The organism is Microbacterium marinum, assembly GCF_014204835.1.
Taxonomy (GTDB): Bacteria; Actinomycetota; Actinomycetes; order Actinomycetales; family Microbacteriaceae; genus Microbacterium; species Microbacterium marinum.
In genome coordinates this window covers 452,745-509,392 of record NZ_JACHMD010000001.1, presented here as the reverse complement: position 1 = coordinate 509,392, position 56,648 = coordinate 452,745, and the positions used below count along the sequence as shown (strand labels likewise).

Below are 56,648 nucleotides of genomic sequence, written 5' to 3'. Positions count from 1 at the left end.
TTGAACAAGGGGGCGACCGCACTGCTCGGCGCCGCCGCTCTCGGGTCGACTCTCGTGTGGGACGCGTTCGCTCGGCATCCGTGGATTGCCCGCGGCGCGGACAAGCTCGGCTTCACCCCCGCCTAGCCGCTAGGCGGTTTTCGCCGCGCGCGCAAGGCCGCGCGCGGCGATCACGACAGGCGTAGCGTCGTCGCTCATGAGCAAGACAGGAACGATCCCCGCCGACGCCTTCTCGTTGAAGAGCCCCTACGGAAGGCGGGCGATCGGACTGTCGGTCGCCGCCGCGGTGGGTGGCTTCCTGTTCGGCTTCGACTCGTCGGTCATCAACGGCGCGGTCGATGCGATCTCTGGCAACTTCGAGCTCGACCCGGTGCTCACCGGCTTCGTCGTCGCCGTCGCACTGCTGGGCTGCGCCGCCGGTGCGATCATCGCCGGCGGACTCTCCGACCGGTGGGGCCGCCTCAAGACGATGATGCTCGGCGCCGTGATGTTCCTCGTCTCGTCGATCGGTTCGGGACTGACCTTCAGCGTGCCCGACCTGATCATCTGGCGCGTCGTCGGCGGCATCGGCATCGGCATCGCCTCGGTCGTCGCCCCCGCGTACATCGCCGAGATCGCCCCGCGCCAGATCCGCGGTGGCCTCGCATCGCTGCAGCAGCTCGCGATCACGCTCGGCATCTTCGCGGCCCTTCTCTCGGATGCCGTGCTCGCGAACACCGCGGGCGGCGCCGCCGAACAGCTGTGGTGGGGCCTCGAAGCCTGGCGCTGGATGTTCCTCGTCGGCGTCATCCCCGCCCTGGTCTACGGCGCGCTCGCGTTCACGATGCCGGAGTCGCCGCGGTACCTCCTCGCGAAGGGGCGCACCGACGAGGCCCGCGAGATCTTCGCCCGCCTCGTGCCGCAGGCCGACCTCGACAAGTCGGTCAACGAGATCCGCTCGGCGATCGAACAGGACCAGAAGAGCAAGGGCGCGTCGCTGCGCGGCCCCGTCCTCGGCCTGCAGGGCATCGTCTGGGTCGGCATCATCCTGTCGACGTTCCAGCAGTTCGTCGGCATCAACGTGATCTTCTACTACTCGACGACGCTGTGGAAGGCGGTCGGCTTCGAGGAGAGCGACTCCCTGCTCATCAGCGTGATCACCTCGGTCACCAACGTCGTCGTGACCCTCATCGCGATCTGGCTCGTCGACCGGGTCGGGCGCAAGCCCATCCTGCTGACCGGGTCGGTGCTCATGACCCTGTCGCTCGCGACGATGGCGCTCGCGTTCTCGTTCGCGGAGCAGGTCGACGGCGAGCCGACGCTCCCCGGCGCCTGGGGACCGATCGCGCTGGTCGCGGCGAACCTCTTCGTCGTCGGCTTCGGCGCCTCGTGGGGTCCGCTCGTGTGGGTGCTCCTCGGCGAGATCTTCCCCAGCCGCATCCGCGGCAAGGCGCTCGGCGTCGCCGCCGCGGCGCAGTGGATCGCGAACTTCCTCATCACGGTCTCGTTCCCGGCGATGTCGGGGTGGTCGCTGCCGGTCACATACGGCATGTACGCCCTGTTCGCCGCGCTCTCGTTCGTCTATGTCGCGTGGCGTGTGCCCGAGACCAAGGGCATGGAGCTCGAGCAGACCGAGACCCTCTTCACGCGCACGCCGAAGACGACGCGGACCTGACCCGCGCGGCGCGGCATGGCCGCGGCGTCGCGTCAGGGACGAACGGATGCCGCGACGGCGACGACCCGCTCGACGGACTCCTCTTCGCCGACCGAGACACGCACGCCGTCGCCGGCGAAGGGACGGACGACGAGGTCGGCGGCCTCGAACGCGGCAGCGACCTCGAGCGACCGCTCCCCCGCGGGAAGCCACACGAAGTTGCCCTGTGCGTCGGGCACGTCCCAGCCTGCGTCGCGCAGGCGGGACACCAGTGCGTCGCGCCGCGCGGACACCGCGGCGACGCGTGCCCGGAGCTCCTCCTCGGCGTCGAGGCTGGCGAGCGCCGCCGCCTCGGCCTGCGCCGTGACCGACAGCGGGATGCCGGCGCTGCGGGCGACATCGAGGATGCGCGGATGCCCGATCGCGTACCCGATGCGCAGGCCCGCGAGGCCGTAGGCCTTCGAGAAGGTGCGGAGCACGACGACGTTCTCGTGGCCGGCGGCGACGACCGCCGTCCCGTCCACCGCGTCGGGCGTCGTGACGAACTCGGCGTAGGCCTCGTCGAGGACGATGAGCACGTCGGACGGGATCGCCGCGACGAACGCGTCGAACGCGGCCTGCGTCACGATCGCCCCCGTCGGGTTGTTGGGCGTGCAGACGAAGATCGCGCGGGTGCGGTCGGTCACCGCGGCGGCCATCGCGGTGAGGTCGTTCTCCGCGGCATCCGTCAGGGGGACCATGACCGCGGTGGCTCCCGTGACCGTGACGATCCCGGGGTAGGCCTCGAACGAACGCCACGGGAGGACGATCTCGTCGCCCACCGTCGCCACGGCCTGGGCGAGCTGGTACAGGATCGAGACAGACCCCGCCGCCACGTGCACGCGGTCGGCGCTGACGTCGTAGCGCTGCGCGAGACGATCGCGCAGCCGGCCGGCGAGCGCGTCGGGGTACCGGTTGAACGCGGTCGCCGCCTGCACGGCCGAGACGACGCCGGGCAGCGGGTCGAACGGGTTCTCGTTGCTGGACAGTTTGTACGCCGTCGCACCGGCCTGCTTGCCCTGCTTGTAGGCGGGGAGTGCGGCGATCTCGGGACGAACGCGGACGGGGATGTCGGTCACGCACCCGAGTCTAGGAGGCCGCTCTCCGGTCGGGGAGCACGGACCTGTGTCCCCCGCGCAAGACCCTGTGCGGGTGCGGTCGGCCGTGGGAGACTGCGGATATGCGCTTCATCATCCGCGTCGTGATCAACGCGTTCGCGATCTGGGTCGTCACCCTGATCGAGCCGCTGCGGGTCGAGGTGACCCCGTTCGCCCCCGGCGAGACACTGCAGTTCGTCCTGTCGCTGCTCGCCGTGGCCGCCGTCTTCGCGATCGTGAACACGGTGATCGGCACCGTTCTGAAGATCCTCGCGTTCCCGCTCTACATCCTGACCCTCGGCCTGATCTCGCTGATCATCAACGGCTTCCTGTTCTGGCTCACCGGCTGGTTCACCGAGTGGTGGGGCTGGGGTCTCACGGTCGAGAGCTTCTGGCTCGGTGTGATCGCGGCTCTCGTGATCTCGATCATCAACTGGATCTTCGGCATCATCCTCCGTCCTCAGACGAAGCGCTGACGGTGGACTCGGCGTCGTAGACGAACACCTCCACGGATGCCGCCGTCCCGAGCTCCGCGAGACGCTCCCTCACCGCGTCCATGCGCGGGTCGGTCGACGCATCGAGCATCTCGGCCGACGCCATGTAGGCGTCCATCTGATGCACCTGCACGCGGAGGTCGCCGAGGGTGGGCAGCGGGTCCGCCGAACGCTCCGCGACGAAGCTTCCGGGAGCGCCGATCGAGGCGTCGTGCCCTCCGGCGGCGAGCGCCGACACCGGGTCGTCGGTGTGACGCACGTCGACCTGCAGGGTGTCCGGCCCGAGGTCGGCCTGGATCGGATTGCCGAAGCCGACCATCGCGGTGATGTCGTACTCCCCCTCGAGCGCGAGCCGGCTCGCGGCCATCGCTCCCTGCGAGTGCCCGCTGACGAGCACGGCATCGCCCGGCTCGGCGCCGGCGCGCTGCAGCGCGATGCGCGCGGCGGCGAGCGACTCGGCATCCTTCCGCAGATACAGGTTCGTGTTCGATCCCATGTCGAACACGTCGGGGCCGCCGATCGAGCGCGTCCCGGTGAGGTACAGCGCGAAGCGTCGCCCGCCGCCGGGCATCGCATACCTCTCGACACGGATGCCGCCGGGATCGCCGGTCGGCACGCGTGCCGCGACGTCGCGCAGGGTCGCCGGAGCCGTGCCGGCGTTCGCCTCGCGGAGGGTGACGCGGGGCGTCGGGGCGAGGCGGAGGTGCCGGCTGTCGGCAGGGACCGCGCCGAGCCCGAATCCCTTGGCAGCGGCCAGGAGGACGCCGCCGAGTCCGAAGACACCCGCACCGACCGCGCCGAACGGGAGCGTGCCGAAGAACAGCTGCGTCAGGATGTCGCCGTGCGGATCGGGGCGCGCCTGCACGACGAGCTCGGCCAGTCGCGCCGCATCGGGGGACGACGCGGCGAGCTCCTGCGAGCGGAGCGTGTAGTCGAGGGCCGCCGCGGTGTCGCCCGCCGCCAGGGCGGCGGCTTTCCGCGCCTCGAGCTCGACGAACTCGTACGTGGTCGCCATCGTTCGCAGGCCCCGCGCGAGGTCGCCCGCCCGGGTGACGAGGTCGCTGGCGCGGTGCATCAGGTGCTGCAGCGACCCCGCCGAGGCCGACACCGACCGCGTCGCGTACAGCGCCGAGAGCGCCTCGCTCAGACTCGCGCGCACCGCTTCGGTGTCGTCGGACAGCAGCTCCAACCGGGCGGCCGCTGCGCGGAGGGTCTCGGTGTCGACGGCGACCACGCTCCCGCTGCGAAGCTCGAGAGCGTCGTCACCCATCGGCCCGGCCGCTCAGCGCCGACAGCCGCGAGTACTCGGCACGCAGATCGCCGAGGATGGCGTCGAGGTCGATCCGCAGCAGCGCCAGGTCGACGAGCCACGCGTCCATCGCCGCCCGGTAGGCCTCGGCCGCGCGTGCCTGCCAGTCGGTCGCGCGGGCAATGGATGCCGCCGCCGTCTGCAGGCGGAATGCCTGGCCGTCCGCTCTGACCGCCGGGTCGAGGGCCGCGCCGATCGCCTGGACGGCGCCGTCCGAGAAGGTGCCGAACAGGAGGGTTCCGGGCGAGATGCTCGTGGTCATGCGTCGACTCTGGGCTGCGGCATCCGTTCGAGGAGGGCTCAGCACCGCCGCGGGGAAAGCTTCGGGGAGACTCCGTCTGTGCAGAAGGCGCTCGGATCACCACAATGGAGGGGTGCCTGGATCCGACGCCGCCTTCCGCGTCGTCTTCGTGTGCACGGGAAACATCTGCCGATCGCCCATGGCCGAGGTCGTCTTCCGCTGGTTCGCCGACCAGGCGGGCATGGCCGACCGGGTGATCTCGTCGAGCGCGGGCACCGGCGACTGGCACGTCGGCGAGCGCGCCGACCTCCGCACGCTCGAGGCGCTGACACGTCACGGATACGACGGGTCGAGGCACCGCGCCCGCCAGTTCTCCCTCGACGACTTCGACCGCAACGACCTGATCGTCGCGCTCGACCGGTCGCACGAACGCGCCCTGTCGGAATGGGCCCGCACCCCGACGGATGCCGACAAGCTGAGCCTCCTGCTCCCCTTCGACTCCCGCGGTGACGGGGTGCTCGACGTGCCCGATCCCTACTACGGCAGCTCCGAGATGTTCGACGAGGTGCTCGGTATGATCGAGAGCGCATGCCGGGCGCTCTTCCGGCAGCTCGAACCCGCGATTCGCCCCTGAGGCCACGATCTGCCCCGGGCCCGCACCCCCGAACGGAGCCGCGTGACCGCCCTGCCCTCCCAGTCCCTCAGCCCTCTCGACGGACGGTACGCCGCAGCTGTCGCTCCCCTCGCCGAATTCCTCTCGGAAGCGGGGCTCAACCGCGCTCGGGTCGAGGTGGAGGTCGAGTGGATCATCGCGCTGACCGATCGCGGCCTGTTCGGCTCGGCCGCGCTCACCGACGAGCAGAAGAGCTCGCTCCGCGCCCTCTACGAAGGCTTCGGCGAGGCCGAGATCGGGTGGCTGGCCGAGAAGGAGGCCGTGACCCGTCACGACGTGAAGGCCGTCGAGTACCTCGTCCGCGACCGCCTGTCGACGCTCGGTCTCGACGCCGTCGCCGAGCTCACCCACTTCGCGTGCACGAGCGAGGACATCAACTCCGCCTCGTACGCCCTGACGGTGCAGCGCGCCGTGACGCAGGTCTGGCTGCCGAAGCTGCACGCCGTCATCGACGCCCTCGCCGCACTGGCCGACGAGCACCGCGACGCGGTCATGCTCTCGCGCACGCACGGTCAGCCGGCCACGCCGTCGACGATGGGCAAGGAGCTCGCGGTCTTCGCGTGGCGCCTGCAGCGCGTCGCGGCGCAGATCGCGGGCGGCGAGTACCTCGCGAAGTTCTCCGGCGCGACCGGCACCTGGTCGGCGCACCTGTCCGCAGAGCCGGACCTCGACTGGCCGACGCTCTCGCGGGAGTTCATCGAGGGTCTCGGGATCGGCTTCAACGTCCTGACCACGCAGATCGAGTCGCACGACTGGCAGGTGGAGCTGTACGACCGCGTGCGTCACGCCGGCGGCATCCTGCACAACCTCGCGACCGATGTGTGGACCTACATCTCGATGGGCTTCTTCGCGCAGATCCCCGTCGCCGGGGCGACCGGCTCGTCGACGATGCCGCACAAGATCAACCCGATCCGGTTCGAGAACGCCGAGGCGAACCTCGAGATCGCCGGCGGTCTGTTCACGACGCTCGCGCAGACCCTCGTCACTTCGCGTCAGCAGCGCGACCTCACCGACTCGACGACGCAGCGCAACATCGGCGTCGCCTTCGGCCACTCGCTGCTCGCCCTCGACAACCTGCAGCGCGGCCTCACCGAGATCTCGCTCTCGCGCGACGTGCTGCTGGCCGACCTCGACGCGAACTGGGAGGTCCTCGCCGAGGCGATCCAGACCGTCGTCCGCGCCGAGATCGTCGCCGGCCGCTCGCAGATCACCGACCCCTACGCGCTGCTGAAGGACCTCACCCGCGGACGTCGCGTCGGCGCGCCCGAGCTCGCCGAGTTCGTGCGCGGCCTCGACATCGGGGATGCCGCGAAGCAGCGCCTGCTCGCGCTCACCCCCGCCACCTACGCCGGCCTCGCGGACCGCCTGGTCGACGAGCTGCGCGCGTAGCCGCGGGCGACGCCGCGGGCGTCCGGGTCAGTGGCCGCGGGGCGGAGCGGGGCGGTCCTGACCGTCGGGGGCGTCGCCGCCGTCGGCATCCGTCTCAGGATCGAGCAGCAGACCGCGGGTGACGGGCTTGGCCGCCTTGGCGGGGTCGACGGCCAGCAGCGACAGCGCGATGATCACGAGCGTCGCGATGAACGTGATGCCGGCGACGATCCCGCTCACCATCCAGGCTCGCAGGTGCGGGTGCATGGCACCCTCGGGCACGGGACGCGGATCCTGCAGGATGCCCATCGACACGAGGGTGACGATGCCGGCGAACACGGCCGCGATCAGGGCGAGTCCGACCAGCTGCGCGGGGCGCATCAGGTCGCGACGGGTGGGGTTCTGCTCGCTCATGCGTGGCCTCCGGGGTTGTCGGCCCGGTCCGCGGTGACCGCGGGCTCGGGGCGCGGCGAGAATGCCGCGATGCCGAGGTAGACGGCGACGATCGCCGCGTACGCGCCGAACACGCCCACTCCGATCGTGATGCCGGTCAGGGTGAACGAGCGCTTGGCCTGTTCGATGTAGTACTCGAGGCGGTAATCGGGGTCGATCACAAGAAGCGCGACGCCGAGCACCACGGTGAGGATGCCGACGAACACCGACTCGCGTGAGATCGCCCAGCCGCGGCGGCGACCGACGAGACCGATGATGAGCTCTGCGGCGCCGGCGACGAGTGCCCACACGGCGACGAGGACGAAGAACGCCGCAGTGGTCCGCAGGCCGGGGAAGCTTCCCACGATGCCGGCGACGAGGGTCAGCAGCCCCAGAACGACGGACGGCCACCGCTCACCCGCGGGGAAGACGAGCCACACCGCGAGGAAGAAGCCCAGCGCGGTGGCAACGGCGAAGCCGCTGAAGACCGAGACCCCGACTGCGGCGGAGTGGTCGCCCGAGAAGGTGATCATGACGGCCGCGATCGCCGCGAAGAGGGCGCGCGCGAGCTGAAGATGACGCACCTCGAAGGTGCGGGGGGCGGCGTCAGGCACGGGGATGCTTCTCACAGACGGGAAAGGAACCCTTCCAGTTTAGGTCGTCCTGCCTGGGACGCTTCCTCCGCAGCAGGATGCCGGGCTGACTGGACGCATGCACCGCGCTCGACGACCCTTCGTTTCGAGCAACGTCCGCCGCGGCGACGACCGGATCGTCAGCCTGTCGGTGCCGCGGTCCTGACGAGTTCGCGGAGCTTCGACTCAACGGCATCCGTCACCTCGAGCACCGCGAACGAGACCGGCCACATCGGGCCGTCGTCGAGGGCGGCCGGCTCGTCGAAGGTGACTGTGCCGTAGCGGGTCTTGAACTTGGATGCCGGCTGGTAGAAGACGACGACCTTGCCGTCCTCGTTCGCGTACGCCGGGAAGCCGTAGAAGGTCTTCGGGCGCAGGTGCGGCGCCTCTTCGAGCACGATGACGTGGACGCGCTGTCCGATCGCACGGTCGCCGCCCTCGAGCTTCTCGATCGCGTCGAGGCACGCCTCGTTCTCTTTCGCGAGCTTGGCGGCGCCCTTGAGCCCCTTCATCGCCTTGAGTTCTTCGGCGCGCTGCTTCATCGCCGCCTTCTCGTCGTCGCTGAAGCCCGCGCCCTCACTGGTCTTGCCGGTCATGGTCTGCCTTTCGTGTGTCAGTTCTGGCGGATGCGGAGCAGGTTGCCGGCGGGGTCGCGTACGGCCCAATCGTGCACGCCCTAGTCGACCATGGGGCCGAGCGTATCGCTCGAGCTTCGCGCGAGCGGCGGCGACAGCGTCGAGCGGGGACACGGATCACTATCGCCGTCGTCCGGACGCCACTGCGAGAACACGGCCGCGCGCTCGTTCGGGCCCCCACTCGGTTACAGTCGGAGCAGTTCTGGGGCGTGTGGGGGAGCGATGGGAACGGACGATTCGGCGATCGTGTACGACGCGTTCGCGGAGGACCTGCAGCGACTGCGGATCTCCGCGGGCAACGTCTCGTACTCGGCGATAGCGGAGCGGGTGGCGGCGGCCCGCGAAGCTCGCGGGGCGAACGCTTCGGCGGCGCGTGTGGCCCGGTCGACCGTGTACGACGCCTTCCAACCGGGGCGTCGGCGAGTCGACGCCGACCTCATCGCGGACATCGCGCTCGCGCTGGGCGAGAGTGATGCGGAGGCCGCCGGGTGGCGCGCTCGCTCGCTCGAACGACACCTCGTCGATCGAGGCGAGCCCACCCCGAACGGGCCGGACCCGCTCATCCCCCGGCTGCGCGCAGCGCTCATCGTCGCCATCATGGCGGCAGCCGTGTTCATGAATCTCTTCGGCGGCACGATCGCCGTGAAGCTGCAGCTCCCCCTCTTCCTCGACATGGCCGGTACCGCCCTCGTGGCCTTCGTCTTCGGACCCTGGCATGCCGTCGCGGTCGCCGTCGCGACGAACACACTCGGCGCGATCACGTCGAGCCCCGAGACGATCGTGTTCGCGCTCGTCAACGTCGTGGGCGCGCTCATCTGGGGGTACGGCATGCGGAGATACGGGCGGACATGGGGCCGACTGCTCCTGCTGACCGTGGCCGTCGCGCTCGCGTGCACCCTCGTCAGCGTGCCGCTGAACGTCCTCATGTACAGCGGGATGGGGCACGCGAGCAACGCCTACGTGATCGCCATGGAGGCCGCGTCGGGAATCGTCCCCGCGGTCTTCTCCGTCGGGTTCCTCGTATCGATCGTCGACAAGGTCATCGCCACGCTGGTCGCTGTGATCCTCGCGCGGTGGGTGGCGCGTCTTGAACTCGTCCCCCGCGCCCCGTGGCGCGCAGCGCCTCGCGGCTGAGGGCGTCGGCGCGGCGCGCCGTTACTCCGCGAGGAACGCGAGGGCGGCCTCGCGGAAGGCGCGGGAGCCGGGCGCGTTGAAGTGGTGACGGTCGGGGATCTCGACGAAGCGGCCCTGCGGGGTCGCGGCGGCGAGCGCCTTCGAGCCCTCGATGATCCCGTCCTTCGAGCCGGTCGCGAAGAGCACCGGCTGAGACGGTGCGCTCGCAGGGTCGGGATCGACCGTGCCGGTGGCCCGCATCCCACCCGCGATCGCCAGGAGCGCGCGGAGGTCGTTCCCGGGCACGCGCTCGGTCAGGGCGATGTAGTTCTGCGTCACGGCATCTGTCACCGGGACGCCCTCGTCGACGTACGCGCGCACCTGGTCGAGGTCGAGCCGGCCGAGCGGCACTCCGTCGGGAACCCCGCCGAGCACGACGCGGTCGATGCGCGGCGCCAGGTCGCGGGCGACCTCCCACCCGACCCGTGCGCCGAGCGAGTATCCGACGTAGAGAGCCTGATCGACGAGGTAGGTGTCGAGAACCGCCTCCACGTCGGTGACGAGGGTGCGCAGCGCGTACGCGGCGGCCTCGTGCGGCTTGTCGCTGAGGCCGTGACCGCGCTGATCGACCCCGAGCACGCGATAGCCCGCGCGGAGGAGGTCGCGCACCCACCCGGTGTTGACCCAGTTGTCGCGCGCGTTGGACGCGAAGCCGTGCACGACCAGGACCGTCGTCGCCTCTGCCGGACCCCACTCGTACGTGGCGACACGGTATCCGTCGCCGACCATGACGTAGCGCGGGTCGGGTATCTCGGTCAGCGCGGGAAACGGTGAAGCCATCACACGATTGTGCACCCTCGCGGCTGACGGGCAGAGTGGATGCCACCGGCGCGGCATCCGCTCGCCGTCAGTCCTTGCGGACCCGACGCCGGGTGGGGCGCCGACGCAGCGCGCGCTGCATGCGCGACGACGGCTGCGGGAGCCGCACCGGCTGCGTGACGACGGCTTCGACGTTCATCGATCCGTCGACGGGTCCGATCACCGCGATCGGCGTGGTCGGCGTGATCGTCATCGGCGCCATCGGCATGGTCGCGAGGCGCTTGTGCGCCCGGATGTAGGCGGGAACCAGGATCAGCGCGGCGCCGATCCACGCGAACGGATTCGACCACGCGACGCCGACGAAGCCCATCGTCGCGCCGAGGATGATCGCCGCCCCCGCGCGCGCGAAGAGCTCGACCACACCGGTGACGGTCGGGATGATCGCATCGCCAAGCCCCTGCAGCGCCCCGCGGGTGACGAACAGCACCCCGAGGAACGTGTAGCTGACGCCGTTGATGATGAGCATCGAGACGGCCATGTGGACGACGACGTCGGCGCTGTCGCCGACGAACAGTCGCACAAGAGGACCGCCCAGGGTGACGAGGAGCAGGCCGAGCGCGACCGCGCCGATGATCGCCATCCAGATCGCCTGGACGACCCCCCTGCGGATGCGGTCGGGGCGACCGGCGCCGTAGTTCTGCGCGACGTACATCGACACGGCCAGCGACATCGACTGGAGGAGCGCGACCGCAAGTCCGTCGACACGGGATGCCGCGGTGTAGGCGGCGACGGCGTCGGAGCCGAGGGTGTTCAGCGCGACCTGCACGGTCAGCGCGCCGATCGCGATGATCGACGCCTGGAACCCCATCGGCAGGCCGAGGCGCAGGTGCTCGAGGACGTCGGCGCGGGTGACGCGCCAGTCGTCGCGGCGCAAGCGCAGCGCCGGGATGCGGCGGCGCACGTACGCGAGGCAGAGCAGCACCGAGACGGCCTGCGAGACGACGGTCGCGAGCGCGGCTCCACCGACGCCGAGCCCGAGCCACGCGATCGCCGCGATCACGAGGACGACGTTCAGGACGCACGCGATGATGAGGAACACCAGCGGGGTCCGCGAGTCGCCGATCGCCCGGATGACCGCGGACAGGAAGTTGAAGAACATCAGCGCGCCCGCGCCGAGGAAGCTGATGACGGTGAACGTCGTCGCGTCGTCGAGCAGCTCGGGCGGCGTCTGCAGCGCGATGAGCGCCGGGCGCGACAGGAACGGCGCGCCGATGGTGAGCAGCACGCTCGTCACGCCGCTGAGGATCGCCCCGGTGGCCACCGAACGGCGGACCGCGTCGGCGTCGCGGGCGCCGTAGGCGGTGGCCGTCGGGATCGCGAAGCCCGAGGTGAGGCCCCACGCGAACCCGAGCAGCAGGAACAGCAGACTCCCGGTCGCGCCGACGGCGGCGAGCGCCTCGACGCCGAGCAGCCGGCCCACGACGACGGTGTCGGCGAAGTGGTACAGCTGCTGCACCACGTTGCCGATCATCAGCGGCACGGTGAACAGGAGGATGACGCGCCAGGGGCGGCCCGTCGTGAGGGAGGTGGCCATTCGGTCTTTCAGGCTGGAAGTGCCTCAAGGGCAGGTTCGAATCGATTCGAGGATCCATTGTACGGCGGATGCCGCACCGCCTGAAAGCCCGGAAACGACGAACGGGCCCCGCGGCAGCGGAGCCCGTTCGAGTGCGTCAGAAGATCGCGGTGTCGGGGTCGGCGCCCACCCGCTGGCCGCGGTCGAGCGCGTCGATCGCGGCGACCTCGTCGGCGGTGAGCTCGAAACCGAAGACGTCGAAGTTCTCGGCGATGCGCGCCGGGGTCGACGACTTCGGGAAGACGATGATCCCCTGCTGCAGGTGCCAGCGGATGACGACCTGCGCCGGGGTCACGCCGTGCGCGGCAGCGGCGTCCGCCACAGCCTTCTCGCCGAAGAGGTCGTACTTGCCCTGGCCGAGCGGTCCCCACGCCTCGGTGAGGATGCCGCGGGGCTCGCCGAATTCGCGCAGCGCGCGCTGCGCGAACGCGGGGTGAAGTTCGATCTGGTTCACAGCCGGCACCGTGTCGGTCTCGGCGAGGATGCGCTCGAGGTGCGGCTGGTGGAAGTTCGAGACGCCGATCGAGCGGGTCAGGCCCTCGGCCTTGAACTGCTCGAGCTGCTGGAACGTCTCGACGTAGCGGTCGAGGTCGGGCCGCGGCCAGTGGATCAGGTAGAGGTTGACGTAGTCGAGACCGAGCGTCTCGAGGCTCGTCTCGATCGCACCGCGCGAGGTCGCCGCGCCCTGCTCTGAGTTCCAGAGCTTCGTCGTGATGAAGAGCTCGTCGCGGGGGATGCCGGATGCCGCGATCGCCCGGCCGACGCCGGCTTCGTTTCGGTAGACCGCGGCGGTGTCGATGTGGCGGTAGCCGGCCTCGAGCGCGGCGCTGACGGCCCGCTCGGTCTCGGCGGGGTCGACCTTGAAGACGCCGAAGCCCAGCTGCGGGATCGTGTGGCCGTCGTTGAGGGTCAGGTTCGGAACTGTCATGCCCTCAAGCCTGTCACGCTGAGAGGGCACGTCGGCGGTAGGAGAGCAACGCGAGGACATACGCGACGACGAGGAGACCGACGCTCAGACCGCAGCGGCCATCGCGCGACCGGCCGCGCGGCCCGAGAAGACGCAGCCGCCGAGGAACGTCCCCTCGAGGGCGCGGTAGCCGTGCACGCCACCCCCGCCGAAGCCGCTCGCCTCGCCCGCTGCGTACAGCCCTGCTACGGGCGCCCCGTCGGCGCCGAGCGCGCGGCCCAACAGGTCGGTCTCGATGCCGCCGAGGCTCTTCCGCGTCAGGATGTGGAGCTTCACCGCGATGAGCGGGCCGTCTTTCGGGTCGGCGATCGGGCCCGGCGTCGCAACCCGCAGCAGCTTGTCTCCGCGGTAGTGCCGCGCCTGTCGGATCGCAGTGATCTGCGCGTCCTTCGTGAAGTCGTTCGCCATCTCGCGGTCACGGGCGGTGAGTTCCAGCCGTACACGCTCGATGTCGAGCACACCGGATGCCGCGTGCATACCCTCCAGCAACTCGCGCACGCTCTCCGCGACGATGAAGTCCGCACCGCGCTCCTTGAACGCCTCGACGGGCGCCGTCGCGCGGCCCCGCTGCAGCCGCTGCGCGAGCAGCCGCACGTCTTTGCCGGTGAGGTCGGGGTTCTGTTCGCTGCCCGACAGCGCGAACTCCTTCTTCAGGATCGCCTGGTTGAGGATGAACCAGCTGTGGTCGTGGCCGGTCTTCAGGATGTGCTCGAGCGTGCCGATCGTATCGAAGCCGGGGAACAGCGGTGTGGGCAGGCGTCGCCCGGTGGCATCCAGCCACAGCGATGACGGACCGGGCAGGATTCGGATGCCGTGCCGAGGCCAGACCGGACTGTGGTTCTGGATGCCCTCGACGTAATGCCACATGCGGTCGCCGTTGATGAGGTGCGCCCCGGCGTCGCCGGCGATGCCCAGCATGCGGCCGTCGACGTGCGCTGGCACGCCCGACAGCATCGACGTCGGCGGCGGCCCCATCCGCTCCGGCCACTGCGCGCGCACGAGGTCATGGTTGCCGCCGATGCCGCCGCTCGAAACGAGCACGGCGCCCGCAGTGAACGTGAAGTCGCCGACGGCCTCGCGGTTCGACGGAGCGCCGCGCTCGGCGGCATCCGGCGCCAGCACCGCACCCGACACCCCGGTCACCGCGCCGTCGTGCGTCTCGATCCGGTCGACGCGGTGGCGGAAGGCGATGCGGGCGCGACCGGTGGCGACCGCCTCGCGGACCTGCGCGACGAACGGGTCGAGCACGCCGGGGCCGGTCCCCCACGTGATGTGGAACCGCGGCACGGAGTTGCCGTGGCTCGTCGCCCGGTCGCCGCCGCGCTCGGCCCATCCCACGACAGGGAAGAACCGGATGCCGCGCTCCCGCAGCCACGCGCGCTTCTCACCCGCCGCGAACTGCAGGTACGCCTCGGCCCAGGCGCGCGGCCAGCGGTCCTCGTCGCGGTCGAAGCCGGCGGAGCCGAACCAGTCCTGCCGGGCGAGCTCGAGCGAGTCCTTCACGCCCATGCGGCGCTGCTCGGCGGAGTCGACGAGGAACATGCCGCCGAACGACCACCAGGCCTGCCCGCCGAAGCTCGCCTCCGGCTCCTGCTCCACGATCAGCACGCGCTTGCCCGCATCGAGCAGCTCGCACGCGGCGACGACTCCGGCTAGGCCCGCGCCCACGATGATGGCGTCCGCGGCATCCGTCATATCCGTCTCCTTCGACGCTCACATCGTAGGTATGAGCGGGCGCGTCAGGCGTGCGGGCGCACCGTGAGGGTCTGCGCGACCGTGCCGATCGGGCCGTCGAGGTCGTGCAGCACCGTCGAGGTGAGGCCGAGCCCGGTCGCGCCGAAGCTGACGGTCGTGTCGAAGCCGATCCACTCACCGACGGGCGGGCGCAGCAGATGCAGGGTCAGGTCGAGGTTGGGGAATGCCACCGACCGCGGATCGACCCGCGGCGTGACGCCGTTCGCGATGTCGACGAGCGCCACCAGGCGCGCGGTCGCCGACACCGGTTCGCCGACCAGGAGCGGCACATCGGGCCGGATCCAGGTCCACGCGCGGCCGGGCTCTTCCTGCCGACGGCGCACCTCGCCGACGGTCTCGATGAACGCGCCGGGCCACTGATCGCTGGGGTTCACGCGCTCGACGTCGTCGAGGGTCGGCATCGCCGGGAGCGACGAGCCCACGAGCGCCGACGTGTCGCGGGTGTGCTGCAGCCACGCGCGCGCGATGAGCGCGGGGCGCCCCGCAACCGAGAGGGTGCCTTCGGCCAGCTCGATGCTGCGACCGGGACGGACGACGGAGGTGGTCACCTCGACGACGTCGATCGGGATGGTGCCGAGGATCTCGATGCTCAGCCGGGTGAGCTGCATCGGCTGCGGACTGCGCGTCGCGTGGCCCTGCTCGATGACGTGGGCGAGCAGGCCCATCGGCGGGGCGACGTGCTGCTCGGCGATGTTCCAGGCGCCGCCGACCAACGACGTGGCGCGGAAGCGCGTCGCATCGATGCGATCGAAGTAGGCGGTGGGGATCGCGCGATCGGTCATCGTTCCATCCTCACCCGCCGCTCGCTCGCGTCACAGCCCCAATCCGCGGAGGAAGTCGTTGCGGAACGCGCCGCGCGCATCGAGACGGTCCCGCAGCTCGCGGAACCCCTGCCACTGTGGGTAGAGTTCCGCCCACGCCTCGACCGGCCGCGGTGCGAACACCTTGCCCCAGTGCGGGCGAGGTGCGAACGGGGCGAGCGCCGCCTCGAGGTCGGGCAGCACGCGAGCGACGCCCTCGCCGTCCGCGGTCCAGGTGAAGTGGAGGGCAACCGAGTCGCGGCCCGACGCCGGCGACAGCCACAGGTCATCACTCGCGATCGTGCGCACCTCACAGACCTGCAGCACCGGACGCAGCAGCTCGGCGAGGTCGCGGACGGCGGCGAGCGCGTCGGGGCCGTGCTCGTGCGCCACGAGGTACTCCGACTGCAGCTCGTCGCCGTTCGATGGCGTGAACTCCAACCGGAAGTGGGGGATCCGGTCGAGCCACCGGCCCGGCTCCCCGCCCTGGACGGTGCACGATGCGGCGGAGACGCCGGGCAGCGGATGCCGCGGCCTGGTCGCCTCGCGGTCGATGAGCGATGCGGGGAGCGGGCGCACTGCGGCATCCGTCCGCGCCTTCCGCCACACCTGGTCGACGTGGTCGTCGTCGCGCAGCGTCGTGAAGAGCGAGACGCTGTGCGCGGAGCGCATGATCTCGTCGAAGCCCGTTGTGACCGCGTCGAACGGGACCTGCTCGTAGACCGTCTGCGCGACCTCGTAGCTCGGCTCGATCGCCAGCTCGACCGTCGTCACGAGTCCGAGTGCGCCAAGGCCGACGACGGCTCCGCGCAGGTCGGCGTCGCCCTCGCCGATGGCGACGAGGTCGCCGGTGGACGTGAGGAGGTCGAGGCCCGTGACCGCTGCGGCGAGAGACGGCACGCCCACGCCCGATCCGTGCGTGCCCGTGCTGATCGCCCCTGCGACCGAGATGTGGGGCAATGACGCCAGCGTCGCGAGCGCCCACCCGTTGCGCTCGAGGTGCTGGGCCAGTTCGCCGTAACGCACACCGCCGCCCACCCGAACCCGCTGCCGAGCCGCGTCGATGCGGATGGGCACGTCGAGTCCGGCGAGGGAGATGTGGATGCCGCCGGTGTCGGCGATGCCGGTGAAGGAGTGGCGGGATCCCAGCGCCTTCACGGCATCGGCGCCTGCGACGAGCGCGCGCGCCTCGTCGATCGTGGTCGGCCGCGCGATGCGCGTCGACCCGTAACGGACGTTGCCGGCCCAGTTGACCTCGTTCATGCGTCAGCCGACGAAGTCGTATTCCTGGAACGCCGCGACTTCGGGCCCGTGGACGAGTCGGAAGACGACGGTGTGCTCGATGCTCATCCCCTCATCGTAGGGAGGCGGAGGCGCTGCCGGTCAGCCCGCCGCGTCGAACGCGAGCACGGCCGCGCCGATGAGCGGGCCCGCGCCGTCGAGTCCCGACGCCCGCACCTCAACGGTGCGGGCGTACGGCAGCATCGCCTGCTCGCGCACGGCCGCGGCGACGAGCGGGATGTAGTCGGGCGAGACGCCGCTGAATCCGCCGGCGATCACGGCGACGTCGAGGTCCAGAAGCGTCGACACGTTGGCGATCGCGGTGCCGACCGCGAAGGCGGAGCGCTCGACCGCCGCCACCGCGAGGAGCAGTCCCGCGGCGGCGTCGCGGGCGAGGTCCTCGCCCGTCTCGCCGCGCCACCCCTTCGCCTGCGCCCATCGGACGATGTGCGGACCCGACGCGATCTGCTCGACCGTGCCCGCGTCGATGTCGCCGTCGCCGCGCGGTTCGATCCGCAACTGCCCGACATGGCCGGCGTTGCCGCTCTTCCCCCGAGCCGGACGACCGTCGACGATGAGACCGCCCCCGACTCCCGTCGACACCACGAGCGCGAGGGCGTTCCGCGCGCCGCGGGCGGCCCCGAAGCGGTGCTCGGCGAGCGCGATGCAGGTGCCGTCCAGCGCCAGGGTGACCGGAGCGGATGCCGCCTGTTCGAGGAGCGCGAAGCCGGCACCGGCGGCATCCGGCATGTTGAGGGGAGCGACGGTGCTCGACGGCAGGTCGACGGGGCCGGCGCTGCCCACACCGACACCGACGACGCTGTCGCCCGGCGCGAGGTGCGCGAGCGCCTGCGACGCGGCATCCGCTGCCGCCTGCTCGAGACCGCCGCGCGTGATCGCTCGTCCGGTAGGGACGCGGGAGCGAGAAGCCTGGACGACCTCGCCCGACCCGGAGACCAGCGCCGCCTCGACCTTGGTCCCGCCGATGTCGACGGCCAACGCGTACCGGGCAGCTGCTTCGCTCACGCCTCCACCCTACGGACGCGCGGCACGCGTCAGCCGACGGTGTCGATCGCTCCGGTGCGCGCGCGCTTCTCGTCGCCGCGCTTGCGCGTGAACCAGGCGGCCAAGAACAGCACCGATCCGACGACCACATACCCGGCAGTACCCAGCCACACCCAGCCGGTCTGCTGCGTGAGCAGCACGATCGAGGCGATGATCGCGAGCACAGGGACCACGCGCGGCACCGAGAAGTGTTTGTGCTCGACCTTGTCCTTCTTCAGTACGAGCACGCTCACGTTGGCCGAGAGGAACACGAGCAGGAGCAGAAGCACGGTCGTCTCGGCGAGCGTGCCGATGTCGCCGATCACGGTGAGGAGCATGGTGGCGCCGGCGACGACGAGGATTGAGACCCACGGCGTGCGTCGCCTCGGCAGCACGCGTCCGAACGCGTGCGGGAGCAGTCCTGACTCCGACAATCCGTAGCCGACGCGGCTGGCCATCACCATGAACAGCAGCGCGCCGTTCGCGATCGCGATCAGCGCGATCACGCTGAACAGCCACGGCGGCAGCGCGAATCCGCTGGCGGTCACGACTTCGAGGAGCGGACCCGTCGAGGTGGCGAGCTTCGCGGGCTCGACGACGATGACCGCTCCGATGGCGATGAGCAGGTACACGACGGCGGCCGTGCAGATCGCGCCGAACAGGGCTCGCGGATAGGCCTTCGTCGGATTCTTGACCTCTTCGGCCATGTTCGCCGCCGCCTCGAACCCGAGGAACGAGAAGAAGGCGACGATGGATGCCGCGAACGCGCCGCCCAGCGGCGAGACGTCGGGCGCGAACTCGAAGATCCGCGCCGGCTCGCCGCCGCCGCTACCGAAGACCATGGCGGCGATGACGATGACGATGATGAGGCCGGTCACTTCGATCATCGATGCGACGAGGTTCGTCGCGAGCGACTCGCGCACTCCGCGAAGGTTGATGAGGGTGAGGACCGCGATGAATCCGATCGCGACGGGGATGGCCGGGATGTCGAAGAGGGCCGAGAAGTAGTCACCGGCGAAGGCGTTCGCCAGCGCGGCCGCGGTCGTGATCCCCGACGCCATCATCAGGAATCCGACGAGGAACGACAGGAACGGGATGCCGAACGCCTTGTCGACGTAGCGAGCGGCTCCGCCCGCATGGGGGTATTTGGTGATCAGCTCCGCGTACGTTCCCGCGGTGAGCAGAGCCACGACGAGCGCGATGAGGAGGGGAAGCCAGATCACGCCGCCCACATCGGTCGCCATCGTGCCGACGAGGGTGTAGATGCCGGCGCCCAGGGTGTCGCCGACGATGAAGGCGAAGAGCAGGGGCGTGCCGATGGCGCGCTTCAGCCCGGGCTGGGCCTCGACCGACCGCGCGGTGGTGTCATTCGTCATCGGACCAGGGAACAGTGACGCGGTGGATCGTGCAAACCCCTGGCGTTTCGCCTGCCCTTCTGATTCATCCTGTGTATGCGCGTCCTCCGGCGGAACGCGGCAGGATGGCTGCATGACCGGCAGCGCCCCTCCCTCCGGACCCGTCGGGTCGTTCTTCCGCGGGGTCGGGGACCTCGCCCGGGGGTTTGGCTACTGGCGGACCCTTCCCCGCGCGATGGCGCTCGGGCTGATCCCGGCGGGGATTGTCGGCCTCGTCCTCCTCGCGGGGATCGTCACGCTCGCGGTGTGCCTGACCGACATCGTCGACGCGCTCACGCCGTTCGCCGCAGGGTGGAGCGAGTTCGCGGCATCCGTCGTCCGCATCGCCATCGGCGTCGCTCTCCTCGGCGGCGCGGTCGTCCTGGCGGTCGTCTCGTTCACCGCGCTCACCCTTCTCGTCGGCGACCCGTTCTACGAGAAGATCTGGCGGGCAGTCGAGCGCGACCTCGGCGACCCGGCGCCCGAGTCGGAGTACGGCTTCTGGCGGTCGGTGGGCGACGCGCTGGGCCTCGTGCTGCGTGGCCTGCTCGCTGCGCTGACCGCCGCGGTGATCGGACTGATCCCGGTTGTGGGGGGACTGCTCGGCGCCGTCACCGCCGCGTTCCTGACGGGTTGGCTCCTCGCCGACGAGCTGACGTCGCGGTCGTTGACGGCACGCGGGTGGGATGCCGCGGCGCGGCGTCGGCTGCGCAGGGCGCACCGCGCGCGGTTCCTCGGATTCGGGGTGGCGACGCAGCTCTGCTTCCTGGTGCCGCTGGGCGCGGTCTTCGCGATGCCGGCCGCGGTGGCGGGTTCGACGCGGCTCGCGCGAACCCTGCTCGACACACCGGCGCGGGGGAGGGCCGTCAGTCCCGGCGAACCTTGATCGTCGCGCCGGCGGCGAGGAAGGCCACGGCGGCGGCGAACTGAGCGCCGAGCCAGATGCCTCCTTCGAACGCGAACGGGAAGACCGGGTTCCAGAGCACCGCGATGGCCGCGAAGACGGGCACCCACCACCAATGGCGCGCCTGCACCGCGAACCAGCCGACGATCAGGGCGAAGATGGCCGTGACGAACCGCACCGTCAGGAACCAGTCGCTCTCCAGCAATGCCGGCGCCACGAACAGCACCGCCGCGGCGAGCAGACTGGGGGCCAGCGCGTTGCGCTGATAGAGCACCGGCTGTTCACGACTCACGACATCACTCCGATCGACGACCCCACGCAGTCCACTCTCGCGCATCCGCGCCCCATCCCCGAAAAGAGCCCGCCTCCCTCGGATTCAGGGCTTCTGACCCCGGCGCGGGTCGCTCCCCGATCGACTGTAGGCGCGCCACAGGATGCGGGCGTGACGTTCTTTGGCCCGTTCGACGCCCGCCTCGTCGCCGCGCAGAGCGCTGAACCATTCGCTGAACCGCTCGCGGAGGGCGCTCACGACGACGCCGATGCCGGCATGCGGCGGGGGCGGCACGGCGGCCTGCTCGGCCGGGACTCGACCCCGCTGACCGAGCGCGTCGTCCGCGTGCCGGACGATGAGGTCGGCCGCTCCCACGGCGTGCGCGTTGATGATCGAGTGCGACGCGCCCCGGATCTCCCACCGGCGGGCGTGCCGTGCCACCGCGACGAGGCGCGAATGGAACCGGCGCGGCGACGTCGCGTCGAACTCCCCCCGGATGAGGAGGAGCGACGCGTCGACGTGCGGCATCCGCTCGACGAGGCGGTAGCGCAGCATGCGGGGCAGCACCTGCACGAAATAGACGACTCCGCAGAGGACATACGCCGAGAGGGCCGTCATCGCGAGGTGGAGCGTCTCGCGCATGGCCGACTGCGCGAACCGGACCGCGACGATCGGCAGCGTGGACTACGGGTCGTTCACGACGGGGCTCACGAGCACGGCGTGACGCAGCTGCGGCCGCCGAACCAGCACTTCGGTGACGACCTGGGTGCCCATGGAGTGACCGATGATGACGGGGTCGTCGAGGCCGTAGTGGTTGAGCACCTCCTCGACCCGATCGGCGAAGAACTGCGCCGTGGGCTGGTCGCCGGGGCGCGGCATCCCGGCGAACCCGGGAAGGTCGAGCGCATACACGGCGCCTCGCTCGGCCAGCGAAGGCGCGAGGAATTCGAAATAGGTCGCGGCGACGCCGACGCCCGCCACGAGCACGAAGGGGCGCCCGCCGTCGCCCGCCGACGTCTCGACCCGCGTCACCCGCGTGCGGCGGTTGCCGCTGCCGACGTGCTCGACATCGACATCGGGGGCATCGGCGGAGGCGGGCACGGCTCCAGGATGCCAGGTCGTGTCGCGCCGCGAGGACGGACACCCCCGCCCGGAACGCCCCGCCGCAGCCGCGCAGCGTCCGCCCCGCGGCATCCCGCGTGCACAACGTCGGAGCCCTTCGTGCGACACGCCGCGGTCCGGCATCGACACGCCGTCCGAGGTCCCGCGTCTCCGCCGTTGTGCACGGTGGCCGGGCCTAACGGCGGGCGAGCACGGGTCCGCGCACCTCGGCGTCGGTCATGCGGCACCCGGCCAGACGTACGGCAGGTCGTCCGGCTCCGTGAAGCCCTGGGCACGATAGTGGTCGGCGTCCTTGCGGAGGAGGTTCGAGCGGTGGGACCGGTGGACGTCCTCGCGTCCGAACCACGGCGGGAGGTCGACGGTGCCCGACCGGTACGCCGCGCCATCGGATGCCACCTCGTCGAGCGTCGCGAGCGTGGAGGCCCGGGTCGTGTCGGCGAAGCCGCGGCGCACCCACTCGTCGACGAACGCGTCCTGGTAGACCATCAACGCCGGTCGGTAGCCGCGCCACATCGCCACCGCCGGATGGTGCCGCCAGCCGTAGTCGGGGATCGTCAGCGCCCGCATCACCTGCAGCGTCTCGACCCGTTGCTTGCCGAGCCGCTTGTCGTCGAGCACGGCGGCGCTCCGGGCGAAGTCGGCGTAGGGCACGAACGTCTGCATGCCCCGAGTCCACACGATCGTCGGCACCCGCGGCATCCCCTTGACGGGCCCCTCGCCTGCCGAGTCAGTGCGCGTGCAGCGGCGCCAACGTCAAGGCGAGCTCCGACGCGAGGTCGCGGGCGAGGAACCCGAGCCCGTGGCGGTCAGTCAGCCGGTCGCCGGTCGTGGCGTGCGCCCAGGTCGCCCAGACCGTCGCGCGGCCGGAGTCGTGCTCGCGGGCCGCGAAGCCCGTCACCGCACCGGCGAGCACATCCCCCGACCCGGCGGTGCCGAGTCCCGGTCCACCCGCATCGACGTGCCAGCGTCGCCCGTCCGGCGCGACCACGTCGCCATAGCAGGAGACGACGGCACGGTACTCCCGCGCGACCTCCGCGAGATCGTCGCGCGTGCGACGGGCTCGATCCGTGCGCAGATCACGTCCGAGCAGCAGCGATGCCTCCTCGCGATTCGGCGTGAGCACGAGACGCTCCGGCAGCTCATCGCGGGCGATGTCTCCGAGAACTCCGAGCGCGAACGCGTCGAGGACGAGGCATCCGCTGACGTGTGGAGCGACGGCGAGAAGCGTCGCGCGGGTCTGGTCCGGGTCGTCGAAGCCCGGTCCGACGAGGACCGCGTCTGCCCCCGCCACTTCGTCCGCGACGGCCTCGGCGAGCGGGTCGTCGGCGCGGTCCGGCAGAGCGAACACAGCCGCCTCCGGAAGTGCGATCCCCACCTGCGCATCGATCGACTGCGGCACCACCACCCCGAGTCGTCCCGCGCCGACGCGAAGCGCGGCCTCGCCCGCAAGCAGGACGGCACCCGGCGAGCGCCGAGAACCTCCCACCACGATCACGCGGCCCCGGCTCTTCTTCGAGTCGCCTGGATCGGGGATACCCCAGCGGCGCAGCCGGCGGGGACCGACTTTCTCACTCCGGTTCGACATCGGGATTCCCCGGGTGAACGGTGATGGGGGCTCCGGCGCGCTCCAGGTGCGCGACATCCGAGAAGACGACCACCGACCAGCCGTTCTCCCCGCGACGCAGGTGGGTCACCGAGCAGTTGAGCACCGTGTGGTCGGCGGCGAAGTCGAGCAGCGTCGCCTCGTCCCAGTCGAGGAGGATCGCCGTCAGCAGCATGATGACCGCGTCGTGAGCGACGATCAGCGTCGCGGCATCCGACTCCGGAAGGTCGTGGAGGAACGACCGAAGCCGGAGTGAAACGTCCGCCCACGACTCCCCGCCGGGAGGCCGGTGGTAGTACTTCCCCAGGCGCTGCCGTCTTTCCGCCTCTTCGGGATGCCGCGCCGCGACACCGTGGCGAGTGAGGCCATCGAGGATGCCGAGCTCGCGATCGCGCAGTCGCTCATCGGCGCGCGCCGGACGATCTTCCCCGGCGGCCTCGGCCGCGAGCGCGAATGTCTGCCGCGCGCGCTCGTAGGGAGAGGTCCAGATCGCACCGAGCTCGGTGTCCGCCAGCCAGGCGCCGAGCGCGTGCGCCTGCGCGCGCCCGTCATCCGAGAGCGTCACGTCGGCGTCGCGCTCGTCGACCGCGATCGACTCGAGCCCTTCCCGTTCGGCGCGCGTCGCGAGGATGTTCGCCGCACTCTCGCCGTGGCGGACGAGCCAGAGATCGCCGGTCACAGCAGCGGCTTCCCTCCCGTGACGGGAATGACGGCGCCCGTGATGTAACTGGAGTCCTCCGAGGCGAGCAGGACGTATGTCGGCGCGAGTTCCGCCGGCTGGCCGACGCGACCGAGGGGAACGTCGGAACCGAATCCGTCGACCTTCTCGGGCGGCATCGTGGACGGGATGAGCGGCGTCCAGATCGGGCCCGGTGCAACGGCATTCACACGGATGCCGCGTTCGCCGAGCATCTGCGCGAGCGACGCGGTCATGCTCGCCATCGCCGCCTTGGTGGCCGCGTAGGGCATGAGTGCGGGCGAGGGCTGGTCGGCCTGGATCGACGACGTCGCGATGATCGAGGCGCCGGGCTGGAGGTGGGGCACGGCCGCCTTCACGAGGTGGAAGTACGCGTCGACGTTCGTCGCCCACGTGAAGTCCCACTCGTCGTCCGAGATCTCCTCGAGCGAGTCGCGGGTCATCTGATAGGCCGCGTTGCTGATCAGGACGTCGAGGCGGCCGAGCTCGGACACCGTCTGCGCGACCACGTCACGGCATCGCTGGGGATCGGAGAGATCTCCTGGCAGGAGGATCGCCCGTCGCCCCGCACTCTCGACGAGCCGCTTCGCGTCCGCGGCATCCTCATGCTCATCGAGATAACTGATCGCGATGTCAGCGCCTTCGCGTGCGTACGCGAGGGCGACCGCCTTGCCGATGCCACTGTCGCCGCCGGTGATGAGCGCGACCTTCCCCTCGAGCCTGCCGTGGCCGCGGTATGTGTCCTCGCCGTAGTCGGGCCGCGGCTCCATGATCCGATCGGTGCCGGGAACGTCCTGCTGCTGTGCCGGGGGATGTGCCATGGGTCGTCCTTTCTCTCAGGATGCCGCGCGGCGGAACGCCGCCGCACTGCGGCCCAGTCTCCGGAGGTCGGCCTCGCACCGCGCGGGGGTTGCGCCAGCCGCCCGACGCGCGTAACGCGAGCGCGGGGCGGCCGTCGATCCGGGCTACGTCAGCGTGCGCGACGGATGCGGATCGGCCCCTTCGCGGTCGACGGGTCGACGACGGTGCCGCGCTGAGTGATCTCGACCTCACCGGCGTCGACGAGTCGACGCGCTGCGCGGCGCGCGGGTTCCATGAGGTCGCGCCAGTTCTCGCCGCCGACGGCTCGTGCCGCCTCCGACGGGCAGATCGTCGCACCGGCCGCGCGGTCGGCGAGCAGGTCGAGGATGCTGCGCGTTAGCTGCTCATCGACGGGGCGGATGCCGCGCCGGCGGCATCCGTCGGAGCAGTATCGGACGTCGTCCCAGTTCCGCTGCCACTTCGCGCGCCATTCGAAACGGCGGCCGCACGAGGCGCAGACCTTCGACGGACGTTCGCGCGTCATCCGTCGCACTCCGCGGCGTCGCCGGGGCCGTACCAGACGGGCGTTTCGGGTGCTGCCTGGACGTCGCGGGTGACGCCGAACACCGTGACGCGCACGTAGATCGGCGCGCCGCTGAACCGCGAACACCGCGACACGTTCTGGGCCCTGCTCGGGTCGTAGTCGACGATCGCGGTGAGTTCGAGTCTCTCGCCCGGAGGGACCGAGAGTCCCTCCACCAAGAACTCGGCAGCGGACTCGTTGTCCGGAAGCCGCGTCTGCCCGTTCGGGTTCACCATCACAGCGCTGAGCGGCCATGCCATGTCCTCCGCGAGCATCGGCAGGCCGGCCGCGACCGTCTCGGCATCCGTCCACCCGTCGTTGACGACGAAGAAGCGGATGCTGCAACGCATACCGTCTTCGAGTACGACGAGGGGACGCTGCACATCCTCCTGGAGAGGGTCGTCCGTGAACCCTGGATAGAGGTCCACTTCCGTCCCTTCACACCGCACCGGCGCCGAGTCGACGGCGATGCGCACCGACCCGAGCGTGAGATGCGCAACGGTCTGCCACACGGCGACGGTCAGCACCGCGAGCGTAAGCAACGCGATCACCACGATTCGCACGCGGCGAATGCGCTGCCCCGTAGGCCCATCCTTCGGCGCGTCCCCCTCGACCGTCGTCATGGGTCGATCATGACATCATCGCGACATGGCCACCTACGTCATCGAGGGCTCGCGGGTCACCGACATCCCGTCGTTCTACGCGGAGCTGAACCGGCTCGTCATGTCGGAGGAGGACTGGACGCTCGGGGGGAGCCTCGATGCGCTCGACGACCTGCTCTACGGCGGCATCGGTGCGCTCGTCGGAGACGACGCGGTCGTCTTCGAATGGGTCGACTCCGAGCACAGCCGTGCGGCTCTCGGGGTCGAGACGACGGCGGACTGGCTCCGCGCGAAGCTGGATCGGCCGGACGTGTTCGCGGCCGATCCGCTCCGGGAGCAGCTCGCCGCCCTCGAGAACGGCACCGGCCGCACCTACTTCGAGCTGATCCTCGATGTCTTCGCCGACCACCCGGAGGTGACGTTGGTGCTGAGGTGACGCTCGGTGTAGGAATCGCTCAGAGATGTCCACGGAGTGGCCGCAGTCCAGCGGCTCCGCGCATCGAAATGTCCACGTCTTGAGGACTAGTCGGTTATCCGAAGTGTCCATCGAGCGCACCCAATCATTGGCTACGCGTCGCGGGCCGACCTACGCCGCGTCGCCTCCTCGCGCACTGCGCGACGCAGGCTCGCGTGGTTCGCTTCCGACTTCAAGTCGTTTCGCCGACGCCGGCCCGACTCGTCCAACCAATCCTGGAACTGCTGACCGGCTACAACGACCTCGGCGAGGTCGTCAACACCATCGCCGAGCACAATCTCGGTCCAGATCTCCTGCATCTCGGCCTCCGCCAGCACCGGAGCCGACTGCTCCCGGAATACTGCCACGGGCATTTCGACACGTGTGCTGTGCATGACGAGGCGCTGCTGCAACACGAGGATGCCCCGCTGGGAGAGCGAGGCTATGCGCTTGTCGACACTCAACTCTCCGGCAGCAGCGGCCGAAAGATCCACGAACTTGGCTGCGTGATGGCAACCGTCTTCGTGCAGATCCGGTAGTGGCATCACTCTCACGTGCCCAGCCCAGTCGTTGACACGCTGGTACGCCTCGACAGGAACGACCTGGATTCGGTCATTCAGGTCCGTGCCGCGACGCATGCTGCAGGGGTGCGTAACGATCTGCACGGTGAGCGGCGCCTCCGACAACCCGGGAACCTGCACATCTGCGAAGACGTCGCCTTGAAGCAGAGGCCGGGCATAGCTGACGGCACCTCTCTCCTCGTAGAGGTCGTCCGCGTCGATCGAGTCCATTCAGGCGCGTCACAAACTCCGCTGACGAATCATCCGCTCGCCGTCAGCGCCAACAACGACTTCGTAGTCGCTTCGCTCGTCACGCCACCCCGGCACATAGTGATCCAGAACTTTGTCGGCATCGTGACGATGCTCCGCAAGCTCGATGACGGCCGCTGGATGGCCCGCCGCATACAGGTCGAGCGGGCGGACTGCGTAGCCCACGGGAAGGGGAAGCCGAATCTCCATCCATTGCGCGGGATCGGCCACCGCGCAATCGTCCAACAGATCCAGCAGAGCTGCGATCCTCCCCAGGCTGTTGCGATTCTCAGCCGTCGCGGTTCCTCCCTTGCGCCACTTCCGCACTGCGGAGACGCTGACCCCCGCTGCAGCGGCCACATCCGACCACGACATCCCCCGCGATGAAGTGAGTTCATCCAAGAGATCACCAACGCTGGCGTTGGTTGCTTTGGCGTAGGCACGGTCATCCAGGTCGATGGCACGAGTACGCTCGTGCAGACCTCGCACGTCGTCGCTCAAGAGCTCTGTTCGCGTTCGAAGCCACGACGCATCGATGGAGAGAGCGCGAGTGCCCGAGACGGTCAGCGGGCTTTCGCCAGGGTTCTCAACGGCGGTCGCGGTGGTCAGTTCGAGTGTCGGAGTCATGACCACTACTTTCTGAATAGCTGACGGGCTTCTTCGGTAATCGATGCCTGAAAGGCTTCCCCGGTGGGCGCGTGGACCGCATCGAGGGTTCTCGCGATGACTTCCTCTGACATGAGTGTGGCATCTGGGCCCACAAATTCTCGGTATCCGTCGAAGTCAAGGACGAACAGGGGCTGATTGGCATCGAACGCGTGCCGCACCAATGCGGCCGGCGAGACTACTGCGCCGCGCGGCAACGAAGCGAAGCGAACGTTGAGCCCGCTTCCTTCAGCGAGCCTGTACGTCACGACCCCTTCGGCTTGCTGGACCTGGGCCGTCTGAGGGCCAATGGTCAAGTGGCCGACAAGGCGCGGATCGATCCATCGATCCCATCGTCGAGCGTCACGAACCGCGTCATCAGGGACTCGGATCTCGTCAATATAGCGGAGGCCAACCCTCTGTAGCGCTGGCGTCACACCGGCCCCCACCACCGCACGACAACACAGCAGCATCAGCTCACGGAACTCGGCAAAGTGTGAGTAGGCGGTGGTCTCAAGACTGAGTCGTCCGGCCGAGAGGGTCACGATCGCGGTGCTCGAAGAGTTCTTGAATGTTCGACCCGAAGTCTGCGAGACCTTCGGGCCAGCACCCAGGTGAACCTGTACCTCTGCCTGGTGGAACTGATCTTGAACCGGGAAGGCGTGTTCAAGCGCGATCGCGATCGCGTCAACGGTCGTTTGCTGACGTAGCCGAGCGGAGTCGTTGAAACGCACCTCAGCGGCCACTAGCGCCAGCGGAGAGGAGGGGAAAACTTCCCTGCGCGGGTAGTCCATAGTTAGTCAACTATAGGACGTGCACACCGAAAATGATACCGATTCACGCACCAAAAAACGCACCCCCGTGAGCTCGATTATCCTCTCCGGATGGGCAGGGACTCGACCATCATCACTCCGAGGTCACCGTCCCAAATGGCTCGGCTCTCCGCCTCCCGTCCCTGAGCCTTGTACAAGTCGGCGAGCTCCTCGAGCGCCTGACGGTGCGCATCTCGGGCGTTGGCCTTCGACATCGTCACTCCCGTGCGCCACTCCTCAGCGCTGACATGGGCCTGCGCCCTCAAGTGAGGGATGAGCTCCTCGAGCGCACCCACGCGATCAGCGGGCATCCCGGCCCCTGCCTGCGCCTGGCTGAGCAGCGATCGGGTATCTGCGAGAAGTTCGAGATGGCGCGAGTCGCCTCTGGCGACGAGCTGCTGGTATACCGACTCTGCCTCTTGGAGTGGCGCGACAGCTTCGCGCGCTCGCTCCGAGTTGACATACAAGTCACCAAGAAGGTTCAACGCGAGGGCATAGAGAGGCGCGAACTGACCCGCATCGAGCATTGAGAGTTCGCCGAATAGCGGGATCGCTTCCAGCAGTGGATCCTCGCCACGTTCCCGCCACTCTGGTGAGTACGAACCCGCCATGGACCCACCCCAGGTGCCAGCTTGTAGCTTCTCGAGCCGGTATGCGCGCATGGCGTCCACCGTCAGCATCGGACTACGGGTGAAGTCGATGTAATGCTCCTGCCCGCGGTAGGTCTTCGCGAGCTGAAGTAGCGTCATCGCCAACGGTATCTTCGCCTCCGCACTATCCGGCGTGGCCTCAGCGATGGATCGGAACCACGTCGACGCCTGAATCAGAGGTTCTTCCGTCTCAGGATTCGCGCCCATCCGCCGAAGGACCTCCGCCTGATTCGCGAGGCTCGTGGCGACCCACCGGCGCACTTCAAGATCGTTCATCCGAAGTCCCACGAGCTCCTGCGTGGCCAGCACGGCTTCGTCAAAGTAGGACTCCGCCTGCGGAAGCCGTCCTTCTTGCAATGCCTGGCCACCCGCCCGGTGCGCTTGCTCGAAGCTCCGCTGAAGCGCGCGTTCGCGCCCGAATCCCCACCCCGCCATCGGCGTCTCCATCCCCATAGAGCGTTGTCGCCCCAGCGCGACATCGGCTACCCGATCGTAGCGTGGGGCACGACCGCGCCGACAACGAGATTCCGCCCACTCGAATGCCATACAAATTAGGCCATACCGACGCCGGTTCGCGGGAACGCTAGATCGGTGGCGAAGCGGACCAGACCCGAGGATGCGGCCTGGAGCGCCTACGCCGGCCAGCTCGCCACGAACCTTCAACGGCTCCGCCACGAGCGCGGTCTCAGCCAGGAAGACGTCGCTTACCGGTCCGGTCTGACCCGCTACACGTACCAGAAGTACGAGAAGGGCGAGTCGAAGCCGGGCACGCCGGCAAACCCGACGATCCGCACTCTCCTCGCGATGTCGCAGGCGCTGGGCGTCGAGCTCACTGAGATCCTCCCGCCGGAGGCGCCGGATCTTCGCCTTCGCTGATCTCGAAGGCACGCGACAACGCGTGGCGTACTTCCAAGCCGAGCTCGGTGAGGGCGAGCGGCTGACCTCGGAACGCGCGCTGGATCAGCGGGCCACCAGCATCCACCCCGATGCGCCTCATCTGGTTCGCGAGGATGCTGAGTGTCACTCCGAGCTCGGTCGCAGCAGCTGTCATGGTGGCGTGGCGGGCGACGATGAGGAATCGTTCGGCGCGCTGTGTGGCGTCCTGTCCCACGAGGATTCGGCGCAGTAGCGGCGAGTCCCCGGCGCGTGGGTCAACCCGTATCGCGGTCGCTCGGCTCGCGCTGCCGCGGGCTCGGCGCGGGATCCCAGCGGCCTCGAGATGGCGGTTGATCGTGGTCATCGTCACGCCGACTTCGGCGGCGATCTCGGGGATGGTGTGGCGCTCGTCGACGTACCGCCGCCGCAACCAATCCACATCGATGGCAACTCTCCGCCGACCGATGCGAGTCTCGACGCCGGCGTCCTCGAGCACGCGGCTGACGGTCTGACGAGCGACTCCGTGTTCGAAGGCGATCTCTCGCACCGACCGTCCCGCGGAGTACGCCGCGACTGCGCGGGTCGGCTTCACCACGGCCCGGGCGGGGCGAGCTTGCGGCCACTCGCTTCCACCCGACGCGGGGACATCAGCGACGAAACCGGCGAGATTGAGGTGCGGCATCCATTCCACGGGCTCATCGATGTGCCGTGCCTTAAGGAACGCGGTCGCCGAGTCGTTGAGCGCACGGGACACGACCTCCGGCAATCCGTCGCGGAACGAGCGAACTTCGGTGAATGCGGGAAAGCTCGCCTCTTGAGCGAAGGGCGCCCGCGCCACGCGATTGCCGCTGAGCAGGGCGTAGAGATGCGCACGGGCGGTCTGCCAGCGCCGATCCCCGCCGGCCAGGACGTTCGCCGTCCGGCAGATCTCGTGCCACTCGTCGCGGGGCAGGATGCCGGAGTAGTCGATGACCCGCCGGCGGGCGAAGTCGATCGGGGTCGAGGTCTCATCGAGGAGCGCAGCCAGGCGAGCGATCGCGCGGATGGTGTCGGCCTCCGGTGCGTTGCGTCCGAGCGATCGCATGACGTGGCTGACCTGGCGTCCCTGAGCTGCGGAATCGAGTAGCTTGATGGCCGAGCCGTGAGTGAGGCGGGTGCCAACGAAGACCACGGCTGCCGCCAGCGCACCGCCGGCGATCTCGGCATCCAGACGCCGCGGTGCGAGGCGTGAGGTCCATTCGGACCACAGGACGGCGGGGAGCTTTGCGGCTCGCGCGGCCGGATCCACCACCGACGTCGTCACCGCCTGAAGGGTCGCAGTGGGGCGCCTCGCGCGACCGAGCGCACGGCTCACGTGATCGCGTAGTGGCGGGGAGTAGTGGTCGAGCGCGGTGTGGACGCTGACGCGTCCGCGCAGCAGGTCAGTGATCCGGTCACCTGACTGCAACGCCACGAAGGCGAGAGTGTTGCCGAGAGCGACTTCTCGGGCAGCGCTGGGCCGCAGATCTATCTTGCCGGTGCGCTTGTGAGACGCGATCGGGCTCACGTCAGCCTGACCCGCAGGCATCCACTCGAAGTGCTCTCCGTCGACGAGCGCCTGTCGCCCCGCGCGCGACAGCAGCAGCATGTCGGACAGCACCTGGACGGTGCTCGGGGGACCGCCGGCGTAGATGCCGAACTCGCCGACGCCGGTGGCGATGACCCTCAAGATCGCACGTTGCGCTTCGCGAGTCTCGGGTTCTGCCGCCACGAACTCCTCGCTCGAGGTGAGGTCGGCGCCGCAGCGCGCGCCGAACGCTGGCGATTCGGTCGGCGGCCTGTTGTGGCAGTGCCCGGGTTCCGGAACGAGCGTGAGGGGATGCGCCAGGAGCCGCGGCGGCTGGCCGCATCCCGGGCACCTGTCGACGAGGAGTCGCTTGTGGCGTGGGCAGGCGAACCCGAACGGGAACTGCCAGGAAAGGCGCCAGCGGCCTCCCGAGTCGGCGAGGCACTCGGGGCAGTAGCGGGCGGCAACTCCCGTGGCGGGGCAGGACGCGCTGATGCGTCCCTGAGGTGTGAGGCGGATGGCGTTCGCGGCGAATGTGGTGCGGGTCATCGCACGGAACTCGTCGCCCGACCGGCCGGTCGTCAGCTCGAGATTGCGGAGGTGCTGGGGCTCCAGCGCGGTGGACCAGGCCCGTGAAGATTGAGATGCCGCGGCGGGCACCCCCTCGCTGTCGCTGAGCCCCAGCGCTCGAGCCATCTCGCCGACAGTAGCCCCGTAGCTGTGGGCCATGAACTCGACCCAGGAATCGAAGGGTTCGTCTGGGAGCGGCATCGTGACGTGGAGCAGGCGTCGGAGGCTCATGCGACGGACCGAGGCTTGCTCCGTTTGGCGGCCGCGAGCTTCTTCTCCTCGAGCTCCATTGCAACGGCCTCGCGCGCATCCTCGGCCGCCACGTCGATGTCGATCTCGTCCAGCACCGCACGGGTCAGTTCCTCAGTGCCGTCACGCATGGCGTGCACGGCGCCGAGGGTGATCAGTTTGAAGAGCGAGCCGATCATTCCGGTTGAGCGTTCGTAGAGGTAGTCCGCTTGCTCGCGGAGCATGTGCGGTCGCGCGTTGGCGAGAACGAGGCGCGAGTCGATCGCGCCCAGCAAGGTCATCCAGGTCTTTCGGTGCTCACCGACTGGGTGCGCGAATGGCGGGAGAGTCAGGCGTGTCCAACGTCTCGCGATCTGCGACATCGCGAGTTTCTTGTCGGTCTTGCTTTCGCTGAGCAGCCCTGTGCTGCTCATGTTGACGCCCGTGAATAGGAAGGTCGCCGGGTACTCGTTGGCGAGCCACTTCAGCTCGTTGGCCAGCGCGACTCCCTCGTCGGTGTGGATCTTCAGGAAGTGCACGTCATCGACGATGATCAACCGTGTGCCGTGACGGCGGACCGACTCGGCTGCCAGCGCAGCCAGGTTTCGGTTGCGCAGGTATCGGCTCCTCGAGGCGTCGGCGGAAGGATGGTTGTAGAAGTTCAGGATGGACTCGTTCAACGCACGCGTCGTCGTGTTCCCGGAAAACGCGACCCTGCAGACGGGGATGTGGAGCGTCTGCCCGTCGTCGAAGTCACGCCCGTGCCGCAGGATCTGCCGTTGGTGAAACGCCCGCCCGAACGCGTCGACTGCGGTGGTCTTGCCCAGTCCGGGTGGCGAGTCGATGACGGCGGCGCCCTTCACCCGTGACGGGCCCTGTTGGTTCGCATCGAGCAGGTCCCAGAGGCGTCCGTTCAACCTCACGACCTGCGGAGTCTTCACCAGGAAGTTCGCGTGGTATCGCTCGCGGTGGTAGTCGTAGACGACACGCGCGTCCTCGCTGAGCTCCTCGATCTGCTTCACCGACAGCCGCTCGGGCTGCTCAAGGGCTGGCGCTTCGGCGAAGTCCCGCCACCCCTCCCAGCGAGAGAGAAGTTCGTCGCGCTCAAGCGGAAGGATCACAGGTCCTCCAGAAGGTCGATGTCATCGAGGTCCTCTTCGATGAGCTCGTCAGCGGTGAGGGCGAGAGGATCGTCGTTTTCGCTCGCCGGTGGTGGTGAGAGCGAGACCATGCCCAGCTCCTCGCTCAGATCCGGTCCAGCCATCTGCTGCGCGATCTGCTTGGCGATGTGCGGGAAGAACGGGCTGTCCGGGCCGTCCGCGGTCTCAGCGAGCTGGGCGGCAAGTCGCGCGCTGATGCGCTTCTCGGCGGGCGTGCTCGCACGGCCTGCACCCCACCGTTCGAGGAGTTCACCGAGCACTTCGGACACATTCACACCGTTGCGACGGTCGAGAGCTATGCCCTTGGCGTACTCGAGGGCGTCAAAGCTGAACGGCACCGGGACCTTCGGCGCGTGCTCCCAGCGCAGCACGTGCCAGGAGTTGTCGTCCGGGTCGTTGAAGTAGATCTGCGAGAAGTCGTCGGGGTTCACCGAGAACTGCCACTTCCGCTTGCTCTTCGCCATCGCCCGCGATCGGTCGTAGTACTTCCCGACGATGTCACCGTTGTATCGGAGGGTGCCGACCTCGACGCCATAGTGGTTGAACTTGCGCTTCACGACGGGGAGCATCTCGAGGAGCAGGTTCGGGTTTGACGGCACACGGATGCGGCCGGCCACCGCGATCCCCTGCTCGAACTTCTGAGCGGGGCTCATCTTGGCCGCTGGCAGCTGCGAGTCGACAAGTCCGTCGTGTGGGCGCACGTGGTAGATCGTCGCGATCCACTCTCGGAGGATCTGCTCCAGTTGCGGGATCGTGTAGACGGCTTCCACCTCGGGCGCCTCACCCCTCGAGGCGATGTCTGAGCCCTTGTAGCCGGGTAGCTCTTGCAGCACCTCGTTGATGGTGCGGAACCACCGTTCCACCCACGCCTTGTCGGTGCCGGTATAGACGTGCGCGGGCTGGATGGAGATCCCGAGTCGCTGGCACACGCTCGCCACGTGGATCGACATGAACGGCTTACCGTGATCGATGATGATCGTGTCGGGAAGGATGCCGGGACGCCGGAACCGCAGCGCCTTGAGGTTCTCGACATCGATGACGATGTTCTCGGGTACGCCGTGGAACGGCCAGGTCGCTCGGTCGCCCCACTCCGCCGGCATCTCGCGGGGCATGAGCGCCTCCATCAGCACTCCCGCGACATCCACCGCCTTGGTCGAGACAGGTGCAAGGCGAAGCCCGAGGATCGACCGGTCGTAGAGGTCGAGGGCGACGGTCAACTCGGCGCGCATCCACTTGCCGGTGACCGGCGCGACGCCGAAGACGTTGAGGGGTGTGGTGTCGAGGACGACGTACTCACCGGGTCTTGTCGCGACCAACCGCCCGTATGGCACTGGCGGCCGCGTGTCGATGGACCGCTGCGCGCGCATGCTCGCGCCGAACGTCCCCTTGCCCCGGGTGAGCTCGGCGACCGCATCGCGAGCGGTGGACTCGGATGGGATCCGCACGTCGGCATCCGGGTACTCCCGGTTGACTCTTGCCAGCACGATCGCAAGCGTGGTCGTAACACTGCGCTTGGCGCCGCGCACGTTCTCCTCAACGACACGGCGGCACATGTCGACCCAGCGCGGATCTAGGCCGGAGAGGGCCGGCGTCCAGGACGTCTTCCGGAAGTCGAGCAGCGCGAGATCTTCGCCTTCGTCGAATCGATCGTCCCAGCGCTTCAACGTCTTCGGACTGACTCCGAGCTCTGCAGCCTTGGTGCGGCGACGCTCGTGGATGGTTGTGAGCTTCGGGTTGTACTCCGGTCGAGGCTCGTTCGGCTGAGCGAGTGTCGGCAGCCCCGACGCGAAGCCGGTGCGCATCTCGCGAATATGCGCCGCCTTCCTTCGCGCCTCATCGCGTTGCGCCTCCGTCGCGTCCGCCCAGATCAGCGCGAGCGGTGTGAGTGCGGCCTCCTCCGACGGCAGTCCGAATGCGTCGGTCGCGTCGCGAAGGAGTTCGACGAGTCGAACCCGTCGGGTTCTCTTGGCGCCGTCGACGAGCACGACGGCGTCGCCGGCGATCTCGATGACGGTGCAGAGGCAGCCGTCATACGAGACGGTGCTGCCGACTCGAATGTCGAAGCTATGGCTCATGGCATCTCCAATTGGGTGTGGTTGGCAAGGACGGATGTGAGGTCGCAGAGAATCGAGTGGCGCCAGAGCAGGTGGAGCACGACCGCTCGCGCATAGGGAATGTCGCCCAAGGCTGCGCCCGCATTCCGCAGAGCCGCGCCGAGTGTGGGTGCTTCGCGAGTGGCCGCCTCGACCAGGTCGACGTCTCGCTGAGGGAACTGCCAGAGACGCCTGTAGCCCGCCAGGAACCGAATGTTGGAAAGGAGTGCCGGGTCGGGTTCGGTGACGATTCGATATGCCCAGCCACGCGACTGGATGATGTCGCCTGCCCACCTGAGAGCGCCCTCGATCTCCGGGTCCTCCAGCCGGCGGTTGGGCTTGACCTCGATCACCGTGAATCGGTGGTCGTTGTGCTCGATCATGTAGTCGGGCACGTAGCTTCGCTCGACGCCGTCGCGGTCAGCGATCAGCTCGAACGGCTGCGAGGCGATCCGAACGGCTCGGTGGTCGAAGTCCTCGAGGAGCAGCGCCGCGAGTTCGAGGCGGCTTTCGTATCCGACGAAGCCCTCCGTCGTTGCGGACCAGTAGCGCCCTGGGTAGTGGCGCTGTCCCCGATGCCAGCGGAACGTCCGCCGAGGCTCGGCCTCGAAGACATGGGGGGCGTCCAGGTCCGAGAGCTCGCCCCGTTCGAGGTCATCCCGATCAAATCTCAGCGTGTAACGCGACGAGGACGCTGACATGTCCATCTCCCAAAAATCACGAACATAGAGTCCTAACTCTTGAGTCGTTAACGTACGGACATCACCGACGATCCGCAGCTTCGACACGCGTGCCGAGGTACTCGTGTTCGAGGCTTCTCGCACGGCGGAGGAGGCGAGTAGTGAATGTGACATTTACGCTTGGGGGCGTCAGATACACAACATGCGCCACGCCGTTGGATGCCGTCCTGCGATGCTCCTGCTGCGTTGAGCGCCTCATGCGAAAATGAGGCGGTGGAGACCGTGCCGAGCGAACAGAGCGAGGAGCTCTCGAAGCTTGCCTTTGGCAGCAACCACATGCTCGCGCTCATGGCTGAGATCGCGCGTTCCTCCGACGGGAAGTTCTCTACTCCGTCCGTGGCGAATGCCACTGGACTGTCGACCAGCACGATCCACGCCCTGCTGAAGCGCCTAAAGCAGTTGGGGCTTGTCCGGCGAACGGATGAGGTCACCCCCGAGCGGATCAGGATCTATCAGCGCGCAGTGCACCCGACATGGGACTACGCACTACGGCTTGAAGCAGAGGCAGACGCACGCGCAGCCGGAACTTTCACCATCCAGTGGGAAGCAACCACGGCGCATCGCTAGTAGACACTCACGAAGGCCCTCGAATGCCTAATCGGTATGGCATCCTTCCTCTATGAGCGTTGCCGAGGACCGCTACGAGGCATTCGCGACTGCGGCTGAGGACCCGTACCTCGGCGCCCTCCTTGGGACGATCGATGAGCCCGGCGGAACCTCGACTGCCAATCGCGCCGGCATGCTCACGGTGGCCTGGTGGGACGAACGTGGCAACGGACCCACGTGCGCCGAACTCATCGAGGCGGTCTTCGAGATCGACGATTGGGATGCCGCGATCGAGGATCCCGGACGGACACTCTTCGAACGCCACGAACAACGCGACCTGCTCCAGCGATGGCTCATCAGCTACTGGACCCGGCTCGGAACGATAGCGTTCGTCCCCGGATACGACGACATCGTCCGGCCAGGACGCGTCGACGTTGTGGCCGAGGCGAACCGAACCGAGTCCGAGTAGATTGGCCAGTTCGGATCGAGGAGGACACGTGCGAGAGCTCATCATTGGCGGTCGCACCATCACGGTCTCCCATATCGAGACCGAGGCGACCGAGTTCGGCGACATCCAGCGCTACCGCATCGACGTGACTGGCTCGGATGCCGTCACCCACCTGTCGAGCCTGCGCTCGTCGCCCAACGTCGATGCCCGTGTCATGGCGTCGGTTATCGACACCGAGCTGCTGCTCGGCTACGAGGGGAGCGCAGAGTCCGGCCTCCTGCGCGATTCTGGGATCCGCGCATGGCGCGACCAAAACCGCCCGCTCCTCGAACAGGCGCTGGATCGGCTCCGCGACGAGATGAAGGATCTTCCTCCTGAGCCGGTGAGCGACGTGGAACGGCTCCTGCTGCGCGCCTTCGACATGAACGGCGACGACGAGGTTCGCGGTGCTTGACTATCCGACTTTCGACTTCGATCAAGTCGACTTCGTCACCTCCGACACGCACTTCAGCCACGCCCGCATCAGCGAACTCGCCGGTCGACCGTTCGCCACGGTCGAGGAGATGGATGAGGATCTCATCCGCCGATGGAACGACGAGGTTCCGCCCGGCAGCGTGGTGCTTCATCTGGGCGATGTGGCGCTCGGCCCGATCGAGGAATCGATCGGGCTCACCGCTCGGCTCAACGGGCGCAGGCTGCTCGTGCCCGGGAACCACGATCGTGTCTCGCCCGCGACACAGTCGAAACGGGCGATCGAGCGATTCCTGCCCAAGTACGAAGCGGCGGGCTGGGAGATCCTTCCGGAGGTCATCGAGGGCACCCGCCGCGGGTACCGGATCATCGCCTCGCACTACCCCTACGCCGGCGACAGCCAGGAACAGGATCGACACACGTCGCATCGCCCACGCTGGGACGACGGCATCCCGCTCATCCACGGGCACACCCACGCGCGGGACTATGGCCCGAACGGGCATCAGTTCCACGTGGGCGTCGACGCGCACGACTTCGCCCCGATCCCGTTCAGCGTCATCGACGCCTGGATCCAGAGCCTGCCCGGAATCGAGACTCGGCTGCAGACAGCGATCCGCGAGGCTCGAGGGGTCCTCGCCGACCTCGACGACACACCGTGGCCTGCCATGGACCACATGTTCTACATGCAGGCCTACGACGTGCTCCACATGCACCTCGAAGAGCTGCTCGAGGCGCTCAAATCGCAGACCTCGCCAGAACGGCGCTCAAGCTAACGGCGACGCTGGCTCGGGCACTGCTGCTGGTGGTGGTCCCCAAATGCGGATCGCAACCTCAGCCAGGTCCGTCGATCTGGACGCGATCTCGCTCTCAGTCCAGGCGTCTGACGCGGCGATCGCGTAGTTGATCACAAGGCTTCGCTGCTTCTGGAACTCTGGGCGCTTGATGTCCCAAGACAGATTCGACACCTCGTTATTGAAGGTCCCTGTGACCAGGGTGAGATTGCCGATGCGGTCGACCGCCGAACTTCGCTCACGGCTCCTGACCACCCAATCTGGATCGGACTCATCCGCCACGATGGGCGTGGCGTCCTCGGCTAGCAGTGGCCAGTGCGCTGCCCACGAGCGAGGCATGACGTGTTCGATCTGGAGGTTGTCGTACTCAACGATTGCGTCGGGCTCGTGGGGGTCCTCGTCCCGAAGATGCTGGTCGATCGACCCGAGGAGCAGGCGGATGCGAGCCTGCGACATCCCGTTGTAGAACTGTCGACCCCCGAACGCGCGGCGCACGTCGTCGTCGGTCGGCCAGGCGAGCGCGCCTACTTGGAGCGCTCCTTCAACTTCGTCTGCGATCGGGCGGCCCTCGCTCAGCGCAGTCTTCGCCTCCTTCAGCACCTTGGCCAGCAGTGAGCCGTAGCCGCGGGTCTGCCAGCCGACGAAGGCGCGACGAAGCGCCCACGACTCGATGGCCAGAACGGTCCGCACATGGTCGTCCAGACTCAGCTGTGAGTCGTCCAATGTCGCGAGCCACGTCAGGAGCGGAACCGCAGTGGTGATGTCGAGCGCGCGGAGCCTTCGATATGCCACGGTGAGGCGCCGAGAGGGCGCCGGCAGCCTCTCGTAGATGGTTTGGTACGCCTCCGCGAAGGCGTTCAACTCCTCGAGAGCCTGCTCTGTCGACGGGCCGTCGTTGAGATACGTCCTTGCCTCTCGGTAGAGGTGCCCGACGTTGGCCTCCTCGCCGAGCGCGGCCGTAAGCCAAACGGAGAGCAGTACATCGCGACGTCCCCGCGCAGCGTGGCCTCGCCCCACATTCTCCTTCCACCACTTGTCGTCAAACTGTGCCCAGTACGCGTTGTATAGCGACTCGACGTCCTCTTCATCGAGTTCAGCGCGTAGGAAGAGAAGGTTCTTGACCAGGTCGATCGCAGACAACGGAGTCTGCCTGCCGTTGAGGACCTCGAAGATCACCTGGGCATCGTCGTTCTCGTCGAGATCAATGACAACCAGTTTGAACAGGCTCGACACTGCGTCTGCCAAAGCGGCCAACCGAGTCGGGTCCACCTCATCCTCGACGAGGGCGTACTCTCTCGACGCCTCGGCGAAATACCGCCTCGCCTCCAGATAGAGGTGGTCCGTTTTAGCGTCGGTTTCGAGATCCCCCATTGCGGAAGGCCAGACCTCTCGATCCTTGCGCCGTGGCCACAGCTTGTAGATCTCGTCGGGCGCCTCGACGACATCGTCAGGGTTGAAGAGCATCCGCCTGACGGACTTCGCACGCTCGCTGCCAGTCTCGTTCAGCACATCGAGGAGGCCGCGGACGAGCAGCTGTATGGTCGTGAGCCGCTGCTGGCCGTCAATGACTGATCGCAGCGCAACGCCCCCCGTCGCGAAAGGAAGGCTCGCGCACACGATCGCGCCCAGGAAGTGTGGAGAAATCGACTGCTCTTTCGACTTGAGCTTCGAGCCTTCCTCTCCACTCGTCCGGACATCGATGAGCCGGTCGGCCGTGGTGGCAAGGTCATCAAAGAGCAACTCCCACTGACCCTTCCGTGTCCACTCGTAGTCCCTCTGGAAAGTAGGGATCACGTAGCGGCGCTCGGGCTTGAGGATCTCCTGCAGTGGGTAGGTCTTGGCGTCCAAGTCGGTGCGCTCCTCGCTGCCTTACAACGTCGATGTATGTCGAGACTAGGACAGCTGACGTGGTGACGTCCCCGCCTCTGAATCGTGCGCGGAACCGTCCAACCAATGCGGTCACGCGCCGGCAATGTGAGAAAGTCAACTGAAGCCCGCACTGTCGTTGAAGAGGTAGTCCACGTGTCAAGCACCACCACAGCCCCACCGCTTCCCGAGGCAGGTCAGGTCGTCGAGGTGCGAGGTTCGACGTGGGCGGTTTCCAACGTGCAAGCTCAGGGGCTCCCGCGAAGCCCCGCTGACGAGGCGGTCGCGCAGCTCAGCCATGTCGTCGACTTGCAGTCGCTTGACGAGGGCAGTCTCGGCGCGCAGCTCAGCGTTGTGTGGGAACTCGAAGTCGGCCACACAGTGACGCCCGCTCAAGGGCTCCCCGACGTGATCCATGCGGACGGCTTCGACCAACCGGAGACTCTTGCGGGCTTCATCGATGCGATGCGGTGGGGAGCCGTGACAAGCGCCGATCCGAACCGCTACCAGGCTCCGTTCTGGTCCGGCGTGAATGTCGAGGCGTACCAACTCGAACCGCTTCGTCGCGCGCTCGGAGCACCGCGCGCAAACCTACTGCTCGCCGACGACGTGGGCCTAGGAAAGACGATCGAGGCGGGCCTTGTCGTCCAGGAGCTGTTCCTGCGGCACCGCGCCCGCACGGCGGTGATCGTGTGCCCGCCCAGCCTGGCGCTGAAGTGGCAGGACGAAATGCGGGAGAAGTTCGGTCTGGAGTTCACGATCGTGAACTCAGAGCTCATGGCTGAGGTGCGCCGCACGCACGGGCTTCAGGCCAACCCGTTCCAGATCTTCCCGCGGGTGATCGTGAGCATGGCGTGGCTGCCGCAAGTGCGGGCGCAGCGACTGTTGCGCGATGTGTACGCGCAGGCGAGCAATCCGAAGACAGGCAGTCGGTACGCGTTTGACGTCCTGGTGGTCGACGAGGCACACCATGTCGCGCCGTCGAGCCCGTCGGCAATCGCCGGTGGGCGAGGGTATGCCGTCGACACCCAGCGCACGGTCGCTGTGCGCCAGCTCGCCGAGAAGTGCGAGCACCGGCTGTTCCTGAGCGCGACTCCCCATAACGGCCACCCGGAGTCATTCACCGCACTGATGGAGATGATCGACCCCCGCCGCTTCGCCCGTGGCGCGAACCTCGACTCGACTGCGCTCAAGGACGTGACGGTCCGCCGCCTGAAGACCGACCTGCCTGGCAAGGGCTTTAGGAAGCGCAAGGTCAGCATGATCCCGTTCGATCCGGCTGACGACGAGCAGAGGATGTTCGCCCTGCTCGATGAGATCGTGACGAAGAGCGCAAAGCTCAACGGTACGAGGCCAACCGGCGACATCGTGACGATGCTGCTGAAGAAGCGCTTCCTGTCCAGCCCGTTCGCGTTCGGGATGACGCTGAGCAACTACCTCGCCTCGAAGGCGGGTCGCGGGCTGTCCGAGGATGAGTACGACGACATCTTCGGCGAGGGGCAGGCTGACGAGGAGGAGGGCCTGTGGGAGCAGGATGAGTCGGAGAAGCTCCGCGAGTCGAAGGCGTCTGATCCGCTCAGTGCCGCCGAGCCGGGCCAGCTTGAGACCCTGGCGAACTGGGGGCTGGGCTATGAGAGTCGCGCCGACGCCCGTCTTGACCAGTTGATCCGGTTCCTTGATGCCGTCTGCCGCCCCGACGGCAGGCTTTGGTCGAACGAGCGCGTCGTGGTGTTCACCGAGTACGCCCACACTGTGGAGTGGCTGACCCGGGTGCTGCGACAGAAGGGGTACGACGACGACCGCCTAGCAGTCATCCAGGGCTCGACCCCGCCCGAGGAGCGGGAGTACATCCGCTCCCAGTTCACCGCCGACCCGTCCAGGGAGCCGGTGCGGGTGCTGCTCGCCACGGACGCCGCGGGAGAGGGCATCGACCTCCAGACCTACTGCCATCGGCTGGTGAACTTCGACATCCCCTTCAACCCCTCGCGCCTCGAGCAGCGCATCGGTCGCATCGACCGCTACGGCCAGACCCAGCAGCCCGAGGTCTACCACTTCGCCCCCGAGCGGGAGTCCTCAACCTACGGCTCAGACCTGCGGTTCATGGAGATCATCGCCCGCAAGATTGCCCAGGTGGAGTACGACCTCGGCTCCGCCAACCAGGTCGTCGGCGCAGAGATCCAAGGTCACTTCGGCGAACGCGCCGCGACGAAGGCGAAGTCGAAGGGCGTGGACACCAACGAGGTGATCAACCAGGCGCTGGCCGGCGGAATGGAACTCAACGCCCGCCTGACGCAGCTCGAGCAGGGCTACGACGCGTCCCGGACGGAGATGCACCTCGACCCGGCGAACCTGCGCCGCGTCGTCGATACCGCGCTGCGGATCAACCACCAGTCGCCGCTCGTCCCGAACTACGACTTCGCGCAGGACACTGACGCCGAGGTCTTCACCGTCCCGAGCCTCACTGCCGGATGGCGTGACACGCTGCGCGGCCTCGACACTCGGCTCGACCCGGGTGTGCTGCGACCGATCACCTTCGACCCGGACGCCGCCAACGGCCGAACGGACCTGGTGTTCGTGCACCTCGGGCACCCGATCGTGCAGAAGGCGCAGCGCCTGTTGCGCCGCTCGCTGTGGAGCATCGACTCCACGCTGCGCCGTGTCACGGCGGTCGTCGTCGATGACCTTGACGAGTCCTTCGTCGCGGCAGTCACTCGGATGGTGCTCGTCGGCCGTGGGGGCGTCCGGCTCCACGAAGAGGTGTTCCTCGCGGGTGTCCGCCTTCACGGTCGGCGCGCGATGGCCGAGGAACGAGCGGAGGCCGCACTTGATACCGCGCTCGACCAGGAATACCTCGTTCTCGCCGACGATCGCGTGCGCGACCAGCTCTGCGACCTGTGGAATGTGCCCGACGCGCCGCTCCGCCTCCGCCTGGAGGAGTCCATGCGGACGCGTGCGGAACGCAAGCAGGCCCAGGTGACCGAGCAACTGCAGCGCCGCGAGGCCACGGACGTGCAACGCGCACAGGACATCTTCGCCGCGTTCCGTGCGAACCTCCGCGACTCCTTGGCGCGGCTGCGCGTTGAGGAGGCAGAAGCGCACGGGCAGCTGTTCACTGACGCCGATCAGGAGCGCCAGTGGCGACGCGACCGTGAGGCGATGCAACGCCGCCTCGACGAGCTCGATGACGAAGAAGAGCGCGAGATCACCGCGATCAAGGACAGGTACGCCGACGTGAAACCCCACACGACCGCCGCCGCCGTGGTCTTCGCGCTCACCCGCAACGACGCTGACGGGTGGCGCGACTGATGGCACGCCGACCCGTACGCAACCGCCCCGCCAAGAGTGCGGCAGACCTGCACCGCGCCTGGCTCGAACTGGTCGACACCGACGGCCCGTTCCTCGCCATTCCACCGCTCAAGCGCGTCTGGCCAGAAGGGATGCCGCAGCTCGCCGAGCCTCGCAAGGCCACCCTTTCCGACGCACGCAAAGACTTCGAGTCCGCCTGGGAGCGTTACGACCGTAGACCCGGGCAGGACACCGCGCTGGACGCCTACCGCTCGGCCCGCGACAAGTGGATCGAGACCGTGCTGCGCGACGTCGCGGGCTGGGCCGAGTCGCTCACGTGGGGTGAGCTCGCGGGTGTCGCCGCGCAGTCTCCAAACCGTGCTGTAACGGTCCGCGCGCAAGCTTCCCTCGCCGGAGACGACGGGATCGGCGCGATCGTGCACGTCATCGACCCGGTCGACTCCCTGCGCGAAGTGCCGGGAGACCTGTGGGCGGCCAACCCAGTCGACCGCGTCGAGGCGCTCCTGCGCGAGAGTCGCGTGCCCATCGGCATCGTCACCGACGGCCGCTGGTGGGGACTCGTGTGCGCACGCGAGAACGCGATGGCAGCCTCAGGCGTTGTCGACGCACTCACCTGGACCGAGGAACCCCGTACCCGCGACGCATTCATGGCCTTAATGGGGCGCCAGCACCTCATCGGCGGTGACCCGGCCGAACGGCTCCCGGTGCTCTTCGAGGAGTCCGTCGCTGCGGCCGAGGAGATCACCGAGGCGCTGGGTGCCCAGGTGCGCCGCGCGGTCGAGCTGCTCATCCAGTCATTCTCCGAATCCGCGGCCGAGGCGAAGCGACGCAGTCTGCCAGACCCACTCCCGGACCGCCCGCACGACAGCTATGAGGCTGCCGTGACGGTGATGATGCGCGTGGTCTTCCTGCTGTTCGCCGAGGAGCGCGGGCTTCTGCCACAAGGCAAACTGTTCGATCAGGGCTACGGCATCGCCGGCGAACTCGACCAGCTCGTCGCCCGCGATTCGGCCGAGAGCGAGGAAGCCCTCGACGCCACCTCCCTCACATGGCACCGGCTGCTGGCCACCAGCAACGCCCTCTACCGCGGCGCGACCTTCGAGAGCCTGCGCATGCCCGCCTACGGCGGCTCGCTGTTCGACCCGACTCGATTCCCATTCCTGACCGCCACGAGCGACGTCGGGACCCTCGGCGTCACCGTATCTGACCGTGTCATGCTGCACGTTCTGCGCGCCGTGCAGATCGCCGAGATCAAGGGCGACGCGCGACGCATTTCGTTCCGCGACATCGACGTCGAGCAGATCGGCTACATGTACGAGGGCCTGCTCGGCTACACCGCGACAGTCGCCCCCGAGGTCGTGCTTGGCATTCTCGGCACCCGCGGGGAGGAGCCCGAAGTCCCGCTGGCGAAGCTGGAGGAACTCGCCAACGCCCACAGCGACCGCAAGAAACTCGCTAAAGCCATCCGCGCCTGGATCGAGACCGACCAGCCCTCTGCCAAGCCCTCCTCCGAGGCCGCCATCGTCAGGGCCATCGACGCTACGGTCGACCCTGGCATTGTGAGCGCGCTCACCCAAGCCGTCGGCGACGACCTCGACCTGCGCGAACGCGTCAAGCCCTGGCTGGGGCTCATGCGGCTCGACCTCCGTAATCGACCGTTCGTCGTCCTCAAGGGCGCGCTCCTGGTCAAGGAGACGCCATCCCGGAAGAATGCCGGAGCGCATTACACGCCCAAGTCGCTCGCCGAGGACGTGGTCAAATACGCACTCGAGCCGCTCGTCTACAACCCCGGTCCGCATCAGACTGCGAATCGGGACGAGTGGATGCTGAAGGCGCCTTCGGACATCCTCACGCTCAAGGTTGCGGATATCGCATGCGGTTCGGGTGCGTTCCTCGTGGCAGCCGCACGCTTTCTCGCCGACCGGCTCGTCGAGGCATGGGTCGCCGAGAACCCTGCCTGGGCGGGACGCAAAGACCTGCGAAACCTCGCCGTTCGCGAGGTCGTCGCCAAGTCCCTCTACGGGGCTGACATCAACGACATGGCCATCGAGATGTGCAAGCTCTCCCTTTGGCTCGTCTCCCTCGATCGCGACCTGCCGTTCTCCTTCGTTGACGACAAGGTGTTCGTCGGCAACTCGCTCCTCGGGCTCACCGACATCCGTCAGCTTCGCGCCATGCACATCGACCCAGCCAAGGCTAATCGCCAGCAGGGAATGCTCGACATCTTCGAGGTCGACTCAGACTCGATCATCAAGCGCGCGATCGAACTGCGGGAAAGCCTGGCGTCTCCGGTTGAATCGGACGATAGCCCGGCCCGATCCGCGGCCGCCAAGAGGCGGCAGCTCGTGCAACTCCAGGCGGTCACGGCCGATCTCCGCAGGCTCGCCGACGGCGTCGTCGCCACCGGACTCGCCCTTGGTGGCAAGCCGGGACGGGCGCTCGACACCGCCTATGAAGACCTGCGTGAAGCGGCACGCAAGGCGTACCCCGGCGCTCGCGGCGAAGCCGACTCCACCTGGCTCGACTCCAAGATCGACCATGGACTCACGCCAACCGTCGAGACCGACTACATCCGTTGGCAGCCGCTCCACTGGATCATCGAGGCCGCCGATGTCATGGTCGATCACGGAGGCTTCGACGCCATCATCGGCAACCCGCCGTTTCTCGGCGGCCAGAAGCTCACCGGCGCTATGGGAACGAACATTCGCGACTGGTTCGTCAACGTGCTGGCAGAAGGCCGCCGCGGCAGTGCCGACCTCGTCGCCTACTTCTTCCTACGTGCGACCTCGCTGTTGCAGGCGAACGGCACGCTCGGACTCATCGCAACGAACACGGTCGCGCAGGGCGACTCTCGCGAGGTCGGACTCGACGCGATGGTTTCGGGCGGTTTCACGATCACGCGCGCAATCCAGAGCCGGTCGTGGCCAGCGAGCAGCGCCAATCTGGAGTACGCAGCCGTATGGGGCACCCGCGCCGATATCGCCGAGAACGCCCCACGGTTCGCCGACGAAGTCGCTGTTCGGCGCGTCAGCACGCTGCTGGAAGCGCAAGGACGAGCTGAGGGCAACCCCGTTCGCCTCGCCGAGAACTCGGGCGTCGCGTTCCAGGGTTGCATTGTCCTGGGTATGGGTTTCGTCTTGGAGCCTGAGGAGGCGCAAGAGTGGATTGCCGTCGATGCTCGCAACGCTGAGGTGCTGTTCCCGTATCTCAACGGCGAGGACCTGAACTCACGCTCCGATAGCTCGCCGTCCCGTTGGGTGATCGACTTCGGCACACGCGAAGAAGTTGAAGCGGCCACATACGAGCTTCCGTTTCAGCGTGTCCGCGAGCTTGTCAGGCCTGAGCGAGCGAAGGTCAAGATCGCGTACCGCCGGGACAATTGGTGGCGGTTCGCCGCATGGGCTCCGTCGATGCGAAAGGCGATCACGGACTTGTCTGAGGTGTTGGTCATCGCGCGTGTCAGCAAGACCGTCATGCCGATGCGGATTCCGACAGGCTCGGTGCCAAGTGAGGCATGTGTTGTCTTCGCGTCCGATAGCTACGGAGCCCAGGCAGTCTTGTCATCGAGCCTGCACCGAACCTGGGCGATCACCTTTGGATCCACGTTGGAGACGCGAGTTCGATACACGCCGTCAGACGTCTTCGAAACTTTCCCAATGCCCACGAGCACTACGCGCCTCACTTCGGCGGGCAGAGTTTTGGAGCAGGATCGACGGGAAATCATGCAGCGTCGTGACCTTGGTCTCACGAAGCTCTACAACCTCGTTGATAACCCCGCAGTCGACGCTGACCCCGACGTTTCACATCTCAGGGACATTCACGTCGAGATCGACGAGGCCACTGTAGAAGCCTACGGGTGGGCGGACCTTCGGTTGAGTCACGGCTTTCACTCCTATCGTCAGGTCGAAAGGTGGTCTTTGGGGGCGGCGGACCGTGTCGAGACCCTTGACCGTTTGCTGCTTGAGAATCAGCGGCGCGCAACGGCCAGTGAACCGGATTCGGAGAACAAGACGGCGAGCGGCATCGGCCCGCGAGCGGAAACCCTGTTCGACTGACGACCCTCGGAGCGGGGTCATCTGAATAGGAGGCCGTCCTCGTCAACGACAGTGGCGGCTCCGCCTTTGCTCGACGCGGCTGATTGCTCGGTGAGCGCTCGTCGATGATTCTCTTCAAGCAGGCGATCCAACAGCTCGACGCGCGCGGTCATACTGACTGTCCAGCGCTGCATGTTTCTGAAGGTGTAGAAGCCGTGATCGGCGCTGATGTCAGACCAGCCGTAGGCGTCGAGCACTGCGCGGTCGAGCTCGACGTGCAGCTCACGGATACGATCAACATCACTGTCCGCGCCCGCGCCCACCGCCTGATCATTGACTAGGTTGTAGAGCTTCGTGAGACCAAAGTCCCTGCGCATCATGATTGCCCGACGCTCACCGTCAAGCACCAGCCCGAGTTCCGCGATGTCGGTCGTGGTGTCGGGACGCGGGAATGTCTCGAAGACGTCGGAAGGCGTGTACCTGGGATCGTTCCCTCATGCCGGATCCGTAGGTGATTGCCCAGAGCTGGTGCAGGCTCGATGACAAGACTGCCTGCACGCCGTAGTCATCGGACGCGAAGACTCCAAGTGCATGACTGAAAACTTGCCCAGACGCCACGCGCATAGGCATCACGGTCTTGCTCACAAGCGCGATGACCAACACCTCAGACAAGTCCGCGATCGCCTTGCGGAGGGCCGGCCGCTTCTCTCCGTACTGCCACCACCGCTCGGGCAAAGGTCTACGAAGCGCGTACTCACCGTCGGGCTTGAGGCGCTGTCGCTCCGGCTTCACGCGTTCGACGAGCCGATAGTACGGGAGCGAGTACGCGCGTGCTCGCTCCTCGGACCAGTCATTGAAGTCGATCACCCAGCGCGAGGCAGATGCATCGGGTCGCTGGTTTAGGTCCTCGCCGTTGAGATACGGGAACAGCACCTCAGCGTTGCGAGCATCGGCGGCAATCCACTCTTGCGCCTCTTCAGGCTCCAAGACGAAACCCATGCCCAAGACGTAGCAGCCGATGAAGGCCAGTCCAGAGTTCTCGGCAAGACGCTCTGGCATCCCGTCCACGCGACCAGAGGCCTCTAGGAGGGTACTGATCCGTCGAACGCTGACGTCATCGGCTACGCGAGGCAGTTCGTCGTTCACAGAGCCGCGGGTGCCCCACACTGCCGCGTACTCGAGGTTGGCGCTCGCTGCGGGCCACGAGCGACTCTGGATTGCGCGTGTGATCGTGAACCCGGCAGCGACCATCGCGTCGAGTCCGACCTCGCGAGAGTCGCCCTGGGCGACTGTGTTCGTCGCGATGAGGCCGAGTGTGCCGTTTGCCTGCAAGAGCGAGGTGGCACTGCGACGGCAAGGCCGATGCGCTGGCCCGATGAACCTTAGCAAAGCACGCCGCTGCGTCCTGTATGCCCGCCTCAGTGTCACCAAGGAGGAGTCCGTCTCTATCGCTCGTCAGCTCCAGTCTTGCCGCCGCTACGCCGAAGCCCGCGGGTGGGAGATCGTCGGCGAGTTCGTCGATGACGGTGTCTCTGCCACGTCCAACCGGCCCGAGGAGCGTCACGGGTGGAAGTCGCTGCTCGCTGCTCGTGACTTCGATGCCGTCATCATCTGGAAGGTCGACCGGCTCGCCCGTCGGGTGCTCGACTTCCTCCACGCCGACGAGACCCTCCAGAAGCGCGGCGCTGGTTTGGTCGCCGTAGAGGACCCGATCGACATGACAAGTCCCCAGGGCCGCGCCTTCGCGGTCATGCTCGCGGTCTTCGGCGAGATGGAAGCCGAAGCCATCCGTGCCAGGGTGCGAGCGGCCCGCGCACAGATCCTCAAGGATGGCCGATGGCCCGGCGGTGGCATCCCGTATGGATATCAGTCCGTGTCGAACCCCGACGGTCCCGGCCGTGTGCTGGTGAAGGACGACGAGCGAATCGGGTGGCTCTCCGACGCGGTTGCCAAGGCACTGAGCGGCGACACAGTGAACGCGATCGCTACCTGGCTCACTGACAGCGGAGCCCCGCTTCCCGCGCGACGCACCGAGCGGACATCGGGCAGCACGTCGTGGAACAGGCAGACCGTCGATGGCCTCCTGAGAAACCCCGTGCTGGCCGGGATGACCCCGCACAACCCGGGCCGCGCCAAGAGCGCCAAGCGGGTCGACCCGTTCGCCGTGCTTCGAGACGAACGAGGACGGCCGGTCGTCAGCCGGGCGCTCGCCATCATCACGACCGAGGAGTTTGCGACCTTGCAGCGGTTGCTTGACGCCCGGACCGTGCCTCAGGCCCGGAAGAAGGCCGAGCGCCAGTCCACGAGCGCGTTCCTGTCGCGCGTGGCCCGGTGCGCTGAGTGCGCGGTGCACCTCTGCCGCGGCACGAACCAGAAGCGACCCGTGCTCTACTGCCCGAAGTGCCGCCAGACGATCGGACGCACCGCGCTCGACGACTACCTGATCGACCGGCTCCTCATCGAGCGCGCCAACGAACTCATCGGCGACCTCACAGTCGACGACGCATGGGCACGCGCCGGCCATGACGACATGGCACGGCGCGCGGTGCTCGTGTCTCAGTTGGACACGCTCGTGATCCGACGCGGCGTCGTCGGTCGCTACTTCGACGAGGAGCGAGTGTTGTTGACGTGGTCGTCGTAACAGCCACATCCGCGTGGCCGACACCGATCAACGTCAGTGGTCTGCGGCAGACTGGTGCCCATGGCAGAGAGCACGGACGCGCCCACCCCAGCGGACTCGGGCTACGTGCTCAACTTCCCGACCGACGGCACGTCGTTCGGCGTGCGCGAGAACCTTGTGGACATCTTGGAACGCGAGCTGCTGGGGCCGATCCACGGAGACGAAGAACTGCTCCCGTTCAGCCCGAAGCAGATGTACCTCGTCGGGCTGATCGCGCCGGTCAAACTCACGACCACCGATGGCTCGGGACTCGACCAGGACGACGCCGACGACCTGGCCGAGGTGCGTCTCGACGAGGACGGTGTGACCGAAGGGCGCGGAGTCCCGACGGTTGCGGCCGACGAGAGCGAGGCGGATGCCGAAGAGGACGACGTCGAGGACCGCGCACCCAAGCAAGGGTTGATGATCCCGGCGTCGATGGGGCTGCGATTCCAGGTGCCCAGCGATCTCGAGTCGTTCCACGTCACGGCGTCGTGGGGCACCTACGAGACGGTCGAGACCGACGACGTGTCGAAGGCCGGGCGACCCATTCGGAAGTACCAGCGCTCGCCGATCGAGGAAACCCGGACCATCACTCTCGCTGCGCTGACTCCCGGTCGCACCGAGACGGTTGTGTTGCGCGATGCGATCTGCCTGCGGATCGATCGCTACGACGACGCCGAGTTTGGTCGGGTGCTCGTGGAGATCGCGCTGTGCAACGACCGCGAGACGCCACTTCCTATCCCGTCGAACATGTGGATGTTCCAGACGAAGCTTCTCATCGACGCCGGTGGCGCTGAGGCATTCTTGCCGGTGCGAGACGTGCTGGAACAGGACTGGCCCGAGCACGACGACGAGGTGCGGCGGCTCGACCTCCAGTACAAGGACCGGCTCGAGTTCGCGATCGGCCGCACCTGCTCGGCCGACTGGGTTGTGCGCAAGGGTTCGCGGCGCGCGACGTCGGTGTCGACGACGTGGTTGCCGAAGGCCGAGACTCCGCAGACTAGGGCCGGCGAGGTTGAGGGTGCGACGCTGTCGATGAAGACGCTGGCCTCCGTCGGTTCTGACGAGTTGCGCGCCGGGCTTGCTCCCTTGGTCTCCGGCTATGGGGCGTGGCTCGACCGGCAGGAAGGGGTGGCGGCACAGCTTCCCGAGCACCTGCAAGAGATCGCCGATGTGGTGCTGTGGGAGGCGCGGCAGGCGCACCAACGCCTTGTCGACGGGCTGGAGTTCGTCGCCTCCGACGCCACTGGGCTTCAGTGCTTCCAGTTCATGAACAGGGTCATGCGCGATCAGCGCCTCGCTTCCCAGGTCGCCGAAGCGCGAAAGTCCGACTCGGCACTGCCGATCGCGCAGGCGCGGCAGGACCTTGAATCGGCCGAGGCTGACGGAAAGCCCGTCGCGTCGTGGCGTCCGTTCCAGCTCGCGTTCATTCTCATGCAGCTCGGGTCGCTGACCGACCCGACGACCGCGTTGCGCAGCGCGGAGCATCAGGCCCGCGTGGAGCTGCTCTTCTTCCCGACAGGTGGTGGCAAGACTGAGGCGTACCTGGGCCTGGCCGCCTACACGTTCGCAATCCGCCGTCGGCAGGCGGTCGTGCAGTCGATCGACGGTGCTCTGAACGGCAGCGATGGCGTATCGGTGCTGATGCGATACACGCTGCGCCTGCTGACGGCGCAGCAGTTCCAGCGTGCGACCGCACTCGTCTGCGCCGCCGAACTCGCTCGCCGCGAGGACGAAGAGACCTGGGGAACCGAACCGTTCCGCATCGGCCTCTGGGTCGGCACCGACGTCAGTCCGAAGCGGTTCGAGGAAGCTGACGAGCAGCTCAAGAAGGTCAACGATGGTGCTTCGCACCGCCTGACGGTCCTTCAGATTCAGCGCTGCCCGTGGTGCGGGACCGAGATCACCCCGGCGAACGTGAAGGGTGACGCCACCAGTCGCCGGGTGTTCGTGCACTGCGGTGACGAGCTGGGCCGGTGCCCGTTCTCCAAGGGAGGCGGCGTTCCCGAGGGACTCCCGGTGCTCACCGTGGACGAGGAGATCTACCGACTCACACCGGCATTCGTCATCGCGACCGTCGACAAGTTCGCACGGCTCGCGCGCGAGGGCGAGGCCGCCTCGCTGTTCGGGTTCGTGAGCAGGCGCTGCGGGCGGCACGGCTACGTCCACCCCGACTACACAGGCTGCACCGTGCAGTCGCACCCGGCGAACAACGGTCACCCCGCCGCGACGGTCATGTCGGTCGGGCGCCTGCGCCCGCCGGACCTGATCATCCAGGACGAGTTGCACCTCATCACCGGGGCGCTTGGCACGGCCGTTGGTCTGTTCGAGGTCGCCATCGAGACGCTGTGCTCGTGGGAGACGCCCGAGGGCAAACCGGTCAAGCCTCTGATCGTCGCCTCGACGGCCACCGTGCGCAACGCGGTCGAGCAGGTACGGCAGCTCTACGGCCGCAAGGTGGAGATCTTCCCGCCGCAGGTGCTCGACGTGGCCGACACCTTCTTCTCGCGCGAAGTCGAAGTCTCCGAGCAGAATCCCGGCCGACGCTACGTCGGCGTCAGCGCGCCGGGCGTGCGCCTGTCGAGCGCCGAGATTCGCCTCGCCGAGGTGCTGCTACTTGCAGGCCAGTTGCTGCTCGACCGCACTGGGATCGAGGCAGACCCATACATGACTCTCGTCGGGTACTTCAACGCCACGCGGGAGCTGGCCGGCATGCGCCGCTATGTCGATGACGACGTCAGTACGCGGGTAGGCAACCCCCGCCGCGACTCCGGATTCCCGCGGCGGTATGGCACCACGTTCGGAAACCTCAACGTGGCGGAGCTGACGTCACGGATCTCAGGTGCCGACATCGGCAAGACCCTCGACAAGCTCGGGCTCGAGTTCGACCCGGGCTATGACACGACCGCGGCGTTCCAGGCACGAATCGCGTTGCGCCGAGAAGACAAGGTCGCCCCCAAGCGCGACGGGGACGCCCCCTTCGACGTCGTCCTCGCCACGTCGATGCTCCAGGTTGGCGTGGACGTGCAGCGCCTCGGGCTCATGCTCGTGGTCGGCCAGCCGAAGAACACCGCCGAGTACATCCAGGCGTCATCGCGAGTGGGCCGCGACGCGACACGCCCGGGCCTGGTCGTGTCGCTGGGAAACTGGGCGCGGCCACGCGACCTCGCCCACTTCGAGCAGTTCCGGCACTACCACGACACCTTCTACAAGCAGGTCGAGGCACTCTCCGTCACGCCGTTCTCGCCGACCTCGCTGGAGCGAGGCATCGACGGGCTACTGGTTAGCGCCGCGCGCGTCGCCCAGGCGACTATCGCCGACGGTCTATCGCCCGAGCGTGAGGCGGGCAAGATCGCCTCACAGCATCCCGCAGTCGTCGGGATCATCGACCGGCTGAAGGCGCGGATTCTCGCCGCGTCGCAGGACGATGACCTCACGAAGAAGGCCAGCGACCTACTGACGAACCGGGTCGACCGGTGGACAAGCCGCGCCGGGTATGCCAGCGAGCGGCACCAGACACTCGTCTACGAGCGCACTGGCGAGGGCGACAAGTACCTGCCGCTCATTATCAGCCCCGAAAACCACCGCGCCAAAGTTGGCAGTTCCAGTGAAGCGCCGTTCGTGATCGCCAACTCGATGCGCGAAGTGCAGCCGGAGATCAACATTCTCGTCTCGCCCGTACCAGACCGACTCTTCGCGAGAACTCCCGAAGGCGTTGACAACTGGGCGCTGCCCACCGGGGAGGACGACTGATGACCGACACCACCACCACGCCACTGGCCGACAACAACGACGCCCTCGACCCGCTCGGCGACGCGGACGAAGGCCTCGCGAAGAATCGAGCCAAGGTCGGGTCCGCGCGTCCTTCTTCGCTCCTGTACACCTACGGTCCTGGCGCGATCATGGACTTGCCGAACTTCTCGGTCATGCCCGCCGGACTCGACGACTGGGAGCCGATCTGGAAGCGCCGCGAGGTCGTCCCGACGATCCTCGAACCGCGCTTACTCAACGTCGTCCGTCTGCACCTCGGCCCCCAGGTCGACGCGCTGCGGCCGTTCCCGTGGCAGCCCAAGAAGGGCTCGATGTCGACCGAGGGCTCGGACCTCGGCCTTCCCGCGCGGGTGTTCCCGCAGTGGTTCCGATGCACCGGCTGCGACTACCTCGGCCCGCTCCCCCGGTTCACCTACACGAACACGCATCCGTTCCGGCCAGACGTCGCCCAGTTCACCCACAAGCCCTGCCCTGGCCGCGGCGGACGGGGGCGCCGCGAGGGCAGTCCGGCCGTCCCCGCACAGCACCTGCTGACCTGTACCAACGGACACCTCGACGAGTTTCCCTACACCCTCTGGGTTCACCGGGGTCAGAAGTGCCCGAACGCTGAGAACCCCGACCTCAAGATGCGCGACGCCAACGTCGGCAAGAGCGTCGGCTCGACGATCATCTGCCAGTCGTGCAACGCCACACGCGGCATGGCGGAAGCCCAGGGGGCGAAGGGGCGGCTCAAACTGCCCCAGACGTGCCGCGGACGCCATCCCCACCTCGGCGCGTTCTTTCCCGGCTGCAGGGCGCAGCCCGCGCTCATCATGATGGGCGCCTCGAACCTGTGGTTCCCCTCAACGCAGAGCATCATCGTCATGCCGCGCTCGGACGCCGAGCAGAAGGAAGCACTTGCCGACCATCTCCGCGTCGAACTCGGCATCGACCAGATCCGGCAGTTCGCCGACCAGATCGCGGTGATCCGCGCCCTGGCTGGGGCGCGCAACATCGACGTCGCCGGGCTCACCGACGCCGACATCGCTGCTGCCATCGCAGACGTGATCGCACCGCCGGAGTCCGAGGCGGACCGAGAGGAGCGCCGCGCCAACTGGGACCCGATCGAGTTGCTCATCCCCGAGTGGCGCTACCTCCAGAAGCCGACGCTGTTCCCCGAACAGCAGAACAACACCGGGCTGATGGTCACCGAGATGCAGCGCGGCCCGGATCTGCACCCGCGCATTCACCGCGTTGTCGGAGTCAACCGGATGAAGAAGGTCAACGCGGTGCTTGGCTTCACCCGCCTCGATGAGATGGACCGGGTCAACGACGTCGCCTCACGCCTGGTCGAACTCACCCGGAACGGCAAGCCCTCCTGGGTACCTGCAACCGAAGACCGCGGCGAAGGCATCTTCTTGCAACTCGACCTCGACGCCGTCGGGCAGTGGGAACGACACATCGAGTCCACCCCGCTGTGGAACTCCCACGTCGAGGCGCACCGTCGCAACTTCACTCGGCGCTTTTCCGAGACCGCCGCCGCCGTAAATCCCGACACCCGACTGCCCGGTCCCCGGTATTGGCTCGTCCACACGCTGTCGCACATCCTCATTCGCGAGATGGCAATGTACTCCGGCTACGGCGCCGCCAGTCTCACCGAGCGCATATACGCCTGGCGGGAAGAGCCCGGGCGTGAGGCGGCCGCGGGGCTGCTCATCTGTACGACTGCATCCGACAGCGACGGAACGCTCGGCGGTCTGGTGGCGCTGTCGGAACCGGTAAAGCTCCAGAGCATCGTGCTAGCGGCGCTGCGCCGGGCCGCGCGGTGCTCCTCCGACCCGGTCTGCGCCCAACGCACCCCATCGGACCCGGAGGACTTCCTCCACGGTGCGGCCTGCCACACCTGCGCCTTCGCCTCCGAGACCTCCTGCGAGAAGGCCAACCGATTCCTGGACCGCCGGTTCCTCCTCGACCTCCCCACCGCGAAAGGCCCGGTCGTCCCCGGGTTCTTCGGCAGCACCCATGGCCTCTGACCCGCTCAACCAACTCGGCAGCTTCCTGACCGCCACCGAAGCGGAACGGCTCGCGCTGCAGTTCGAACTCGGTACGCCCGTCAGCGTCGCCGTGCGCGAGATCGCGATCAGCCGACGCGACCAGGCGAAGGAACTCCTCGCCGCCTGCGGGTTTGAGCCTGGCGCCCGCGAACGTTCCGTCAGTGTGCTGCGAGCCATTGCCGGAGCCAAGACTGT

At 67.9% G+C, this 56,648-nt stretch carries 53 protein-coding genes (2 of these 53 cut by a window edge); 19 read left to right on the top strand and 34 right to left on the bottom strand.

What is annotated here, in order from left to right; all coding sequences use genetic code 11:
- Together BKA24_RS02500 and BKA24_RS02495 are read left to right on the top strand one after the other, a co-directional pair.
- On the top strand, positions 1-126 hold the 3' portion of the coding sequence (locus tag BKA24_RS02500) for a hypothetical protein (RefSeq protein ID WP_425488702.1). It extends 48 nt beyond the left edge of the window; 126 of the gene's 174 nt are visible here — the last part of the coding sequence; its start codon lies beyond the left edge, outside the window; its stop codon occupies positions 124-126.
- Positions 127-196: 70 nt separating this feature from the next.
- Positions 197-1,654, top strand: coding sequence for a sugar porter family MFS transporter (locus tag BKA24_RS02495; RefSeq protein WP_184214742.1), 1,458 nt, complete (start codon positions 197-199; stop codon positions 1,652-1,654).
- A 32-nt stretch (positions 1,655-1,686) separates the two neighbouring features.
- Here the strand turns inward: BKA24_RS02495 and BKA24_RS02490 are convergent, their stop codons facing one another.
- Positions 1,687-2,751: a histidinol-phosphate transaminase gene (locus BKA24_RS02490; protein ID WP_184214740.1), complete on the bottom strand. Its 1,065-nt coding sequence runs from the start codon at positions 2,749-2,751 to the stop codon at positions 1,687-1,689.
- Positions 2,752-2,852: 101 nt separating this feature from the next.
- Here BKA24_RS02490 and BKA24_RS02485 point away from each other — a divergent pair, with 101 nt between their 5' ends.
- Positions 2,853-3,245, top strand: coding sequence for a phage holin family protein (locus tag BKA24_RS02485; protein ID WP_184214738.1), 393 nt, complete (start codon positions 2,853-2,855; stop codon positions 3,243-3,245).
- Here BKA24_RS02485 and BKA24_RS02480 read toward each other — a convergent pair.
- Together BKA24_RS02480 and BKA24_RS02475 are read right to left on the bottom strand one after the other, a co-directional pair.
- On the bottom strand, positions 3,217-4,533 hold the full coding sequence (locus BKA24_RS02480; RefSeq protein ID WP_184214736.1) for a hypothetical protein: 1,317 nt from the start codon (positions 4,531-4,533) through the stop codon (positions 3,217-3,219). The genes BKA24_RS02485 and BKA24_RS02480 overlap by 29 nt on opposite strands.
- Positions 4,526-4,834, bottom strand: a complete 309-nt coding sequence (locus BKA24_RS02475; protein WP_184214734.1) for a hypothetical protein — start codon at positions 4,832-4,834, stop codon at positions 4,526-4,528. The genes BKA24_RS02480 and BKA24_RS02475 overlap by 8 nt, the downstream gene beginning before the upstream one ends.
- A 112-nt stretch (positions 4,835-4,946) precedes the next feature.
- Between BKA24_RS02475 and BKA24_RS02470 the strand changes: the two genes are divergently transcribed.
- Together BKA24_RS02470 and purB are read left to right on the top strand one after the other, a co-directional pair.
- Positions 4,947-5,447 carry a low molecular weight protein-tyrosine-phosphatase gene (locus BKA24_RS02470; protein WP_343065871.1) on the top strand — a complete coding sequence of 167 codons (501 nt, stop codon included), beginning with the start codon at positions 4,947-4,949 and terminating at the stop codon, positions 5,445-5,447.
- 42 nt (positions 5,448-5,489) lie between these two features.
- A complete protein-coding gene (gene purB, locus BKA24_RS02465) occupies positions 5,490-6,875 on the top strand; it encodes an adenylosuccinate lyase (protein WP_184214730.1) in 1,386 nt (461 codons plus the stop codon).
- 27 nt (positions 6,876-6,902) lie between these two features.
- On the opposite strand, the gene BKA24_RS02460 is transcribed toward purB, so the two are convergent.
- The 3 genes from BKA24_RS02460 to BKA24_RS02450 all read right to left on the bottom strand — a co-directional run bounded on the left by BKA24_RS02460 (position 6,903) and on the right by BKA24_RS02450 (position 8,514).
- A complete protein-coding gene (locus tag BKA24_RS02460; protein ID WP_184214728.1) occupies positions 6,903-7,268 on the bottom strand; it encodes a hypothetical protein in 366 nt (121 codons plus the stop codon).
- The gene (locus BKA24_RS02455) at positions 7,265-7,900 is read right to left on the bottom strand and encodes a DUF308 domain-containing protein (RefSeq protein WP_184214726.1); all 636 of its coding nucleotides are present in this window, start codon (positions 7,898-7,900) and stop codon (positions 7,265-7,267) included. Before BKA24_RS02455 ends, BKA24_RS02460 begins: the two co-directional genes overlap by 4 nt.
- Before the next feature lie 158 nt (positions 7,901-8,058).
- On the bottom strand, positions 8,059-8,514 hold the full coding sequence (locus BKA24_RS02450; RefSeq protein WP_184214723.1) for a hypothetical protein: 456 nt from the start codon (positions 8,512-8,514) through the stop codon (positions 8,059-8,061).
- 261 nt (positions 8,515-8,775) lie between these two features.
- Between BKA24_RS02450 and BKA24_RS02445 the strand changes: the two genes are divergently transcribed.
- Positions 8,776-9,687, top strand: coding sequence for a hypothetical protein (locus BKA24_RS02445; RefSeq protein WP_184214721.1), 912 nt, complete (start codon positions 8,776-8,778; stop codon positions 9,685-9,687).
- A 21-nt stretch (positions 9,688-9,708) separates the two neighbouring features.
- On the opposite strand, the gene BKA24_RS02440 is transcribed toward BKA24_RS02445, so the two are convergent.
- From BKA24_RS02440 to BKA24_RS02405, 8 genes are all read right to left on the bottom strand, one after another.
- Positions 9,709-10,506: an alpha/beta fold hydrolase gene (locus tag BKA24_RS02440; protein ID WP_184214719.1), complete on the bottom strand. Its 798-nt coding sequence runs from the start codon at positions 10,504-10,506 to the stop codon at positions 9,709-9,711.
- Positions 10,507-10,573: 67 nt separating this feature from the next.
- Complete coding sequence (locus tag BKA24_RS02435) at positions 10,574-12,079, bottom strand: MATE family efflux transporter (protein ID WP_184214717.1); 1,506 nt, start codon at positions 12,077-12,079, stop codon at positions 10,574-10,576.
- A 136-nt stretch (positions 12,080-12,215) separates the two neighbouring features.
- Entirely contained in the window at positions 12,216-13,046 is an 831-nt protein-coding gene (locus BKA24_RS02430) for an aldo/keto reductase (protein WP_184214715.1), read from the bottom strand.
- Positions 13,047-13,130: 84 nt separating this feature from the next.
- Positions 13,131-14,780, bottom strand: coding sequence for an FAD-binding dehydrogenase (locus tag BKA24_RS02425; RefSeq protein ID WP_184214713.1), 1,650 nt, complete (start codon positions 14,778-14,780; stop codon positions 13,131-13,133).
- A gap of 44 nt (positions 14,781-14,824) precedes the next feature.
- Positions 14,825-15,622, bottom strand: coding sequence for a thioesterase family protein (locus BKA24_RS02420; RefSeq protein WP_184214711.1), 798 nt, complete (start codon positions 15,620-15,622; stop codon positions 14,825-14,827).
- A gap of 30 nt (positions 15,623-15,652) precedes the next feature.
- Entirely contained in the window at positions 15,653-16,903 is a 1,251-nt protein-coding gene (locus BKA24_RS02415) for an FAD-binding protein (RefSeq protein WP_184214709.1), read from the bottom strand.
- Between the two features lie 120 nt (positions 16,904-17,023).
- Complete coding sequence (locus BKA24_RS02410; protein WP_184214708.1) at positions 17,024-17,947, bottom strand: ROK family protein; 924 nt, start codon at positions 17,945-17,947, stop codon at positions 17,024-17,026.
- Positions 17,948-17,976: 29 nt separating this feature from the next.
- Positions 17,977-19,341 carry an APC family permease gene (locus BKA24_RS02405; RefSeq protein ID WP_184214706.1) on the bottom strand — a complete coding sequence of 455 codons (1,365 nt, stop codon included), beginning with the start codon at positions 19,339-19,341 and terminating at the stop codon, positions 17,977-17,979.
- 112 nt (positions 19,342-19,453) lie between these two features.
- Between BKA24_RS02405 and BKA24_RS02400 the strand changes: the two genes are divergently transcribed.
- Positions 19,454-20,245, top strand: a complete 792-nt coding sequence (locus BKA24_RS02400) for an EI24 domain-containing protein (protein ID WP_184214704.1) — start codon at positions 19,454-19,456, stop codon at positions 20,243-20,245.
- On the opposite strand, the gene BKA24_RS02395 is transcribed toward BKA24_RS02400, so the two are convergent.
- From BKA24_RS02395 to BKA24_RS02360, 9 genes are all read right to left on the bottom strand, one after another.
- Positions 20,226-20,555, bottom strand: a complete 330-nt coding sequence (locus tag BKA24_RS02395; RefSeq protein WP_343065869.1) for a DUF6804 family protein — start codon at positions 20,553-20,555, stop codon at positions 20,226-20,228. The two genes, BKA24_RS02400 and BKA24_RS02395, sit on opposite strands and share 20 nt — an antisense overlap.
- An 84-nt stretch (positions 20,556-20,639) precedes the next feature.
- Entirely contained in the window at positions 20,640-21,176 is a 537-nt protein-coding gene (locus tag BKA24_RS15485; RefSeq protein ID WP_246366985.1) for an alpha/beta fold hydrolase, read from the bottom strand.
- Positions 21,177-21,218: 42 nt separating this feature from the next.
- Positions 21,219-21,635, bottom strand: coding sequence for an alpha/beta fold hydrolase (locus tag BKA24_RS15480; RefSeq protein WP_343065868.1), 417 nt, complete (start codon positions 21,633-21,635; stop codon positions 21,219-21,221).
- Positions 21,636-21,872: 237 nt separating this feature from the next.
- Positions 21,873-22,319, bottom strand: coding sequence for an MSMEG_6728 family protein (locus BKA24_RS02385; protein WP_184214700.1), 447 nt, complete (start codon positions 22,317-22,319; stop codon positions 21,873-21,875).
- A gap of 64 nt (positions 22,320-22,383) precedes the next feature.
- Positions 22,384-23,241 carry an NAD(P)H-hydrate dehydratase gene (locus BKA24_RS02380; RefSeq protein ID WP_184214698.1) on the bottom strand — a complete coding sequence of 286 codons (858 nt, stop codon included), beginning with the start codon at positions 23,239-23,241 and terminating at the stop codon, positions 22,384-22,386.
- Positions 23,225-23,938, bottom strand: coding sequence for a histidine phosphatase family protein (locus tag BKA24_RS02375; protein ID WP_184214696.1), 714 nt, complete (start codon positions 23,936-23,938; stop codon positions 23,225-23,227). Before BKA24_RS02375 ends, BKA24_RS02380 begins: the two co-directional genes overlap by 17 nt.
- Complete coding sequence (locus BKA24_RS02370) at positions 23,935-24,777, bottom strand: SDR family oxidoreductase (protein ID WP_184214694.1); 843 nt, start codon at positions 24,775-24,777, stop codon at positions 23,935-23,937. The genes BKA24_RS02375 and BKA24_RS02370 overlap by 4 nt, the downstream gene beginning before the upstream one ends.
- 149 nt (positions 24,778-24,926) lie before the next feature.
- Positions 24,927-25,301, bottom strand: a complete 375-nt coding sequence (locus BKA24_RS02365; protein WP_184214692.1) for a DUF2256 and DUF3253 domain-containing protein — start codon at positions 25,299-25,301, stop codon at positions 24,927-24,929.
- A complete protein-coding gene (locus BKA24_RS02360) occupies positions 25,298-25,963 on the bottom strand; it encodes a hypothetical protein (protein WP_184214690.1) in 666 nt (221 codons plus the stop codon). Before BKA24_RS02360 ends, BKA24_RS02365 begins: the two co-directional genes overlap by 4 nt.
- 25 nt (positions 25,964-25,988) lie before the next feature.
- Here BKA24_RS02360 and BKA24_RS02355 point away from each other — a divergent pair, with 25 nt between their 5' ends.
- On the top strand, positions 25,989-26,378 hold the full coding sequence (locus BKA24_RS02355; protein ID WP_184214688.1) for a barstar family protein: 390 nt from the start codon (positions 25,989-25,991) through the stop codon (positions 26,376-26,378).
- Between the two features lie 131 nt (positions 26,379-26,509).
- Here BKA24_RS02355 and BKA24_RS02350 read toward each other — a convergent pair whose 3' ends face one another.
- From BKA24_RS02350 to BKA24_RS02335, 4 genes are all read right to left on the bottom strand, one after another.
- Positions 26,510-27,187, bottom strand: a complete 678-nt coding sequence (locus tag BKA24_RS02350) for a hypothetical protein (protein ID WP_184214686.1) — start codon at positions 27,185-27,187, stop codon at positions 26,510-26,512.
- A gap of 9 nt (positions 27,188-27,196) precedes the next feature.
- Positions 27,197-27,832: a hypothetical protein gene (locus BKA24_RS02345; protein WP_184214684.1), complete on the bottom strand. Its 636-nt coding sequence runs from the start codon at positions 27,830-27,832 to the stop codon at positions 27,197-27,199.
- 5 nt (positions 27,833-27,837) lie between these two features.
- On the bottom strand, positions 27,838-28,644 hold the full coding sequence (locus BKA24_RS02340) for a TIGR04255 family protein (protein WP_184214682.1): 807 nt from the start codon (positions 28,642-28,644) through the stop codon (positions 27,838-27,840).
- Positions 28,645-28,721: 77 nt separating this feature from the next.
- The gene (locus BKA24_RS02335; RefSeq protein ID WP_184214680.1) at positions 28,722-29,759 is read right to left on the bottom strand and encodes a hypothetical protein; all 1,038 of its coding nucleotides are present in this window, start codon (positions 29,757-29,759) and stop codon (positions 28,722-28,724) included.
- 144 nt (positions 29,760-29,903) lie between these two features.
- Here BKA24_RS02335 and BKA24_RS15850 point away from each other — a divergent pair, with 144 nt between their 5' ends.
- A complete protein-coding gene (locus BKA24_RS15850) occupies positions 29,904-30,188 on the top strand; it encodes a helix-turn-helix domain-containing protein (protein WP_184214678.1) in 285 nt (94 codons plus the stop codon).
- On the opposite strand, the gene BKA24_RS02325 is transcribed toward BKA24_RS15850, so the two are convergent.
- Genes BKA24_RS02325 through BKA24_RS02310 form a run of 4 tightly spaced genes read right to left on the bottom strand, consistent with a single transcriptional unit; the run spans position 30,142 to position 36,573 of the window.
- Positions 30,142-32,535, bottom strand: a complete 2,394-nt coding sequence (locus BKA24_RS02325; RefSeq protein ID WP_184214676.1) for a TniQ family protein — start codon at positions 32,533-32,535, stop codon at positions 30,142-30,144. The two genes, BKA24_RS15850 and BKA24_RS02325, sit on opposite strands and share 47 nt — an antisense overlap.
- Positions 32,532-33,653: an AAA family ATPase gene (locus tag BKA24_RS02320; protein ID WP_184214674.1), complete on the bottom strand. Its 1,122-nt coding sequence runs from the start codon at positions 33,651-33,653 to the stop codon at positions 32,532-32,534. Before BKA24_RS02320 ends, BKA24_RS02325 begins: the two co-directional genes overlap by 4 nt.
- Complete coding sequence (locus BKA24_RS02315) at positions 33,650-35,767, bottom strand: DDE-type integrase/transposase/recombinase (protein WP_184214672.1); 2,118 nt, start codon at positions 35,765-35,767, stop codon at positions 33,650-33,652. Before BKA24_RS02315 ends, BKA24_RS02320 begins: the two co-directional genes overlap by 4 nt.
- Positions 35,764-36,573, bottom strand: coding sequence for a TnsA-like heteromeric transposase endonuclease subunit (locus BKA24_RS02310; RefSeq protein ID WP_221417265.1), 810 nt, complete (start codon positions 36,571-36,573; stop codon positions 35,764-35,766). The genes BKA24_RS02315 and BKA24_RS02310 overlap by 4 nt, the downstream gene beginning before the upstream one ends.
- A gap of 165 nt (positions 36,574-36,738) precedes the next feature.
- Here BKA24_RS02310 and BKA24_RS02305 point away from each other — a divergent pair, with 165 nt between their 5' ends.
- Genes BKA24_RS02305 through BKA24_RS02290 form a run of 4 tightly spaced genes read left to right on the top strand, consistent with a single transcriptional unit; the run spans position 36,739 to position 38,763 of the window.
- Positions 36,739-37,092: a MarR family transcriptional regulator gene (locus tag BKA24_RS02305; protein ID WP_184214670.1), complete on the top strand. Its 354-nt coding sequence runs from the start codon at positions 36,739-36,741 to the stop codon at positions 37,090-37,092.
- A gap of 52 nt (positions 37,093-37,144) precedes the next feature.
- Positions 37,145-37,540 (top strand): hypothetical protein, encoded by a 396-nt coding sequence (locus tag BKA24_RS02300; protein ID WP_184214668.1) that lies wholly within the window; start codon positions 37,145-37,147, stop codon positions 37,538-37,540.
- A 28-nt stretch (positions 37,541-37,568) separates the two neighbouring features.
- Positions 37,569-37,973, top strand: coding sequence for a hypothetical protein (locus BKA24_RS02295; RefSeq protein WP_184214666.1), 405 nt, complete (start codon positions 37,569-37,571; stop codon positions 37,971-37,973).
- Positions 37,966-38,763, top strand: a complete 798-nt coding sequence (locus tag BKA24_RS02290) for a metallophosphoesterase (RefSeq protein WP_184214664.1) — start codon at positions 37,966-37,968, stop codon at positions 38,761-38,763. Before BKA24_RS02295 ends, BKA24_RS02290 begins: the two co-directional genes overlap by 8 nt.
- On the opposite strand, the gene BKA24_RS02285 is transcribed toward BKA24_RS02290, so the two are convergent.
- A complete protein-coding gene (locus BKA24_RS02285; RefSeq protein WP_184214662.1) occupies positions 38,755-40,629 on the bottom strand; it encodes a DUF262 domain-containing protein in 1,875 nt (624 codons plus the stop codon). The genes BKA24_RS02290 and BKA24_RS02285 overlap by 9 nt on opposite strands.
- 174 nt (positions 40,630-40,803) lie before the next feature.
- On the opposite strand from BKA24_RS02285, the gene drmD reads away from it, so the two are divergent.
- Positions 40,804-43,953, top strand: a complete 3,150-nt coding sequence (drmD, locus tag BKA24_RS02280; protein WP_184214660.1) for a DISARM system SNF2-like helicase DrmD — start codon at positions 40,804-40,806, stop codon at positions 43,951-43,953.
- Positions 43,953-48,008, top strand: a complete 4,056-nt coding sequence (locus tag BKA24_RS02275) for a DNA methyltransferase (RefSeq protein ID WP_184214658.1) — start codon at positions 43,953-43,955, stop codon at positions 48,006-48,008. Before drmD ends, BKA24_RS02275 begins: the two co-directional genes overlap by 1 nt.
- A 17-nt stretch (positions 48,009-48,025) precedes the next feature.
- On the opposite strand, the gene BKA24_RS02270 is transcribed toward BKA24_RS02275, so the two are convergent.
- Positions 48,026-48,367, bottom strand: coding sequence for a hypothetical protein (locus BKA24_RS02270; protein WP_184214656.1), 342 nt, complete (start codon positions 48,365-48,367; stop codon positions 48,026-48,028).
- A 19-nt stretch (positions 48,368-48,386) separates the two neighbouring features.
- Entirely contained in the window at positions 48,387-49,046 is a 660-nt protein-coding gene (locus BKA24_RS02265) for a DNA methyltransferase family protein (protein WP_184214654.1), read from the bottom strand.
- Between the two features lie 316 nt (positions 49,047-49,362).
- Between BKA24_RS02265 and BKA24_RS02260 the strand changes: the two genes are divergently transcribed.
- The 4 genes in view from BKA24_RS02260 to drmC are tightly spaced (at most 60 nt apart) and all read left to right on the top strand, a layout consistent with a single transcriptional unit that may run on beyond the window.
- Positions 49,363-50,628, top strand: coding sequence for a recombinase family protein (locus BKA24_RS02260; protein ID WP_184214652.1), 1,266 nt, complete (start codon positions 49,363-49,365; stop codon positions 50,626-50,628).
- 60 nt (positions 50,629-50,688) lie between these two features.
- Complete coding sequence (gene drmA / locus BKA24_RS02255; RefSeq protein WP_221417264.1) at positions 50,689-54,402, top strand: DISARM system helicase DrmA; 3,714 nt, start codon at positions 50,689-50,691, stop codon at positions 54,400-54,402.
- Positions 54,402-56,432 carry a DUF1998 domain-containing protein gene (gene drmB, locus BKA24_RS02250; RefSeq protein ID WP_184214650.1) on the top strand — a complete coding sequence of 677 codons (2,031 nt, stop codon included), beginning with the start codon at positions 54,402-54,404 and terminating at the stop codon, positions 56,430-56,432. Before drmA ends, drmB begins: the two co-directional genes overlap by 1 nt.
- A protein-coding gene (gene drmC, locus BKA24_RS02245; RefSeq protein ID WP_184214648.1) for a DISARM system phospholipase D-like protein DrmC crosses the window boundary here: on the top strand, positions 56,422-56,648 show its beginning. It continues 484 nt past the right edge of the window; only the first 227 of its 711 coding nucleotides appear in the window; its start codon is at positions 56,422-56,424; its stop codon lies off the right edge, out of view. The genes drmB and drmC overlap by 11 nt, the downstream gene beginning before the upstream one ends.

What these genes read in the sequence shown, in the direction of transcription:
- drmA (WP_221417264.1), top strand. Translation starts at nt 50,689, where the DNA reads ATGGCAGAGAGCACGGACGCGCCCACCCCAGCGGACTCGGGCTACGTG.
- BKA24_RS02435 (WP_184214717.1), bottom strand. Translation starts at nt 12,079, where the DNA reads ATGGCCACCTCCCTCACGACGGGCCGCCCCTGGCGCGTCATCCTCCTG.
- BKA24_RS02275 (WP_184214658.1), top strand. Translation starts at nt 43,953, where the DNA reads ATGGCACGCCGACCCGTACGCAACCGCCCCGCCAAGAGTGCGGCAGAC.
- BKA24_RS02485 (WP_184214738.1), top strand. Translation starts at nt 2,853, where the DNA reads ATGCGCTTCATCATCCGCGTCGTGATCAACGCGTTCGCGATCTGGGTC.
- BKA24_RS02335 (WP_184214680.1), bottom strand. Translation starts at nt 29,759, where the DNA reads ATGGAGACGCCGATGGCGGGGTGGGGATTCGGGCGCGAACGCGCGCTT.
- BKA24_RS02360 (WP_184214690.1), bottom strand. Translation starts at nt 25,963, where the DNA reads ATGACGACGGTCGAGGGGGACGCGCCGAAGGATGGGCCTACGGGGCAG.
- BKA24_RS02405 (WP_184214706.1), bottom strand. Translation starts at nt 19,341, where the DNA reads ATGACGAATGACACCACCGCGCGGTCGGTCGAGGCCCAGCCCGGGCTG.
- BKA24_RS02270 (WP_184214656.1), bottom strand. Translation starts at nt 48,367, where the DNA reads ATGATGCGCAGGGACTTTGGTCTCACGAAGCTCTACAACCTAGTCAAT.
- BKA24_RS02355 (WP_184214688.1), top strand. Translation starts at nt 25,989, where the DNA reads ATGGCCACCTACGTCATCGAGGGCTCGCGGGTCACCGACATCCCGTCG.
- BKA24_RS02440 (WP_184214719.1), bottom strand. Translation starts at nt 10,506, where the DNA reads ATGGCTTCACCGTTTCCCGCGCTGACCGAGATACCCGACCCGCGCTAC.
- BKA24_RS02415 (WP_184214709.1), bottom strand. Translation starts at nt 16,903, where the DNA reads ATGAACGAGGTCAACTGGGCCGGCAACGTCCGTTACGGGTCGACGCGC.
- BKA24_RS02450 (WP_184214723.1), bottom strand. Translation starts at nt 8,514, where the DNA reads ATGACCGGCAAGACCAGTGAGGGCGCGGGCTTCAGCGACGACGAGAAG.
- BKA24_RS02340 (WP_184214682.1), bottom strand. Translation starts at nt 28,644, where the DNA reads ATGGACTACCCGCGCAGGGAAGTTTTCCCCTCCTCTCCGCTGGCGCTA.
- drmB (WP_184214650.1), top strand. Translation starts at nt 54,402, where the DNA reads ATGACCGACACCACCACCACGCCACTGGCCGACAACAACGACGCCCTC.
- BKA24_RS02420 (WP_184214711.1), bottom strand. Translation starts at nt 15,622, where the DNA reads ATGACCGATCGCGCGATCCCCACCGCCTACTTCGATCGCATCGATGCG.
- BKA24_RS02480 (WP_184214736.1), bottom strand. Translation starts at nt 4,533, where the DNA reads ATGGGTGACGACGCTCTCGAGCTTCGCAGCGGGAGCGTGGTCGCCGTC.
- BKA24_RS02380 (WP_184214698.1), bottom strand. Translation starts at nt 23,241, where the DNA reads ATGTCGAACCGGAGTGAGAAAGTCGGTCCCCGCCGGCTGCGCCGCTGG.
- BKA24_RS02475 (WP_184214734.1), bottom strand. Translation starts at nt 4,834, where the DNA reads ATGACCACGAGCATCTCGCCCGGAACCCTCCTGTTCGGCACCTTCTCG.
- BKA24_RS02265 (WP_184214654.1), bottom strand. Translation starts at nt 49,046, where the DNA reads ATGCCAGAGCGTCTTGCCGAGAACTCTGGACTGGCCTTCATCGGCTGC.
- BKA24_RS02425 (WP_184214713.1), bottom strand. Translation starts at nt 14,780, where the DNA reads ATGACGGATGCCGCGGACGCCATCATCGTGGGCGCGGGCCTAGCCGGA.
- BKA24_RS02445 (WP_184214721.1), top strand. Translation starts at nt 8,776, where the DNA reads ATGGGAACGGACGATTCGGCGATCGTGTACGACGCGTTCGCGGAGGAC.
- BKA24_RS02350 (WP_184214686.1), bottom strand. Translation starts at nt 27,187, where the DNA reads ATGGACTCGATCGACGCGGACGACCTCTACGAGGAGAGAGGTGCCGTC.
- BKA24_RS02460 (WP_184214728.1), bottom strand. Translation starts at nt 7,268, where the DNA reads ATGAGCGAGCAGAACCCCACCCGTCGCGACCTGATGCGCCCCGCGCAG.
- BKA24_RS02325 (WP_184214676.1), bottom strand. Translation starts at nt 32,535, where the DNA reads ATGAGCCTCCGACGCCTGCTCCACGTCACGATGCCGCTCCCAGACGAA.
- BKA24_RS02370 (WP_184214694.1), bottom strand. Translation starts at nt 24,777, where the DNA reads ATGGCACATCCCCCGGCACAGCAGCAGGACGTTCCCGGCACCGATCGG.
- BKA24_RS02365 (WP_184214692.1), bottom strand. Translation starts at nt 25,301, where the DNA reads ATGACGCGCGAACGTCCGTCGAAGGTCTGCGCCTCGTGCGGCCGCCGT.
- BKA24_RS15485 (WP_246366985.1), bottom strand. Translation starts at nt 21,176, where the DNA reads ATGCGCGAGACGCTCCACCTCGCGATGACGGCCCTCTCGGCGTATGTC.
- BKA24_RS02385 (WP_184214700.1), bottom strand. Translation starts at nt 22,319, where the DNA reads ATGCAGACGTTCGTGCCCTACGCCGACTTCGCCCGGAGCGCCGCCGTG.
- BKA24_RS02315 (WP_184214672.1), bottom strand. Translation starts at nt 35,767, where the DNA reads ATGAGCCATAGCTTCGACATTCGAGTCGGCAGCACCGTCTCGTATGAC.
- BKA24_RS02400 (WP_184214704.1), top strand. Translation starts at nt 19,454, where the DNA reads ATGACCGGCAGCGCCCCTCCCTCCGGACCCGTCGGGTCGTTCTTCCGC.
- BKA24_RS02495 (WP_184214742.1), top strand. Translation starts at nt 197, where the DNA reads ATGAGCAAGACAGGAACGATCCCCGCCGACGCCTTCTCGTTGAAGAGC.
- BKA24_RS02430 (WP_184214715.1), bottom strand. Translation starts at nt 13,046, where the DNA reads ATGACAGTTCCGAACCTGACCCTCAACGACGGCCACACGATCCCGCAG.
- BKA24_RS02260 (WP_184214652.1), top strand. Translation starts at nt 49,363, where the DNA reads ATGAACCTTAGCAAAGCACGCCGCTGCGTCCTGTATGCCCGCCTCAGT.
- BKA24_RS02300 (WP_184214668.1), top strand. Translation starts at nt 37,145, where the DNA reads ATGAGCGTTGCCGAGGACCGCTACGAGGCATTCGCGACTGCGGCTGAG.
- BKA24_RS02345 (WP_184214684.1), bottom strand. Translation starts at nt 27,832, where the DNA reads ATGACTCCGACACTCGAACTGACCACCGCGACCGCCGTTGAGAACCCT.